Source organism: Pedobacter africanus, from assembly GCF_040548825.1.
GTDB classification, from domain to species: Bacteria; Bacteroidota; Bacteroidia; order Sphingobacteriales; family Sphingobacteriaceae; genus Pedobacter; species Pedobacter africanus_A.
The window spans coordinates 576,473-634,143 of record NZ_JBEPSL010000001.1 but is presented as its reverse complement, the minus strand read 5'-3'; the positions used below and the strand labels follow the sequence as shown (position 1 = coordinate 634,143).

The window sequence follows — 57,671 nt, the reverse complement described above, 5'->3', positions numbered from 1 at the left end:
AAAGACTCTATATTTCCGTTTCCGCTGATGGAAAAGATAAGCTCAAAAGGTTCTCCGGTTGCTACCTGGCTCCTGCTTAAAGTGGCAGTTACCTTTATGTCCTGAAAGTGCCTGGTACCTGCAGCAAATACAGCGCTGGTCAGGAGCAGCAAAACCGACAATATATAGTGTTTCATCTTCATTTTAAGTACCCTTACCAATCTTTAACAATACGTCCCTTCACGCCTTTGGCTTTTTTATTTTTCAGCTTGTCCTGTGTATTCTTCTCTTCGTTCTTCAAAGCTTCCAGCATCCGTTCTGCATCTTCTTTGGACAATTGGTTTGGCTGTGGCTGCTGCCCCTGCTGGTCTTTTTTATCCTGATCCTGTTTGTCTTTGTCTTTCTGGTCTTTGTTCTGCTGGTCTTTTTTCTCTTTATCCTTTTCCTGCTGATCCTTGTTCTGATCTTTATTTTTCTGATCCTTATTCTGGTCCTTTTTGTTTTTATCTTTGTTTTTGTTGTCCTTATTCTGTTGTTGCTGCTGTTTCAGTTTTTCCTGCGCATAGGCCAGGTTGTACCGGGTCTGGTCATCCTTAGGGTTATTCAGCAGCGACTTCTTATAGGCTTCAATGCTCTCCTCCAGCTTTTTTGCTTCCAGTAAAGCGTTTCCTAAATTGTGATAAGCCTGGGCTTTTACATTTTTATTCGAAGCAGACGCCGCAATATCTGTAAATTTTTGTGCAGCATTGTCATACTTCTTTTGCTTGTATAAAGCATCACCCAGGTTAAAGTTCCCTGCCACAGATGCTTTCGCTTTTTCTACGGAAGTCCTGTAGCTAGCCTCTGCTTCTGCATACTTTCCCTGCTTATACAGTTCATTCCCCTTATGGATATATTTCTTTTCCTTCTGCCCGAAAACGACAGCAGCCTGTAACAAGATGGATAGTATAATGATCAGTTGTTTCATCTTTACCTCACTTCAAACAAGTTCAACTCACTTAACTTTAGGTTCTTTCTGTTGGAAATGAAGAACTCCAGCAGCAAGAACAACAACGACAGTCCCAGGAAAAACTGGAAACGGTCTTCATAACTTTTGAAATCCTTACTGTCATAAGTCTTCTTTTGCATTTTATTGACCTGGTCCATCACGATACCCAAACCGCTGTTGGCATTGCTTGCCCGCACATATACCCCATTTCCAGCCTCCGAAATCTCTTTGCACATCTGTTCATTCAGCTTGCTCATTACCGTTTTACCCGCTTCGTCGGTATGGAACCCTACCGGTCTGCCATTTTTATAAATCGGCACCGGCCCGCCTTCCGGCGATCCCAGACCAACCACATGAATCGCTACATCTTTAGAACGCGCACTTTTAGCAGCTGCCACGGCATCATCTTCATGATTCTCGCCATCTGTCATTAAGATCATGGCCTTGCTTGTGCCGTTCACAAAATTAAAGGACTTCATCCCCATGTCAATTGCAGCACCTATTGCCGTTCCCTGGGTGGGTACAATATCTGTAGTAATGTTGTTCAAAAAAAGCTTGGCTGCAGAATGGTCAGTAGTAATGGGCAGCTGTACATAGGCCTCACCGGCAAAGATGATGATACCGATACGGTCGTTGTGCAGGTTGTCTATCAATTGTGAAATTGCCCGCTTGGCATTTTCAAGACGATTTGGCGCCAGATCAGCAGCCAGCATACTGTTGGAAACATCCAGCAATATCATCAGGTCAGAGCCGCTGCGCCTGGCCTCTTCAATTTTAGTCCCGATCTGCGGATTGGCAATGCCCAGTACCAGCGAGGCATAGGCCAGTAAAAAGAATACAAACTTTAAAACGGGACGGCTGAAAGATACCTCCGGCATCATTTTTTTTACGGTATGCTGGTCACCCAGACTGGCCAGCGCCTTCTTTTTCCAGCGGCGTACCCCCCAGAAAAGCAATACCAGCAAAGGAATAACCGCCAGTGCCCATAAAAATTCTATATGTTCAAAACGTAACATCGGTTTAAGTTAAGGCCCCTTTAAAAACTGTATTTCTCAATAAAAACTCTATCAGCAGCAGTAAGGCCGCAATAAGTGCAAAAGGCAGAAAACGTTCTGTCTTTTTATGGTACTGCGTAACCGCAATTTTCGCCCTTTCCAGCTTGTCAATCTGCTGGTAAATCTGCTTCAGCTTCTCATTATTGGTAGCACGAAAGTATTTACCACCTGTTACTGCAGCAATCTTGGAAAGTACCCCTTCGTCAATAGTTACCGGCACCTGCTGGTACTGCACGCCAAAAGGTGTTTTTACCGGATATGGCGCATAGCCTTTTGTACCTACGCCAATGGTATACACCCTTACCTTCATCTGTTTGGCAATCTCAGCTGCTGTTAATGGAGGGATAGAACCCGTAGTATTCGAACCGTCGGTAAGCAGGATCACTACCTTGCTTTTTGCATCACTCTCCTTAAGCCGGTTAACCGCTGTGGCCAGGCCCATTCCTATTGCCGTTCCGTCTTCCACCATTCCATTGCTGATATCGCCAAACAAATTGATCAGCACATCGTGGTCGATGGTAAGCGGACATTGCGTAAAACTCTCGCCGCTAAAAATAACAAGGCCTATCCTATCTTCGGGTCGGTTTTTGATGAAATCTATGGCAATATTCTTTCCGGCTTCCAACCTGTTGGGCTTAAGATCTTCTGCAAGCATACTGCCCGAAATATCGGTGGCAATTACAATATCAATTCCTTCTGTAGTAGAATTTTGCCAGCTAAAGGCCGACTGCGGTCTGGCCAGTGCTACAATCAGCGCAATTAATGCCAGCAAACGCAACACCATACCATAATGTCTCAAAAGACCGTAATTGTTCTTTTTCGGGAGCGCAAAAGCTTTTACGGCCGACATGCTCAAAGTGCCCTGCAGCTTCCTGTTCCTCCAGATGTACCAGGCCAGCATCAACGGTACCAGCAACAGAAGCCAGAAAAAACCTTTATTGGCGAATTCAATCCCCTTAAACAGCCCCATTTGCTTTCTCCTCCTTTTTATCGTCAGTCAATGAAGCCAGTGCCTTTGTGTTCTTCACAAAATCCATGGCATTTTCCATGCTTTGTTCATTATCGGCGGGCAATGGATTTTCTTTTGCAAATTTCACCAGATCGGCCAGCAGCAGCATTTGCCGCAGCCTGTTCCTGTCCTGCTCTGCTATGGTTAAATGCCTCAGTCCTGAGAAAATCTCTTCAGAGGTTTGCTCCAATGCTTTAATGCCATAACGTTTTTCCAGGTAATCCCTTACAATATCGGTCAGCTCGCTATGATAGGCTTTAACCTGCCCCTGCTCCCAGAGTTTCTTGTTTTTTAGGGTATTGAGTTTATCCAGTACAAGGGTATCCAGCGGTAAAGCAGGTATGGGAGCTGCAAGCGGAGCCGGTCTGTTTTTACGTTTCCTGATGAAATAATACAGCAAACCGGCAATCAACAATATGCCCAATAAGGCACCAAGCACCCATTTCCAATTGTCCCTTAACCAATCCATAAAAGAATAAGAAATGGCAATCGGTTCTTTGATGTCGTAGATTGCTTTGGTGGTATCTACTTTTACTTCTTTTACTTCCAAAGGAAGGGCTTGCGTGCTCAGTTCGCCCGCGGCGCTGCGAAATACAAAAGCCGGCACCATGTGTAAACCCGGTTCAAAAGAAGTAATGGTGTATTGCCGCGTAATTGTTCTCAGTGCCGGATTGCTTTTATCTGTCAGCGTATCTGTCTTGTCCAGCGACACGATCTGTACTTTAGAAGAAATGGTATCGCTCAGTGCCGGGAAATCGACATGTGCCTTTTGCGGCAGCTGAACGCTTAGTTTCAGCCTGGTCTGATCACCCAGGGCAATCATCGTCTGGTCCAGTTTAGCCGTCACTTTAATGTCCTGCGCATTTCCCCTAAGGGTAAAACCTGCCAGAAGCAGTAACAAACAAATCCTAAAACTAAAATACTGCTTCATATCCTTACCTTCTCGCTTCTCTTTTCTTAAACAATGTCATCAGGGGCTTAATATAGGATTCATGGGTACCGATCTTTGTAAAGTCTACGCCCGACTTCCGGAATAGGTCTTCGAGCCGGCCATTCCTTTCCAGGGCAGCGGTTTTAAAAGCAAGACGTACTTTTTTATCGCCCGTGTTTATCCATTCAATCTGTCCTGTTTCCTCGTCCTTAACCGGGATCAGGCCCAGATCCGGAAATTCTTCCTCATGAATGTCGTATAACCTCAATGCCACCAGGTCGTGCTTCCGGTTCGCAATTTTAAGTTCATTCTCAAAGGGCCTGCTCATAAAATCAGAGATCAAAAAGGCTGTACATCTTTTTTTAATGGCACTGGTAAAATACCGCAGTCCCTCGGCCACATCAGTCCCTTTATTTTCAGGCTTAAAATCAATCAATTCCCTGATAATCATCAGGATATGGCTTCTGCCCTTTTTCGGTGGAATAAATTTCTCAACTTTATCGCTAAAGAACAAAACACCCACCTTATCGTTGTTCTGTATGGCCGAAAAGGAAAGTACAGCACACAATTCAGTAGCCAGTTCCTGTTTCAGCTGAACCTGGGTGCCAAAGTTTTTTGAGCCGCTAACATCAACCAGCAGCATCACGGTCATTTCCCGTTCCTCATCAAAAACCTTTACATAGGGGTGGTTAAAACGTGCAGTTACGTTCCAGTCTATGGTACGGATCTCATCGCCCACCTGGTATTCCCTAACCTCACTAAAAGCCATACCCCGCCCTTTAAAAGCCGATTGGTATTCCCCTGAAAAGATCTGGTTGCTTAATCCCCGGGTTTTGATCTCTATTTTTCTTACTTTCTTTAAAAGATCTTTGGTATCCATAATTAAGGAACTTCTACTGCATTCAGAATCCCGGTAATGATGGTTTCCGTATTGATGTCTTCAGCCTCAGCTTCATAGGTCAGGCCGATACGGTGCCTAAGCACATCATGGCATACTGCCCGCACATCCTCAGGAATCACGTAACCTCTTCTTTTGATAAACGCATAAGCTTTGGAAGCCAGTGCAAGGTTAATGCTTGCCCTTGGCGAAGCACCAAAGCTGATCAGGTTTTTATAGTCGGCCAGTTTATACTGGTCAGGGAAGCGTGTGGCAAAGACGATATCGATGATATATTGTTCAATCTTTTCGTCCATATACACCTCTTTCACGATCTTTCTGGCTTTTAAAATATCATCCGGATGAAGAATTGCATTCGGCTTAGGCATCCCTTGCGGTGCAATATTTGCCCTCATGATCCTTTTTTCATCTTCCCTGCTCGGATAGCCGATCACAACCTTAAGCATAAAGCGGTCTACCTGTGCCTCTGGAAGCGGATAGGTCCCTTCCTGTTCAATCGGGTTCTGGGTAGCCAGCACCAGGAAAGGCTTAGGCAATTCAAAGGTATTGTCGCCAATGGTCACCTGCCGCTCCTGCATGGCCTCTAATAAGGCACTCTGCACTTTTGCGGGGGCCCGGTTGATCTCATCAGCAAGAATAAAATTGGAAAACAGGGGACCTTTTCTGACGATAAACTCTTCCTTCTTCTGGTTGTAGATCATGGTGCCCAGCAAATCTGCCGGCAACAGGTCTGGTGTAAACTGGATCCTGCTGAAACCTGCATCTATAGATTTGGACAAAGTATTGATCGCAAGCGTCTTCGCTAGTCCGGGCACCCCTTCCAGCAGGATATGCCCATCGGCAAGCAAACCGATCATTAAACGTTCCACCATATACCGCTGCCCCACAATAACCTTATCCATTTCCATAAACAGGAGATCGATAAAGGCACTTTCCTTCTGTATCATTTCATTCAAAGCACGGATATCAGCTCCATACGATGAAGGTGTAGTCATATTAGTTACTTCTTCCATTTATACCCATTTTTTTATTCGCTGCGAAAATTAGACAAACCTTATTTTTTTCACAATACCTGCAGGGGGAATTAATGTTAAAATATGTTAAAATCAAAAATAACCGTTCTCCTCGGAGTCTGGAAACCTTTGTCCTGAAGAAGGACAAAATTTTCCTAGGTCTCCTCTGAGAAGGTAATTTTTCTGTAAGGCAGGGCGGGAAAGAAAAAGAGACAAACAAAAGCATAGCATCCAGGCACACACCCTGCCTTTCCGCTATGCTCTGTCAAAACTTTACTTTCTGCAACTTCACCTGACCTCCTTCCCAAAATGGTCGAAAAAATTACCTTCTCAGAGGAGACCTAGGAACATTGCGCAGCTGTGTTCCAGTCTTCGAAGAGAACGGTTATTTTTTAAACCATGATTTTACTTTCTTCGAATTCCTGTCCGCTACCAGGTACATACATGGTACAAGTACCAAAGTGAGGAAAGTAGCAAAACTTAACCCGAAGATGATGGTCCAGGACAATGGCCCCCAGAATGCTACGTTATCACCTCCAAAATAAATGTGTGGGTGCAATTCTGTAAACATGGTCACAAAATCTATGTTCAAACCTACAGCAAGCGGGATCAGGCCCAGCATGGTTGCGGTCGCAGTGAGCAATACTGGTGTCATCCTGGTACGTCCGGCCTCAATTACCGCTTCTTTTACTTCCATCCCCTGGCTCACCATCAGATCGGCAAACTCAACCAGCAGGATGCCATTTCTAACCACGATACCGGCAAGTGCTACAATTCCCAGTCCGGTCATGACTATAGAAAGTTCCATTCCAAAAATCGTAACCCCCAGCAGTACACCAATGATGCTAAATAGGATCTCGCTTAAGATCACTACAGGTTTACTGATCGAGTTGAACTGCAACACCAGGATAATGAGGATGATAAATAATGCACTCACCAAAGCAGTACCCAGAAACGCCGCGGTTTCCATCTGCTCTTCCTGCTCTCCTGCCATCTTGATCTCTACCCCATCCGGCGCTTTGAATTCGTTGATCTCTGACTGAATATTGGCTACCACTTCATTAGGGTTGTACTCAGACAATACATTGGATGACAATATGATGATCCTTTTCTGCTGTTTACGCTTGATACCACCGTAGGTATTTACGTAATTGATGTCGGCAAAAGCCGAGATTGGCACTTGCCTGATGATCCCGTTCATAGCCATATCCCGATAGGTGATCTTCATATTCCTTAATGCCTCCAGGTTATTGCGCTGGGCCTCCATTGCACGCACATTAATCTCGTAGTCTTCATTCTCGTCCCTGTATTTAGAGACCTCTTTACCAAAAAGTGCAGTCCGGAGTGCCAGACCAATCTGACCCGTTGAAACACCTTCACGGTTTGCACGCTCCCTGTCGACGTCAAAAATTATTTCCGGTTTATTGTTCTGAAAATCAGACTTAAGCTCTTCAACTCCTGCAATCTGCTTGTTGTCTAAGAATTTCTTTAACCGCGTTGAAGTGATGGCTATGGAATCCAGGTTGTCACCTGTAATCTCAATACTGATCGGCTTTGCTGTTGGTGGTCCTCCCTGCTCCTGAGCCACACTGATTTCAGCCCCCGGGATGCCCTTCACTGCCTCTCTAACTTTGTCCAAGTAGGCAGCAGTACTTCCCCCCTTACGCTTACCGAAGGGAACGAAAGCGACAGTGACCTTACCTTTATTGCTGTATTCTCCCTGATCTTCACCCTGCGGATCTGTTACACCTACAGTTACATTGGAAATGATGGAAGACACATCAGGGTTGTTACGACCGACTACTTTAGTCACTTTCTCTTCCACCTTTTCAATTACTTTACTGGTATAGGCCTGATCGGTACCCACCGGCAGCTCCACATAAACATAAACAAAGTTCGGATCGGCGGTCGGAAAAAACACCACCCTTGGCGGCACAACTCCTACAAGGAAAAGAGTAAAGAAAAACAAAGCTACTGTACTCCATATCATGGTTCGCGGACGTTTAAGCGCCCAGATAATGAGGCTGTGGTAACCGTTGATCACCTTTGGCCAGGTGACAGTCTGGAATTTTTTGATCAGCCTCGACAGAAAGAAATGGTTCAAAAGATACAGCAATGCCATCAATACGACAAAGTTACCCATGCCAAAATTGATAAGATAGGCCAGCAGCGCAACGATAGCAAACACCAGCATAGTACGTTTAACCGCTTTGTTAAAAGTCGGACGCTGATCTTCATGGTCATCATGGGGTTTCATAAAATCAACTGCAAAAACAGGATTGATAATATAAGCCACAATTAAAGACGCAGTCAAGGTCACAATAAGCGTCACTGGTAAAAAGTACATGAACTCCCCAATAATTCCCGGCCAGAAAAGCAAGGGAAAGAAAGGAGCCAGTGTGGTCAGTGTACCCGAAAGTACCGGCAAAAACACCTCTCCGGTAGCCGTTTTAGCTGCCTGAACAATGGGTACTTTCCCGTTGTCAAAAATACGATGGGTGTTTTCAACCACCACAATCGCATCATCCACAACTATCCCCAACCCAAGCAGGAAGGAGAACAATACCATCATATTCATGGTAAAGTTAAAGTCGAACATGCCACCCAGTACCGGCATAGACAGAAAAGCAATGAACATCGACAAGGGAACCGAAAGCGCAACAAAAAGGGCGTTGGTTACCCCCATAAAGAACATCAGGATCAGCGTAACCAGGATAAAACCAATAACAATGGTATTGATCAGATCATGCAGGGTAATCCGGGTCTGATCACTCTGGTCGCCGGTAATGGTGATATCCAGCTTCTGTGGGATCACCTTTCCTTTCATCTCCTTCAGCATAGCATTGATCTTATCAGAAGCTTCGATCAGGTTTTCGCCGCTGCGTTTCCTTACATTCAGTGTGATTACATTTTTGCCATATAAACGGGCATAACTGTTTTGCTCCTTAAATGAATCTTTCACTTCAGCTATATCTTTTAAATAAACAGAGCCTCCCGAAGGGGTTTTGATCACCATGCTGCCAATCTCTTCAGCATTTTTGAATTCCTTTTTAACATTCAGGGTCCTGAGCATGCCGTCCATTTTCACAGAACCACCCGATATGGTTAAATTCTCATACTTAACCGCATTCTCTATATCCGTAAAAGATATCTGGGCAGCGTCCATCTTCTGCAAATCTACATTGATCTGTATCTCTGGCTCCAGTGCCCCTACAATATCTACCCCTGCAATTTCCTTCAATCCCTCTACCCGATCTTCTATATCATCGGCATATTCTTTCAGCTTTTTCAGGTCATAATCTCCCGAAATGTTAATATACATAATGGGCAGATCTGAAAGGTTGATGTCCATAATTACCGGATCATCAGGAAGATCCGATGGCAGATCGGGTTTCGCTTTATCTACCGCGTCTTTTATCCGTTGCTTGGCATCCTTAATGTCGACCCCGGTATTGAACTCAGCAGTAATAAAAGAGAAATCCTGAAAGGAGCTGGAAGTTACCTTTTTCAGGCCCAGGGTCCCCCTGATTTCCTTTTCGAGTTGCTTGGTCACCAGGTTTTCCATATTGGAGGGTGAAGTACCCGGATAAATAGTCTGCACAAAGATCTTTGGAATGATTACTTCCGGAAAGTTCTCTTTGGGCAGGCTTTGGTAGGAAAAGTATCCTGCTATAACCAGCAAACAGGTGAACACATAAATTGCTGTTCTGTTATCAATCGCCCAACTGGAGGGCTTAAACTCTTTATTTATATCCTTCATTTTTTGATGAATAAAGCTGTCTATAATTTTACACTATCACCATCGTTCAGCTCCTGAAAACCTGTGGTTATCACCTTGTCTCCAGCCTTCAACCCTGATAATATCTCGGCTTTGCCATCCGAAACCTTACCGGTTTTGATGTCTACCTTTTTAGCTTTCCCATTTACCGCAGTAAATACATACTCACTCGTTTCAGACTTTTGTATGGCATTGATGGGAACAACCAGGGCCTGATCATTTTTATAGTCTACGATCTTCAGGATGGCCACCATGTTTGGACGGTATCTTTTATTGGAAGGCAGTTTCACTTCCACGTTAAAGCCCCTGGAAACCGGATCTATAACTTTTGCAGCAAAAGAAATATGTGCCTGCAGGTTGTCCGGAACATCAGGCAGCGAAACCTGAACCTCATCACCCTGGTTTACCTTTCCGCCGTAATTCTCAGAAACCAGGGCCTTCACTTTAAGCCTGCTGGCATTTACAACCCGGATGCCCGTAGGACTTCCCGGCGCTACCGACTGTCCGAGTTTAAGTTCCATGGCATCCACAGTTCCCGAAACAGGGCTTTTGATTTTATTCATTGCCGCCTGCGATTTTAACCCTGCCAACTGTCTTTCCAGCCCCTCTTTCTGGCTTTTAGCCGTCAGGTACTGTACTTCGGTCCCGATTTTCTGGTCCCACAGGTTTTTCTGGCGGTTAAATACGGTTGTTGCCAGATCGAGCTGGGTCTGCATCTGTGCCACCCCCTGCTTAAGCACCTTATCGTCAAGCTGGGCCAGTACCTGCCCCTTGCTCACCTGCTGACCAACTTTTACGTAGATCTGAGTTACCGTTCCCGGTGATTCCGGCATGATCTCCACATTGTCCTCTGCATCTACCTTTCCCTGCACTTCTACATAGCTTCTGAAATGGATCTCCGTAAGTTCGGTTGCTGTTACGTCTTTAACGTCAGCTACCGCTTTATTCTGACCAAGTTCGGCTTCAAGTTTTTCTATTTTGCCATTTAATTCTGTACGCTGCTTTTTCAGCTGTTCCAGCTCCGTTTTTTTATCCTTTGGCTTTTCCGATGAGCAGGAAGCCAGTACAAGGGCGAGTGCAAGGGTATATATTGATGTCTTCATTTTATGGTTATTTTTTGAGGTTAATAATTGATTCTTCCTGCTGCTTTATCCAGGTCTACCTTAGTGATCAGCAGATCATACAAAGCTTTAATGTAATTGTTCTGCGCTTCTTTTAATGAGGTCTCTGCAGTGGTGACCTCCAAACTTGAGCCTACACCCTGCTCATATTTGATCCGGGTAACCCTTAGTATCTCTTTGGCCAGGGCCAGGTTCCGCTCCTGGTTCTCTACAGATCGCTTGCTGTTCAGGTAAAGTTTTTGATTAGCAGAAACTTCCTGCGCTATGCCATTCTTCAAATTCAGCATGTCGTTTTCTGTCTTTTTAATGGTCAGTTTCGCATTCCGCATCTGATAAATGCGTTGCCCGCCATTAATCAGGTTCCAGGAAAGCGTAAAGCCAATAACAGAGGTTGGAAAGCGGTTGTCAAAGTGTTTGGAAAATTCGTCCGACTGAAAATTCTTTGATGCACTGGCGAAACCTCTCAGGCTAGGCAGGAAAGTACTTTTCTGCCTTTTGAAATCCAGTTCGTTCAACTTCTGCTGTGTTTCCAGCAAAGCATATTCAACCCTTCCTTTGTAAGCCGTTGTATCTGCTACGCCCAGGGATACCTGTTCTGCCCTGATGTCTTTGATCTGATCCGTAAGGGCAAGTTCTGCCTGTATGGGCATGCCCATCTGGAACTTCAGCATGTTGATGTTCAGTTCCAGCAGCCTTGTCACATTCTCCCTTTCTGTTTCCAGGTTGTTCTTCAAAACCTGCAGCCTGTCTACATCAATTTTTTCCGCAAATCCATTTTTGAACAAGGCTTCCGTATCATTTAAAGATTTGGAAAGCTGTACAAGATTGGCATCAATCAGGCCAAGTTGCTCAGTGCTCACCAAAGCCGAATAATAGGCTTTGGTTACTGCTGTTGCTGTTTCAATCCGGGTACGCCTGCTATTCCTTACCGATAATTCTTTATAGGTTTTCGAAGCCTGCAAACCCACAATATAACTGCCATCAAAAATGAGCTGGCTCAGCTCTATTCCGGCTGTAGAGTTAAATTTAGTACCAAATTTAACTGGAATTGGCGTGTCTGAGGGTGGATTTGAAAATTCTCCGGGCAATAAGGTGGTAGGCAGCTTTAAGAAATCCTGGAAGTTATAACTTGCAGATACCTGCGGCAAACCAATGCCTACAGTTTCTTTAACTTTATTCCTGGCCATTTCTTCATCCACCACCGCGTTTAAAACAGCTGTCTGGTGTGTCAGGGCATAATCAATTGCGGCTTTCAGGCTCAGTTTATAGTTTAAGGGCTCTGTTTCCTGCCCCTTCACCACAACATGAACCGATGCAAGCAGCACCATTATGAGATAGATTTTAGGTTTCATATATGTATTCATTGCTTTTTTTTAAATATTGTCCGGTTAAGGAACCCGGTTCATTTAGAAGATCCGCCGGTGTACCTGTAAATACGATTTCTCCTCCCTTCTTTCCACCCTCCGGGCCCAGGTCAATTACCCAGTCTGCATTTTTGATCACATCCAGGTTATGTTCAATTACGATAACGGAATTACCGTTATCCACCAGGCTGTCCATAATTTCCAGCAGATGCCCTACATCCGACATGTGCAACCCAGTTGTCGGCTCATCCAATACATAGATGCTGCCTTTTTTGTGGAGATTACCGGCGAGTTTAATGCGCTGACATTCACCACCCGAAAGGGTACTTAAAGGCTGTCCGAGTGTAAGGTAGTCCAGCCCCACGTCATGTATGGCCTGCAGGCGCTTTTTCAGGTCTTTTTTATCAAAAAACTCCACCGCCTCCTGTACAGTCATTTCCAGAACATCGCTAATAGATTTTCCCTTTAGTTTATATTCCAGGACCTCTTCTTTAAACCTTTTACCTCCGCATATCTCACATGGGGCCTTAACAGGTTCCAGAAAGGCCAGATCGGTATAGATAAAACCTAATCCCTGGCAGTTTGAGCAGGCACCTTTTGAATTGAAGCTGAACAGCGAAGCGCTCACGCCATTCTCCTGGGCAAACAGCCTGCGGATATCGTCCAAAATACCCGTATAAGTAGCCGGATTGGAGCGTATGGAAGTGCTTACGGCCGACTGATCGATAAGCACGGCTTCCGGATGTTGTTTTGCAAAAACATCATTGATCAGCGTGCTTTTTCCTGAGCCGGCCACTCCCGTTACCACCGTAAGCACTCCTACAGGAATAGCAACCGTAATATTTTTAAGGTTATGGAGACTGGCATTCTCTATCGTAAGGGATCCTTTTGGTGTTCTGAATTGCGATTTCAGGGATGATTTCCTGCTCAGGTACCTGCCTGTCAGTGTATCTGCTTTTATTAACCCCTCTGCTGTACCTTCATAAACAATATTACCACCCAGTACCCCGGCATACGGACCAATATCTACCACATGGTCTGCAATCATGATTACTTCAGGGTCGTGCTCTACCACCAGGATGGTATTTCCCTTGTCCCGCAATTGCTGCAGCAGTTCGTTCAACCGGTGCACATCGCGCGGATGTAAACCAATGCTCGGTTCATCAAAAATATAAATCACATCGGTAAGGCTGCTGCCCAGGTGCCGCACCATCTTTATGCGCTGTGATTCTCCCCCTGAAAGCGTGTCTGTTCCCCGGTCCAGGCTCAGGTATTCCAGACCCATATCCATCAGGTGCTGCAAACGCATCATCAATCCTGAGATCATGGGCTCGGCAACCGGGTCATTTATTTCAGCAATAATGCCGATAAGTTCGTCAATCTGCATGCTGGTCAGCTCCGCAATGTTGTAACCATTGATCCTGCTGTTCAATGCAGCCTGGTTTAAGCGGGCTCCTTTACATAAAGGACAGGCAGAAAACGACATGAAACGTTCGAGTGTTCCACGGGTCGATTCGGAAAGGATACTGGTATCCCTTTTAATGTACATCCGGTTAAACTTGTCGACCAAACCTTCAAAATTCACATTCAACGGAACATTGTCCTTTCTGGCCATAAACTTTTTAGGCTTACCATACAGCAGGGTATGCCATTCCTGTTCTGAGTAATCGCCCAGTTTTTTATCGTTATCGAACAAACCAGAATAGGCATAAGAGTTAAAATACCAGCTGCCAACGGCAAACACCGGGAACAAAATAGCCCCCTCGTTTAAGGATTTGGAGCGGTCCAGAAATTTATCCAGGTTCAGTTTTACCGTTTCACCAAGCCCATTACACTCAGGACACATCCCCGAAGGGTCATTAAAAGAAAAAGCGTTGGAGTATCCGGCAAAAGGTTTGCCCAGTCGCGAAAACAACAACCGCAGGATCGCATAAATATCGGTTATCGTGCCCACTGTTGAGCGCGAGTTACCCCCCAGGCGTTTCTGATCGATCACAATAGCGGTAGAAAGATTTTCTATCGCATCTGCATCGGGCTGATTAAACCTGGGCAACCGGTTCCGCACAAAAGTTGAAAAAGTTTCATTCAGCTGTCGCTGCGCCTCCGCCCCAATGGTTTCAAATACTATAGACGACTTACCAGAACCCGAAACACCCGTAAAAACAGTAATCCTGCGCTTTGGTATACACAGGGAAATGTTTTTCAGGTTATTTTCACGGGCACCCCTTATTTCTATGTATTCCTGTTTCATCTTCGTCAGATTACATGATTCAAAATAGCCATTTTCAGCACTATCAAAGTTGAATAAAAATCAATTTTGTGTACCCCTTCAATAAGGAGTAATAACCTTGTTAAAAGGATTTATTTCCTGACCCTTTCGTTTAAATTTAAATTTTTCATTAGATTCGTTAATTCAAAGCTATCAATATCATTACAACATAACCCTATGATCGACAATGAATTGAATTTGATTTTATGTACCGAAATGTCGGAAGTTGACCGAACAGAATGTGCTGACTATTTGGGTAATACCGGTTACATAAACTTCAGCGAAGTCAAAATTAATGGTGCAGACATCTTCTCTGGCAGCAGCAAACTGGAGCAGGAATTAACTGTTCGCGAGCAAAATGAAACGCCCACCCTGAACATGTATTTTTCTATACACGGCATCAGTTCTGCCTGGGAAGCAAACAGCAAAGAAAAGTACGTACTTAAAGACAACCAGCATGCCACTACTTTTGTACCTGCCTTTGATGGCTACTATGCTTTAAGCAGTCCGGAAGTACGTAATTTCGGCATCTCCCTTTACGAATCCTTTTTCAGCCGCTTATATTCCACCGACCTGGAATGCCTGAAACGTTTCTGGGACAAAGTGGATGCGGGACAAATGGCCGACATTTCTGAGCATGCGCTCCCCATCACACCTAAACAGCAATCCATCATTAATGACATGCACCATTGTGTATATACCGGTAACATGAAGCAGCTGTTTTTTGAATCGAAGATCACTGAACTTTTTTTACTTCAGGCCGAACAGGCAGACGCTTTAAACGGTGCAAAACCAGTGAAAATAGAACGCCATAATGTCGATAAACTCCATGCGGCACGTCAGTACATCCAGCAGCGGATGTTCGATCCTTTGACCCTGAATGGCATTGCCCGCGAAGCGGGGTTAAACGAATTCATGCTTAAAAAGGGCTTTAAAGAACTGTTTGGGCTGACCGTTTTTGGTTACCTGAATGAGCTAAAGATGAATTATGCCAGGCAGATGCTGCTCGAAACGCATTGCACGGTATATGAGGCTGCCTATACCATGGGCTATAACGAACCTTATAACTTTTCTAAAGCATTCAAAAAACATTTCGGTTACCTTCCGGGAGAACTGAGAAAATAAGCTTACCTGATTTCTACCGGAATCATGCTGCTGTTCCTGGCCCCTGAAAAAGGATCTGTCCGTACGGAAAACAGCAACTTGTATTTGCCCGGAACCAAAGGCGCCGTTAATCTGGCTTTAACCAGCACAGACTGGCCTGCCCCAATTGTAATAGGCTCCAGGTCTGTACCAACAGCTTTAAACTCGCCCAGATCAGGACCAAGCTTAAATCCATATTCCAGGTAGCATTTCCATTTTGCGCCGGCATTGCCCATAGTTATGCTTTCCCGGTATGGATTGCTGATCTTCAGCTGCAATTCCTTTACCGATCCTTTTTCCCAGCTGTCAGGTACCGCTTCCAGGCTTATGTTCAGTTTCTGGTACATGCGTACCTTATCGATCCAGGCGCCATAGAAAAGCCCTTTATCGGTCTGAATGGTATCTATTCTACCCAGCCCCTCCAAAGGATACTGCAGTACAAAATAGGCCCGCTTATTTCTGATGCTGTCTTCCAGCGGCCAAATGTCGTACTGGTTTTTCCGGTAATGCCTGGAATCATAGGAAAATCCTTTTGTACTGTGCATATAATAATTATATCTGGAAGGTACCTGGAAAGAATCCATAAAGATCACCGGTGCATCACCGGCCTTCTTTTGTATTTCCTGGGCCCAGGCCTTGTTTCCAAAATAATAGGAAACCACCTTAATCCTCATCAGGGCGTCGACAGGAAAGATCAGCACCAGCCGGACCAGGATAACCAGAAAAATATTCACCATGGCGAGCTTTTCGAACCATTTAGGCAGATTAAACCGCAGCATAGCAATATAGGAAAGCATAAACAGGCCAATCATTGCTGGTAAAGTCCAATGTGCTTCAACTCTTCCTTTCAATGTGCTGATCAGAAAAAAAATGAATATCCCAAAACAGTTAAACTTAAGGGCCCTGATAAAAGCATCATCTGCCTTTAAACGGAAAGACTGCCTGTACATATACCAGCCTACAAGAGGTCCGGCCAGCGCCAGCTGGGCCAGCAAATACTCTGTGGTAAAACTAAACTTATAATATGCAGACGAGCGGTCTATCACATGGTAATAGAAAGAAGGATAATTATTTTGTATCTGCCACCAGATGTGCGGAACAAAAGCCGCTGCTGCAATGAGCACAATAAACCAGAAACTGGGCCTTTTTAAAAGCTTAAAATTGGAAAGTATGGTAAAGAACACTACCAGGATACCGTGATATTTACTGTAAAGCATGCCTGCAATAACCAGAGCCAGCAGAAATGCCCATTTGAATTTATCTTCTTCTGCATAACGCTGGTACAGGTACAGAAAAAGCACAGTAAAGAAAAACAATGGCGCGTCCGGTGTGGTGATAAAACCATAAACATGGAACAAAACAACCGACCCGAACAGCAATATAAACAGTTTTATGTGCTTCCCGTACCTGCTCAACATTTTCCATAAAAGGTACACAGAAGCAGTACTGCTCAGTACCGTAAGCAGCCTTAAACCTAAAGTAGAAGGTATCAGTGCATCCCCGATTTTTATGAACAAGGCAACCATCGGCGGATGATCAAAATAGCCCCAGTCTAAAAACCTGGAATACACCCAGTAATAGGCTTCATCTGCATGAACCTCTACAAATGCTGCCTGGATGATATTGATCAACGTCCATACACCTAAAAAAACAAGCAGGATCTGCTGTGGGGTTCTTTTTGTTTCCAGCATCAATAAAGGAATTTAGTTAGCAAAAGTATACAGATAATTGGCAAAAAAATTCCATAACGACACGATTACAATGGCACAGCCTTTGGCAACATAGAAATTCCATTTCAGCTTATCGTTCAACAGATAGATAAGAATATTGCTTAAGGCCAGTCCTACCAGGCAGATCATGAAATATTTACCGAACTGCATCATGGTTGCCGCATCGTGCCGCCCGAAAGTCCACAGCCTGTTCAGCTGATAATTGGTTGCAGTAGCAATGCTGAAGCCTAGTGAACTGGAAACATATTTATGGATCTTTAATTTTTCCTTGCAGATATAGGTAATGCTGAAATCGACGATGAGCCCTACAAATCCTACCAGGCCAAATTTTAAAAGCTTTAAAAAAAACGCATAGTTAAACTCGATGGCTGCTATCGTGATCATAGTTATTACTTTCAGCAAAAGTAATATAAAATCGTACAAATCATTTCCTTTCGTTATTTTTACTAGCAAATTCACCACTTGCTTAGTTTTTATACATACCAAACGCCCAACCAATATGCCCAGGCCTTTAAGGAGGCCTACAGCATCATTAACGTTAAACAGGTAAGGGTTTTGAGCAGTATTTACTTCTTTGTTTCGGTTACGGTAAGGATGCTTTCATTATTCAGCTACGAAGGCTTATCATCAATGACCAACTACTCGGAATACAGCTCTAACAACTGGCTAACCATAACAGGTTCATTAGGCTTTCTATTGTTGAGTAACCATGCGTTAAAAAGTGACCGCTGGACCACAACAAGCAGAAATATATTGATTGTTACCTGCTGCTGTTTTATCCTGACCACCACATTTGCTGTCAGTTATATTTTTTCCCTCCATAACCCAAAAAATACCCTGGCCGTGTTCCTTATAGGAATTATGATGGTTTCTTTATTTTTTGCGCTTGAAGTAAAGCAGATCGTCATCCTTTCATTATATGTGTTCCTTTTATTTGGCCTTACCCTTACGCTGCCTGGATTAAACCTTACCGATAAGGTATTCAATTTCATGGCTGCATTTATCCTGGTTGTGGCGCTTTACACGTTTTCGAGATACAGCTATTATTTTAAATCCAAACACTTTACTCAATTAAAACAGCTGGAAGAAAGGAACCTGGAAGTGCAACTGCTCAATCATCAGAAAAGCGAGATCCTTGGTTTTGTGGCACACGACCTCAGAAACCCACTCAATAATATAGAGGCACTCACCAGAATTGTGCTCGAAGAAAGCCAGCAGCAGGACAACACGGAAATGCAGCTTATTCTGAGTTCAACCCGCCAGGCTAAAAATATTATTGACGACCTGCTCGAAATTGCCCAGAACAACAAAGCCCCTTTCCAGCTGCAGACCACCGACATCATTACTTTTATGAACAACATCTGCAGCAACTGGCAAAAGAACCTGAACAACGAACGTAAGATTGTTTTTAGCGCCAAGGAACAGGAGCTGACTTCCGCAATAGATCTTTCCAAGCTGACCAGAGTTATCGATAACCTGATCGGGAATGGTTTGAAATTCTCAAAAGCAGACGCGCCCATCAATATCGCCGTTTCCAGAATTAACGAGCAGTGCCACATTAGTATTGAGGATTTTGGGATAGGTATCCCCGATCACTTACAGACCATGCTGTTCGACCAGTTTTCCAGAGCCGGAAGACCGGGGCTTAAAGGCGAAAGATCAATAGGCCTGGGCCTGCACATTTCCAGGCAGATCATTGAGCAGCATAAAGGCACATTAACCGTTCAAAGCAGAGAAAATGAGGGCTCTACATTTACAATAGCACTGCCAATAAATAAAGAAGCCTGCTGATTTAACATCAGCAGGCAAGAGGAAATTTAGTGAAAGTTCTTAAAGCCTAATACTCCATTTTTATGGTAATGTCCCATATACCTTCTTTATAAATGGCAAAATTGAACCAGTAATTAAAATAGGCTCCGTTAATGCTCCCATTGTTATACTGATCTATAGTAATCCTTTTACCTGCAATATAAGGTAAAGGAAAATTCACATCCAGTTCAAGCCGGTCGCTCAGGCTATTGTACTTGGTTGGGTTTCCGGGCCCCAGGTTATGCCAATCCTTAATATCCGGAGAGGTGCCTGTCTGGTCATAATCATAACCCAGCAATGCCGCAGGATTAACAGGCGTCCCATCTGGCTTAAGAATATGAACAATCAGTTTGTTACCAGTTTCAGCAATGCGTTTAAACTCCACCTTGATGTTGTCAACTTTACCATCAACACCAGAAAACTGGTAAAAGTAATCGCCGGTACCGGCAAACTTGACTGTAAGTGTAAGCGCCTTGGGAAAGACCCTTTCGCCTGAACTGTTCTTCACTTTTATATCCACCGTATATACACCCGAAGGAAATTTGGTTGCATCTATCAGCTCCGGATATACAAACAGTTCACCATTTAACGGATTAATATCAAGGATCGGTCTTTTAACGCTAGTTCTTTTATCATCTACTTCTTTGGTTGTTACTTCTTTTCCGGTATACGCCCCTTTCCAGAAATAGGTATCAATCGTGGTATTCAATAAAAAATCGGCTGAAGAGCCGTCAGCTTTATTTATTGCCGCTATTGAAAATTCAAGTGGTTTGGTCGATTCATCCGGTAACATCGGGCCAGATCTGTATAACAAGCCGCCAAGATTGGCCGTCTGTACAGCAGTACTATATTTGATATTACTGCTGATAAATCCATTTCTATTGTCTTTTTTACACGAAACCATCAAGAGTATCGCGATAGCAAAATTTAATGCAAATATTTTTCTCATGACACTTATTTTTTAATGATTAAACCTGTGTGAAAACTAGATCCGCCCTGCAAAACGTGTATCATTCCGTTTGCTGTAATCAGATCGTGGGTTTTCATTTGCAGAATTGAATTCTCTTTATCTTTCAGCGTCCTTCGGTGTTCATAAACGATTTTTATCCGACCTTGCCCAATAGCTGTTACACCGCCATTATTGTAATCATCTCTTACCCCTTTTATCAACAAACTATCGCCATTGCTGTCCTTATAGTATTTTACCCCATCGATATACGCCTGGTCAATTGTTATTCTGGAATTGGGTACAATTAGCCTGTTCAACAGCATTTTTAGTGTATCTACATTCATCTTATTTAAAGGACGTCGAAGCTGCTTTGCATCATCAGGATTTGCCCGGTATTGATTCTGAAGGCCCATAACACTCTCATTGCAGGGCGCAAAAAAAGTAATGTTATTTTGGTTGACAACAGACTTCGTTCCCGTCAAGTCGATGATCTTTAACAAGGAATCAAAATTCCCTTGTTTCTTACTCGTCAGAAAGTCGTACATGGTCATAGACTTCTCGAGTTCGCTTTGCCTAGCCAGGCCGCCATCATTATAGTAATCATGCTTTTTACAAGCTACAAACGCAGCTATACAAATGCAGATGTAAAATGCGGGTTTTATAATATTTATCTTCTTCATTTGAAAATCTTTTAGTTAAACTGATCTCTTTTTTACCAGAACCTATTTCCAGAACTCATTCTGAGTAATTACAAAATTACTGGCCGCAATATTTGAAGGACTTATTGGCAACAGCCATGCACCTTTTTCGTACCAGTCTGCCTGTTTAATCTTAGAATGATATTTTGCCATTAGCCTGGTCCGCACCAGGTCGAAAAAGTAATGTCCTTCTCCCAGCAGTTCTTTTCTGCGCTCTAATAAAATCGTATCTGCTAAAATCCCATCGCCTTTGTAGGTTGTCCTTTTCGCTCGGTTACGAATTTTATTGAGCTCAACAGCAGATTCAGATGTACGGCCTAAAGCGTTCAAAGCTTCTGCTCTTAACAAAATAATATCGGCCAAACGGGTAATGATCATGTTAGATTCATTGATGTTCTGCGAGGTCGTATCCCCCTGTGCTTTTAATGTCCGGTATTTCCCAAAATAAAGAATGTCCTTGGTCCAGGTATCTTTAACAAACCAAACATCCCTTCTGATATCCCTGTTTGCATCGGGAAACAAAACTTTTCTAACCGTTTGCGTAAAGCCAAGAACATAGTCGTCTGTACCACCCCCTCCGTCACTCTGATCTTTATAATAAGGTCTTCCAAGCGTCCTGTTATACATTTTATTCTTTTGGAGTTCATTATTTTTAGAATCAAAATCCAGTTCAAAAATACCTTCCTGCGACTTACCGATAAATATATTGATCAAAGCTGCTGAGTCAGTAATTAAGCTATAGTTGCCCATAGTCATTACAGTGTTGCAGAGTTTTTCGCATTCGTCGTATTTTTGCTGCCAGGCCTTGGCATGCGCCTTAATTGCAATTGCAGCACCTTTAGTTGCACGAATGTTTTTATCTCCGTCGGGACTTGCCACCCTTAATTTTAAAATTGCGTCATCCAGATCAGCGTTGATTAATTCAAATACCTTATCCTGCGGTGAACGGGCAACATTGGAAATATCTACTGAATTCAAAATGAGCGGAACATCTCCGTAGAACCGTGCCAGGTAAAAATAACAAAGTGCCCGCAAAAACTTAGCTTCCCCTGTATAACGTTCCTTTTGATCCAACGTATACCCCTGCACCCCAGGTATGCGTTCCAATATCAGATTGCATTGGGCAATGGTTTTATAAAAGCCATTCCAATCACCTGCTCCGGCCTGAATGAGATCACCTATACCACTTCTCCTTTGAAGGTCTGTTTCTGTCCTTGAACTTTTGTTTTTTGGATTATTAAAATTATCCGCCTGTACATCGCCAAATAGAAAAAGCTTGTCAGGCAAAATATCCCGCAGCAAAACATAGGCTCCGGCCAAAGCATGGTTCACATCCTCCGGCGATTCGAAGGCATTTGCATCCGTTGGACTCAAAATAATATCTCGTTCAAGTATTTTTTTACAAGACATTAGTGTAAAAAACAGTACGATCAAAACGATTGCTGCTTTTTGGGTTTTATATTTTAACATGATCTTGACTATTAAAATTTACAATTCAAAGTTTAGCCCGAAATTGAACTTCTTAGGTATCGGATATCCATTACCTTGCTCTTTTCCGAAATTATCTACATTCTCAGGATCTACCCCCGTATACTTGGTCAACAGAAACACATTGTCCATACTTGCAAACACCCTCAAGCGCCTTCCTTTGAATTTCTTTATAAAATTTTGCGGAAAATCGTACGACAGACTGATATTCCTTAACCTTAAAAAACTGCCATCTTCCAAAAACAAACTACTGTTACTAACGTAGTTGCCTATAAAGTCATAGTTTACCTGATCCTTTCTCCATGGATTTATACTAGGGTATTTTGCGTCGGGATTCTCAGGCGTCCATATATCATATTTAGAAATATCAACCAGATTTCTTTGTCCGCTTGGGAAATTAAGGTTTCCATTACCCTCCCAGCTAATGCTTCTAAAACGATCGTTTAAAGTCTGGTTGATCACTTTGTTACCTATAGAGTAGGTCATAAAAACATCCAGCTGCCATGCAGCACCCGATTTTGTGGCATAACGGAACGAATGGTTTAAACCGCCGTAAACTTTCGGATTGGGATCGCCCATGTAAATTTTATCCGAGTAATCGTCGTCATCTATCCTGATCAAGCCATCATTGTTCTGGTCTCTGAATATTGCATCGCCAGCCTGATAGGCTCCCCCAAAACCTACAACATTTTTATAGATAGACCTGAGCTTGGCACCTGTATAGGGATTAATTGGCACCTCATCGTCTGATTTATACACCCCCATATATTCCAGCAGATAGAAACCATTTAATGGTCTTCCTACCTGCAAATAGGCACCAGTAACACCACGACTAATGCTCCGGCCAAAATCCGGCAATTTCAGCAGGGTATTCTTATTTTTGGAAGCGTTTAAAGTAATATTGTATTGAAAGGCCTTGTTAACCGGTAGCGTATAAATGGTAAAAGTCAAATCTAACCCTTTATTGGACAAGGCCCCGCCATTGATAAAACGCCTTGCATAACCACTTGTGGTTGGAAGCGGATCATCAAACAGAAAGTTATCTGTTTTCTTGTAGTAGTAATCAACAGAAGAAGTTACCCTTCCGTTAAAAAATTCCAGGTCAAGTCCCCCACCATAGTTAATTGTACTCTCCCAGGTCAGGTTCGGCAACGGGATTCCGTTTGAGCCGCCGTAGTTAGGAGCAAGAATGGATACCCCTCCATAAGTAGTATTGGCATTGTATCGGCCTACGGACAGATAATTATCATCATATTGTCTACCCGCACGCCCGATACTAGTCCTGAGTTTACCAAAATTGAACCACCGGGAACTCAGTTTTTCAAAAAAAGGTTCTTTTGAAAATATCCAGGCAGCCGATGCAGAAGGAAAATACCCCCATCTATTCTCCTTCCCAAATTTCGATGAACCATCTGTACGGATTGCCGCCTGTAAAATATATTTAGCTTTGTAATCGTATGATAAACGGGAATAATAAGACAGCATCCCATAGTCTGTATTACTTGTCAGCAATGAGATATTGGTTTGCGGGTATCCAAAAATAACCTGCTGTGCATCACTAGGTCCATTTGTACCACTGCCTCTGATGTAGTCTGTAGTGGTAACGTCAATGGCATTTCCCAATACAAAATCAATGGTATGTGCATTCGCAATTTTATGGTTTAATCTCAGGTAAGTCTCGCTTACCAATTTAAGGTTCTCCAGCGCATAGTATGAGGCAGAAGGCTTTCCATTACTTGATGCAAGGGAGGGCACAAAACCTCTTTGCCGGTCGAACCTGTAAACTGCCGAAGCTCTTGAAACCAGGCTCAGCCATTTAAAAACGTCATAATTCAATTCTAACTTAGCAATAATGTTCCTGCTAAGGTTTAAGTTAACAGACTTATCATAGGCATCTAAAAACCGGGTAAAATAACCGCTTGAAGGTGAAGGAAATAAAGAAGAGGTAAAATCATTACCTATTACCGAAGCTGTATTGTCAGAACCTCGCTTAGCGCTGGCATCGACCTGGTTCAAAATGGCCTGGGCCGAAATATTGAGGCTGGGCAGCGGGCTAAATTGGCCATTATAGCTTAATGAATACCGGGTAAAACCTGATCCTACAACAATACCTTTTTCATCATAGTAGTCGGCTCCGATCCTATAGTTTGCATTCTCAGTTCCACCACTAATGCCTAAATTGATATTTTTAAAATTTGCATTTTTGAACAAAATCCCCTGCCAATCTGTAGAGTTATTGTAAAAGCTATTCAGACTATCAGTCAATTCAATTGGCAGATTTCCATAGCTATTCTTAGGGTTTTCAGCCGGCGTTGCTTTCTGATACATGTCCCATAATTTCAGCTTTTGAGCCCGTTCAGCATTCCCCCCTAGTGTGCTTCTTAATTCGGGATAGTAGGAAAACCCGTATTGTGTATTTAGATTTACAATAGGTTTTCCTGCTTTACCGCGCTTGGTCTTGATCATCACCACACCATTTGCACCGCGTGAACCATAAATTGCTGTGGCTGAAGCATCCTTCAATACATCTATAGATTCCACATCATAAGGGTTAATTCCTGCCAGCAAGCTGGTTAATGATTGGTTTGGATTTGAAGTATCGAAGTTATCCTGCTCCATAGGTACCCCATCTACCACAAATAGCGGCGGACTTACAATATTCGAATTTGCATCCCTTGAAACCGCAGCCAATCCCCTTACCTGAATGTTACTTCTGGCGCCCGGCATCCCCGAACTATTCTGAACCAGTAACCCAGGTACAAGTCCCTGCAGCATTGCTTCAATGGTTGCGGTAGGTTTATTCTCCAGCTGCTCCCCTTTTACAGTGGATATAGAGGAGGTAGTTTTGAGCCTGGATTGCTCGCCATATCCAATAACCACAACATCATTTAACTGCGACTGGTCTTCTTCCAGCGCAACCTTAAGCGACTGCTGGCCCTTAACGGCGATCTCCTTTCTCTTGAATCCGATAAAACTAAAAACAAGCACATCATCATCTTCTACGTCAATAGAAAAATCGCCCTTATTGTCGGTTACTCTTGTTGTGTTTTTGTTTTTAACCTTTACAGTTACACCTGGTACAGGCAAACCTTTGGCATCTGTTACTTTACCGGTAATCAGTTTAAAGTGTAACACCAAAAATGACATATGGCTTTCCTCTTCCCGCTTTCGTACCACTATGGTGTTCTGGTTAATGGCAAAGGTTAGGGGCTGTCCTTCAAAACATTTTTCCAGGACAGCGATCAGTTCTTCGTTGGTGACATTCAACGAAACTGGTTTTGTTTTTTTGATGAGTTGCGGACTATACAATAAAGTATACCCGCTTTGCTTTTTTATTTTACTTAAAAGCTGTTCCAGAGAAGCGTTTTTTTCAGCTAAAGTGATCTTCTGGGCAAAACCATTGGCACTTACCTGTAAAAATGCTGCAGTCATTAATACGACGATGATCTTAATGCGCATGATGATCTGTTTTTTTATACATAGCCACCTTTGTTCACAGGCCGGCCGGCAATGAATATTTTTATTCATACATTTGTTTAGTTTGGATTGACAATAATTGGTCTTCGAAAATTCATTAAGTTTGATCCAGACAAATTAACCGGAGAGGTGGTTCCAAGCACCTCCCGGTCTTTTTAATCCAGATAAACCAATTGTGGTGAGTCTCTATTTCTTCATATTTGGTTGGTTTAGGTTTATAGTTGGTTGATTTCTCAGGTATTGTTTTTCACAGTGCTAATTCGCTATAACTTTAATTTTCCGGCCATCAATCTCAAAGTGCACCATATCCGTTAATTCCAGTGTTTTAAGTACCTCAGATACGTTTTTAAAACGCGATACCGAGCCTGCCAGATCTTTATCATTTATATTTCCTTCATACGATATTTCCAGGTCATACCAACGTGCCAGCTTACGCATGGCCGATGGAATGCTCTCTGCATTAAATACAAAATATCCTTCTTTCCACGCGGCTGCTTCACTGGCATCAACATCTTTTACGCTGATATTGTAGGTATCAACCTGCGACTGCTGCCCTGGGTTCAGGATTACATTTTTCTTATTTACAGCGGTAAATACCTTCACGCGTCCTTCAAGCAGGGTGGTTCGGGTATTCCCCTCATCAGCATAGCTGTTGATATTAAAATGTGTCCCCAGCACCTCCACGGTCTGCTGGCTGCTCAACACACGAAATGGCCGCGCCTTATCCTTTGCCACTTCAAAATACGCTTCCCCGGTAAGCTCAACCCTGCGTTCATCGTTTCCAAAAGCTACAGGATAGCGTAACGAAGAAGCCGCATTTAGCCAAACTTGGCTGCCATCGGGAAGATTAACCTTGTACTGTCCGCCAATAGGGGTTTTGATAGTATTAAAAAGCCCACCTGCATTTGCGTCGCTATTTTTTATAATGGTATAAACCAATTGGCCGTCTGCACTTTTCACAATCTTAATTCCCGCCTGCCGGGCTACTTCCCCAGTTCCCAATTTGTTCAAATCTATTTTCGAGCCATCTGCAAGTACCAGTACAGCATTGTTGCCCCCGGGTTTAATCTCATTTGCATATTGAGCACCGTTATTCAGCGACGTATTTTTCATTGAACGATACAGGAAAATAACAAAAGTTATGGCTATAACCGCAGCGGCTACCGTTTTCCAGTTCAGGAACAGGTTTTTCTTTCGCTCATAAAGAGGAACTGCTGCAACTTCAGTCTTATCTATGCTGGCTTCTATTCTGGAAATTAATTCCGGATGATGCAAGCGCTCTGCAGGCTGATCCTCCAATAATTTTTCCCAGGCCTGGAGTAATTCCTTATAATCAGACTGTTCTGCATAATCCAGCCAAGTCGCAAAAGCATCTCTTTGTGATGGCGTGCTGGTACCAGCAGCAATTGGTTTCAATAAATCTTTTACTTCTTGTAGGGTCATAAAGTAAGCCGGTTTATTGATGAGACAGGCAAGCTCCGGAATTAGATACCCCTCTACCGAAAAAAATTAAATATTTTTATTTGATTAATCCGCTGGCAAAACAAAGGCCCATAAAAACGGTCAGATCGGTGTGTAAACGCAAGTATTCCTTCACATGCCGGGTGGCTGCATACAATTGTTTTTTAACCATCGATTTGGATATTTTTAGTTCTGTGGCAATCTGGTCCTGCGACAACTCCTCATAAGTGCTCATTTCAAACACCTGCCTGCGTTTGGGTGGCAGAGCATCAATGGCCCGTTGCATCACCTCCCGGTACTGGCTGTAAATATAATTCTGATCTGCACTGTTTCCAGACAATTCGCTATGGTTTACAATGTAATCAAACGCCTTCTGTTTTACTTTGCTATGCTCATGCAGGTTCACCAATTTGTTCCTTGCCATGCTGTAGATATAGCTGTTAAAAGACCTTATGCCCGAAAGGCCTTCCTTTCGTTCCCATATTTTCATAAAAATATCGTGCAGAATTTCCTCGGTATCTTCTTTAGAAAAACGCGTAAAAGGCAGAATATATTTGTAGAGTTTGGGTAAATAAAAAGTGTATAAGATGGTATAAGCCGTCCGGCTTCCCGCAGCAGCTTCCTCAAGAAGCCTGTTTTCATCTTTAAGCACACTCACTACGTTGCTATCCATTATTTCACCCTCTTTAGCATTAATTCGTATACTCAAACATAACTAATTTAGGTAACAATATACTATACAAAAGATTTTCTATGCAGAAACAGGTACCACAAGCCCTTAAGCTGCAGGCTAATTTAAATTAAACTTATCATTACTGATTTTCACCACATTAGAGGTAAATACAATACCAACAATCAATATCCCGATCACAATGGCCAGTACAACCTGAAAGCCTGAGTAAATCTTATTGCCCGATACCATAAAGGCTGAATCCTTGATCAGCTCCTCACCTACCTGCTTTTGAATGTTCATCAGTTCAGAAAGTTTTTTGATGGTCGTCCTGGAAGATTCACGCCCCTCTGTTTCATAAAGCACCCTTGCTGCTCCCAGCCCCTCCGCCTTTGCAGTTGCTAGGATTTTATTTTCTACTTCTACCGTACTGCCAAGTCCGTTTTTTAAATGTACCAGCTGTTCCTTTTCCTGCCTTACCAGCAAGGTCTTGCTGTACTTCTGTATCAGCGAATCTATAGAGGTATTCAGTGCTGCCAGCTGCACCTGTAACTTATCGACATTAAACAGGTGCTCCGGCTCGTATAAGGCATCTTCAAACAACGACTTTTTCAGGTAGGCCTTTTCAGCTACATAAAACAGATCTGCTGCAGGGATCAGTCTGTCATTGTACATCGATACAAAGGACTCGTTCATGCTTTTCACACTCTTATCTTCTAAAAACCTGATCAGTAAGGTACAAGCCATGATACAGAACAACAGTACCGCAATTTTCATTTTTTGTTTAACAGAGTATGCAAATCTCATAACGAATATCAATTTAAGGTTAAAACTGCTCTTCTGCGGGGGCCGAAAACAGTTTAGCCGCAAAATTTACTAAAAATAATTCTCTTCTCGCTCTTGTTACACCAGTATATAGCCACCTTAAAAAATCCATATCTACCATTTCATCTGTTAAATAACCCTGATCTACAAACACAGCGTCCCATTGCCCGCCCTGAGCTTTATGGCAGGTCACGGCATAAGCAAACTTAATCTGCAGTGCGTTGTAATAAGGGTCTTCCTTAATTGCATTGAACCTTTCCCGCTTATTTTTAATATGTTCATAGTCTATATTTAACTGTTCAAAGAGTTGATTGTTTTGCTCATAAGATAAATTGGGAGCGTCAACTGTGAGTGTATCCAGCATCACCTTACACGTAACTGCACCAACATCAGGAAAGTCAAGAAATTCCAACTGTACTTCTGCAAATCGCAATCCGTACCTTTCTTCGGTTTTCCTCACTCTGACGATCCTGGCCATATCACCATTGGCAATAAAGGCTGCTGATTCATTTTCAGGAAGCCAGAAGTAATTGTTCCGCACCACCATGATCTGATCTCCACCTGTCAGCTCTTCTTCCCTGTAAAGCAACCTCGCCCTGATCTGCTGGTTGTATACATTTGCCGATTTATTAGACCTGCAAACCACCAGGCAGTTTTCTATGCCAAATTTCCGATAGGCATATTCCAATCCCTCTACCAGCTTTAAACCGGTCATCCTGAAAATATCCTTATAATTTTGGGTCATGAATTTCGGCAATATAATGTTACCCTCTTCATCTTTTTCCAGATCGCTGATCATCCTGCGCAGCATGGTGGCATTGGCCAGGATACCCGATTTCTTTTCCTGCCTTACCACCTCTTTAAGTTCAATCGCCCTTACCTGTTTCCCAAAATTTGAAGCGATGTAAGCCGGGTTTAAAGCCGGACTTTCAATACTGCCAACCGGAGGCAGCTGCGCCGTATCGCCCACAAATACCACTGCACAGTTTTTACCGTTATATGCAAATTCCATCAGGTCCTTTAAAAAAGAGGAACCAGTATGCGAAATCCATTCGTCGGCAATCATAGATGCCTCATCTACGATGAACAAAGTGTGCTCGGCAAGATTAGGTGCCAGCTGAAAGGACAGGTCAGTACCAACGGCAGAACGTTTTCTGTATATCTTTTTGTGAATAGTAAGTGCCTTTTTACCGGTATAGTTGCCCATTACCTTTGCTGCCCTACCCGTTGGGGCCAGCAATACCGATCGTACTTTAAACTGTGGAAGGGCTTTTACCAGGGCAGCTAGCGAAGTGGTTTTACCTGTCCCGGCATAGCCCCTTAAGATGAAACATTGCCCATCCAGTCCTCCGGATAAAAAAGAGGCCATTTCCCTGCAAAAATCAAGCTGTTCTGCTGTGGGTACGAATTCATAAGAAGCTTGTATTATTGCTGCTTTATCCATTTAGCAAATATGCGATGGTGATGTTATAGAAAAAAGGATTAATTTTGCTAATATGGATAATAAAAACAGCATACTATTAGTTGATCCGGAATTTGACCCAAATACGGCAGAAGATTGCGATCTGTTGTTGAAAATAACACCAGATAGTCTGTCGTACGCAATTATTGATAAAAACAGCAAACAGCTTAAAGCCGTATATGATGAGCAGGAATGTACAGATGTTCCACAAACACTTTCCCGCAGGCTTAAAAACGACAGCTATTTAGGTCTGCCTTTTAAAGAGGTCAAAGCCGCTGTACATACCGAAAACAGCATAAACATTCCTAATGAACTGTTCAATGCACAGGAATTGAACCAGTATGCAAAATTCTTTACTGAAGAACAATCTGCTAATTTATACACCAGGCCTTTCAATGTTTTTGGCTTCACTTCCATTTTTACGCTTCAGCAATTTACTGAAGATATGCTGACAGGTTCTTTAAACAATTACAAGCTTTACGCACAAAATGCATCAGTTTTAACATTGGCTGCACAAAACAGCAATCAGGCCCTGGTACTCGACTTTACAGCTGCGTCTTTTAATGTAGCCTACACACAAAATGGCCAGCTCATCTTTCAGCATTACTACCAAACAGATCATGCAGAAGAGTTTAATTATTACCTGCTGCTCATCATCAGTCAGCTCAACATCAACACCAGCAACACCCAGGTATACCTGAGTGGAATTATAGACCAGGAAAATACCTACTATAAGTGTATACAAAAGTATTTTAGCAACATACATTTTAATTTACCTTTTGCGGGAGAAATTGACCAGAAAATTCTGGACGACATGCCCGCTCACTATTACAGCAGCCTGCTGGCACTCGATCTATGCGAATAATAGGAGGAAAATTAAAGGGCATCCGCTTTAATGCCCCCGGGAATTTACCTGTAAGGCCTACAACAGACATGGCCAAAGAAGCACTTTTTAATATCCTTTACAATACGTACGACTTTGACAACTGCGAGGCGCTGGATCTTTTTTGCGGAACCGGGAACATCAGCATCGAATTCGCATCCCGGGGTATAAAAAAGGTTACAGCAATAGACAAACATTCCGGCTGCGTACATTGGGTAAAATCAGTTGCTGACAAACACAAACTAACAGAAATCGAAGTACATAAGGCCGATGTTTTCAAATTCCTTGAACAACATCAGCAAAGTTTTCAACTCATTTTTGCAGATCCGCCTTATAACCTGCCAACCATACCTTTGATTCCTGAACTGGTATTTAAAAACAACTTACTTACTGATAACGGTTTGTTAATAGTAGAACACCCATCTTTGCTAAAACTGAATGATAAGCCTGGCTTTACTGAAACCAGGCGGTATGGAAATTCCTCCTTCAGCTTTTTTGAAAAACCCGATTAATCTATTTACGTTATGAAGATCGCACTCTTTCCTGGTTCATTTGATCCCATCACCATTGCCCACGTAGACATATTAAAACGTGCATTACCATTGTTTGATAAAATTGTGGTAGGTATAGGATTGAACAGTTCAAAACAAAGTTTTTTATCGGCAGAAAAAAGAGGAGAAATTGTAAGAACAGTATTTGCAGGAATCTCAAATGTTGATGTACAGCTGTATGAAGGCCTTACTGTTGATTTCTGCAGAAGGATCAATGCAAACTATATGGTAAGGGGTATCCGTTCTGTTGGCGATTTTGAATATGAAAGGGCCATTGCACAGATCAATCAGACCATGATGCCTGAAATGGAAACGATATTTATCCTGAGCAAGCCCGAATACTCTGCCATCAGTTCTACTATCGTTAGGGATATTTTAAGGAACAATGGCGATGTGAGCAAGTTTTTACCCCCGGAAGCCATCGCTCACCTATAAAACGCGTTGCCCCAAAAGTTCGGCTGCTTCCAGCACATCCATAATAGAAGGATAGGTATTGGCCAATATCGGTGCCAGTTCTGTTTTGTTTAGCCAGTTTGCTTTGGTAATACCCTCCTCCCTTTGCGGGATCAGTTTAGGCTCTCCTTTAACCGTCATACTATACCAATTGGTCTTTTTCAGCACAATTTTGCTGCCCAGTGTATACACATGATAAGTTTTACAAAGCTTCTCGTCATTGGTCCATATCTTTACACCACATTCCTCCTCTACTTCCCGCAACGCCGCCTCCTTCATTTTCTCACCTTTTTCTACCTTGCCCTTTGGAAGATCCCATTTTTTGTTTCTGAAAATAAACAGGTAGTTTCCTTTTGTACTGGCCACCAATCCACCTGCTGCTTTAATGATCAGACAGCTTTTCCTGATTTTTTTAAACAAAGCTTTTGGGTCGGCATCCAGCAGCACATAATTTTTTCCGGCGATTGTGCCCAAGGATGTATAAAAACCTGCAAAACTAAAACCTGTTACACTTAGCTGCTCCACTTCATCAGACATTTCAGGTAAGGAAGATGCGATGTATAAAGTATTGTCGTTAATATAAATTCTGTATGCTTTCATAACTGCTGCCTGCATTAAAAAAGTTTAAGGCTATGCTCATGGTACCGAACAGCCAAAAACCAGGTTTTAAAAGTACAGAATTACTGCACCTCTTTAAAATTTATCTGACAATTTATTACAGATACTCCCGCATCATCTGGATTTTCTTAATCTCACGAAGTTGTGTGAGAGCCTTTTTCTTTGCCCGCCTGATCGTTTCCGTGCTAAGTCCTAATAAACTACCAATATCGTCGTTCATTAACTGAAAATCATTTCCAAGGCCAAAAGCAAGACTAAGCACACGTTGCTGACGGGGACTTAACGCTTTCAGCATCAGTTCAATATCAGATTTCAATCCTGCTTTTCCCAACTCCACATCTGGTTCGGGTAGGCCAGGATCTTTCAGTGTCACATACAGAAGTTCCCCATTTTCCGGTTCATAAGGCTGGTCAAGCCAGCAGCCGCAGACTGTGCTTTGCAGGTAATCATGCGCCATACCTTCTGAAATGTCCATAAACTCAATCAACTCGTCCTTGACCGGACGGCGTTCCAGCTGCTGTTCAAGTATCTGTGCTGCTTTTTCGAGACCATGCACCCCGTTTATCTGGCTTAATGGCAAACGGATCAAGCGTTTATGCGTACTTATACCCTCCAAAATAGATTGCCTGATCCACCACACCGCATAAGAAATAAATTTGAAACCCCTGCTTTCATCAAAACGTTCTGCAGCTTTCATCAGGCCAATATTTCCCTCCTCAATTAAATCAGCAAGTGGCAGTCCTTGCATTTCATATTTTTTTGCTACCGACACCACAAACCGAAGGTTACAGTTGATCAGCTGGTGCAAAGCAGCATGATCTCCATTTTTAATTTTACGTGCCAATGCAATTTCTTCATCTGCGCTGAGCAAAGGATATCCTGAGACATCCTTAAGATAACGTTGCAGTGAATCCTGCCCTCTGGTGGTAATGGATCGTTCCATTTTGATTTCCTTCATGAGCTATTTGAAAATTTAATTCTGCATGCCAAAGTTCAACAGCTTATATCAAAAAGACTAGAACTCTGTTCATTACAGGAGGCTGTCCGGAATGACCCACCAAAAACAGAATAAAATTTCAAAACACACAACAGGTATACATGGAAACAAAATTTTATATTACAGCTATATCATCAACTCTTTATCAAACTGGTAATCAGGACAGGGCAAAAAAGATTTTCCCCCTGCAACATTATTTACCGATATTTGCAGACATAGGTATAATTAATTAAACAAGTATTTTTGCGGTACTACGTCAAACGGCTAACATAGTTTAGGCTAGTGTTCGCACAAATGTAAAGAATTCCGTATTTTTGCGTTATGTATAATAAAAGTGATATTGAATTAAAGGTAGCTGAATTTTTATTACAAATAAAAGCAATAAAGTTACAACCTAACAACCCGTTTACATGGGCTTCTGGTTGGAAATCTCCTATTTATTGTGACAATAGGATCACACTCTCCCATCCATCGGTAAGGACATACATCAGGCAAAAACTTTCGCAACTTATCCAGGAAGAATTCGGATCCGTTGACCTCATCGCAGGCGTTGCTACTGCCGGCATACCTCAGGGTGCCCTGGTAGCCCAGGAACTGGGCCTGCCATTTGCTTACGTAAGATCGAAAGCGAAAGAACATGGTACAGGAAGCCTGATAGAAGGAGAAATCGTTGAAGGACAGCGTGTGGTGGTTATTGAAGACCTCATCTCTACCGGGAAAAGCAGCCTTCAAGCTGTTGAAGCCCTTAGAAATGCAGGCTTATCTGTTGCAGGATTAGTAGCTATATTTACTTATGGATTCGACCAGGCCGACGAAAATTTTGCCGCAGCCAAATGTCGTTATGCTACACTTTCCAATTACAATACCTTAATTGAATACGCAGCAGAACACAGCTTCATAGCTCAGAAAGACGTAGACCTTTTAACAAAGTGGCGCAGAAACCCATCTGAATGGGGAAAAGAATTAGAAGAACTAACCTAACAGCAAATGACAGTTATTGAAAGTACTACAGCGCTAAACCTGCCTGTAGAAAAAGTATATGCCTTTCTGGCCGATCTGAACAATCACCAGCAATTGATGCCTGAAAATATATACAACTGGTCTTCTACCGAGGATGAAGCCAGTTTTACCATACAAAACATGGCCAAACTTGCCATCAAAATTTCGAGCCGCACAGAAAACCGTGAACTAATAGCCGTACCGACCGAAAAAGCCCCTTTTGATGTGGAATTAAAATGGACAGTAGCCGATAATGGCAACGGAGGCACTATTGCTACACACACCATCTCTGCAGATCTGAACATGATGATGAAAATGCTTGCCGCCGGACCGCTGCAAAAACTGGCCAATCATCAGACAGAAAGATTAGCAGAGATTCTGAAATAAGTATCCCTTAAATATAAAAAAGCGTGCCGGGTAATCGTATCCGGCACGCTTTTTTTGTATATTGATGGCAACTTTATCACAGATGAAAAAGATTTTTACCCTTATTCTTTCACTGCTGACATTTTGCCTTTATGCGCAAAACACCCTTGTCGGCAAAATGAATGTTCCAAACCATCCAAGGTTATTGCTGCTACAGGATGAAGAAGAAAATATCCGTCAAAGCCTCAAGTCCAATGCCACACTACAAAAAGTACATATAAGTATACTCACCAAGTGTGATAGTTTTCTAAAGCAGGCACCAGTACAGCGCATACAAATTGGCCGCCGCTTACTTGATAAATCCAGAACTTGTCTCCAGCGTGTCTTTTACCTCTCTTATGCCTGGCGAATGACCAGGCAGGAAAAATACCTGAAAAGGGCAGAGCAGGAAATGCTTGCCGCCGCTGCTTTTGAAGACTGGAACCCTTCTCATTTCCTGGACGTAGCAGAAATGACCATGGCGCTCGCCATTGGGTACGATTGGCTTTACAATGATCTATCCCAAAACTCCCGCTCTGATATAAAAAAAGCGCTTCTTACCAAAGGTCTTGAGCCTTCAATGTTAACCGGCAGCAATATGTTCTGGCTTAATGCGGCACACAACTGGAACCAGGTTTGTAATGCAGGCCTTTCCTTTGCTGCAATAGCATTATACGAAGATCAGCCCGAATTCTCCAATACCATCATCAAGCGGGCCGTAGATAAAGTTAACCTGCCCATGAAAGTCTATGAACCCGATGGAGCTTATCCCGAGGGATATGGCTACTGGAACTATGGTACAACGTTTAATGTTATGCTCATCAGTGCTTTTCAAAAAGCATTCAACACTGATTTTGGTCTGGGAGAAAAAGCTGGCTTCTTAAAAACTGCGGGCTATCTGCTCAACATGACCGGTCCCACCAATCTGCCCTTTAATTATTTCGACTCAGGAAATAGCGCCGAGATTAACCCCGCCATGTTCTGGTTTGCCACAAAATTGAAAAATCCATCTCTATTATTTAACGAGCTAAGGTACCTTAACAAAAACACCAATACACTAACCAACGATCGACTTCTTCCTGCTCTGCTCATTTGGGGTAGTGGTATTCCTTTGAACAAAATTCCTACCCCACAAGAAAATATGTGGACGGGAAAAGGTGCTAATCCGGTCGTGATGATGCGCAGCTCATGGACAGACCCGAACGCCTTATATGTAGGTATTAAAGGCGGAAGTCCGTCCTTGAACCACGGCCATATGGATGTGGGTTCTTTTGTAATGGAGGCGAATGGCGTACGCTGGGCCAGCGACTTTGGAATGCAGGGCTATGAATCTTTGGAGTCCAAAGGCGTCGACCTCTGGAACATGAAGCAAAACTCTCAGCGCTGGCAGGTACTGAGGTACAACAATCTTTACCACAACACCCTCAGTGTTAACAATGAATTTCAGCAGGTTGAAGGTACGGCCCCGATCATCAGCTACGCTGATGATCCTTATTTCAGAAATGCAGTGCTCGATATCAGTTCGGTCTATAAAAACCAACTTACCAAAGCCCTACGCGGAATTGCCCTGGTAAACAGCAGTTATGTAGTAATCCGTGATGAACTGGAAAATAATGACAATCCTTCAGTTGTTCGTTGGGCCATGCTCACCACTGCGGAAGTTAAAATTACAGGTAAGAACGAAGCTGAACTCAAGAAAAAGGGCAAAAAATTAATCCTTCGTGTTTTAGGCCCTGCAGATATCAGCCTAAAAACCTGGTCTACCAGCCCCACAACCACCTATGACGCCCCAAATCCTGGAACTGTAATGATCGGTTTTGAAACCTCCCTGCCCGCGAGTTCTGCAAAAGCATTAACGGTACTACTTATACCTGAAACAGCGGAAAAACAAGTAGAAAGCAACATAAAACCACTAAAACAGTGGCCACTATAGCCGCATCCGCTTCATAACCAGCAGAAAGCCTATGCCCGTAAGTAGCAGGACAACTGCGGTACCGTACCACAAAACTTCAAATCCCCACTCGGCAGCTATCCTTGTACCTACAAATGGTGAAAATACATGAGCTACAGAAAAAGAAAGCGCATTGATTCCCATATATGCACCCCGTGTTTTTAATGAGGAACGCTGCAAAGTTACCGTCGCCATAAAAGGCATGGCCAGAATTTCAGAAATGCAGAATACAAACATGGCCAGGTACAACACCCATACCCCAACAGCCAGGTTTAAGATGAGGAAGGAAAGTCCGCAAAGTAACACCCCCAGCACGATTACTTCCCTTGCTGTCATTCTTTTCTCTGCAATATGAACCAGCAGCATCTCCAATAAAAACACCACCATACCACTAAAAGCCAGGATCACCCCAATATCTGCTTCGCTCAGTTTGTAAATTGTACGGTAATATAAAGGCAGCGTATTCAACAATTGAAAGAAGCAAATGGCAAATACACAACTCAGGATACTGAAAGCTATAAAAAGGCTATCGCGGTAAGGAGAACGCTCAATTACTCCGCTATTTAAAACAGGCTCTTCTTTCAGCTCCTTTTTCTCATTTCCCTTGCGGTTTCTGAAATAAAGAAAAAACATTAAAGCAGATAAAAAGGCAGCAATAGCATTACCATAAAATAAAAAAGCATAAGAAATAGCTGCCAGAAAACCACCCAGTGCCGGACCTATAGAAAAACCCAGGTTCATGGCCATCCGGTTTAATGAAAAGGAGCGGATAACGTTGTCAGGCTTAGCGTAATAAGCAATAGAAACCGAATTTGCAGGCCTGAATGTTTCTGAAATGATGCTCAGCATAAATACGCCAATGGCCAGCTTTAAAACGGTAGTAAGCTCAGGAAGCAGAAAAAACATAGGAACAGTAAGGATCAGACTGTACAACTGTACCTTGAAGTGCCCGGCTTTGTCAGTCAACCAACCTCCTAAAAAAGAGCCTGCTACAGCCCCTATTCCAAAACAACTCAATACCGTTCCGGTGTCCTCCAGACTAAAATGCAGGTGATTAACCATATAAACACCCAAAAAAGGGATCACCATTGCCCCACTTCTGTTGATGAGCATAACCAGCGCCAGCATCCACGCCGGAGCAGACAACCCTTTATAGGCATCCAGGTACAATCTAATAAATTCTTTCATCTTCTTTTAATATAAGGCCAATGCCTGGTTCAGTATGAGCCTGATCTTTTCTATAGGAAGGTCCTTTTGCGGATCAACCAATAAAATTTTCATTCTCGCCCGCTTTTCAACGATCAGATCTGGGTGCGCGATCTTATTTCCATTGACAATCCCTATGTAAGGGTACATGTATTTTTTATGTATCCAGAGATAACACAACATCTTGCCCCGATAATAAAAAAACGGGAGCTTATACTTCCATTCTGCCGTTATCTGCTGATCCTGTTTCAATATCAAATCCCGTAAAGCCATAAGGCAGCCTCTGGAAGGCTCTTCCTGCTGCAAATAGAAATTTTCAAGAGGTGTTAACATAGGAGGATTTTAAGGCAGAACCCCAAATATCGGAAATTTGGAAGAATATTACCCTATAAATGGCTTTACTTCTTCACAACTTTATGCATTCTTCACACCTGGTTCACACTTCCTTCACACCAAACCCACAAACAGGTACTTTTTTGTGAAGAAAGTGTGTAGAAGGTGTGGGTTATGTGAGGACTTGTTATATAGAAGGGTTCCGTTTAATCCAAACGAGACATAATTTCACACTATAGGGCTTAAGCCTGCAAATTAGTCATCTATCTGATCAGTTAAAGGACAAAATTTCCGGTTTTAATCAAAAAACCAAGGCGGCATTTACTTTGTTTAAGTAGTGATATGAACTTCAACAACTTTACAATAAAAGCCCAGGAAGCAATTCAACAGGCTTCCGAAATAGCCCAGGGCAATCAGCAGCAGGCTATTGAAATAGCACACCTTTTAAAAGGTTTGCTGACTGTTGATGAAAATGTGGTTTCTTATGTTTTAAAGAAACTAAACGTAAACCTGAATGTACTGAACCAGCAGCTGGATGCTGAAATTGAACGGTTCCCTAAGGTTACGGGCAGTAGCCCCTATTTAACCTCAGGAAGCAATTCGGCCTTGCAGAAAGCACAAGCTTACCTGAAAGAATTTAAGGACGAGTTTGTGTCTGTGGAGCATGTATTGCTTGGCCTGCTCTCGGTAAACGATAATACGTCCAAGTTTCTGAAAGACCAGGGCGTAACTGAAAAAGACCTGAAAAAAGCAATTATCGCTTTGCGTGGCGATAACCATGTAACCGGACAGAATGCCGAAGCCACCTATAATGCACTCAATAAGTATGCACGTAACCTGAATGAATATGCAGAATCGGGTAAGTTAGATCCTGTTATAGGGCGTGATGAAGAGATCAGAAGGGTAATACAGATCCTGTCGAGACGTACCAAGAATAACCCTATCCTGATTGGTGAGCCTGGTGTTGGCAAAACAGCAATAGCTGAAGGCATTGCTTTCAGGATCATCAAAGGTGACGTACCTACCAATCTGAAAACCAAAACAGTTTATTCACTGGATATGGGCGCACTCATTGCAGGTGCAAAATATAAAGGTGAATTTGAGGAACGTTTGAAAGCGGTAGTTAAAGAGGTAACCCAAAGCGATGGCGATATCATTCTGTTCATCGATGAGATCCACACCCTGGTAGGTGCCGGTGGTGGCGAGGGCGCCATGGACGCGGCCAACATCCTTAAACCTGCCCTTGCCCGCGGTGAACTTCGTGCCATTGGTGCAACCACGTTAGACGAGTACCAGAAGTACCTGGAAAAAGATAAGGCACTGGAACGCCGTTTCCAGAAGGTAATGGTAGATGAGCCGGATACCCAGGATGCTATTTCTATTCTGCGTGGATTGAAAGAGAGGTATGAAACCCACCATAAGGTGAGAATTAAAGACGAGGCCATTATTGCCGCCGTAGAGATGTCGCAGCGCTATATTGCCGACAGGTTTTTACCGGATAAAGCGATCGACCTGATGGACGAGGCAGCTTCCAAACTGCGTTTGGAGATGGATAGTGTGCCTGAAAAGGTAGATGAGCTGAACCGAAGGATCATGCAGCTTGAAATTGAACGCGAAGCCATAAAAAGGGAAAATGACACCAGGAAAGTAAAATTACTTGCCGAAGAAATTGCCAATTTATCTGCCGAAAGAGACGAGATCAAAGCCAAATGGCAGGGAGAGAAAGACCTGGTGGACAACATCAATACCGAAATTGAACAGATCGAAAATTACAAACTGGAAGCCGATCAGGCTGAACGTGCAGGTGATTATGGAAAGGTTGCTGAAATACGCTATGGTAAGATAAAAGAAGCCCAGGATAAAGTTGAAAAACTGAAAACGCAGCTGGAAGCACAGCAGACTGAAGGCCGGATGCTGAAGGAAGAAGTAACTGCTGATGACATTGCAGGTGTAGTGGGCAGGTGGACCGGTATACCGGTTACCAAGCTGATCTCGAGTGAAAGGGAAAAACTACTGAATCTGGAAACTGAACTACACAAGCGCGTAGCAGGGCAAGATGAGGCAATAGAAGCCATATCGGATGCTATACGCCGCTCGCGGGCAGGCTTGCAGGACAAGCGCAAACCAATTGGTTCTTTTATCTTCCTCGGCACTACGGGCGTGGGCAAAACTGAGCTGGCAAAGGCCCTGGCCGAATTCCTGTTCAATGATGAAAATGCAATGACGCGGATAGACATGAGCGAGTATCAGGAACGCCATGCGGTTTCAAGGCTGATTGGTGCCCCTCCGGGATATGTGGGTTATGATGAAGGCGGACAGTTAACGGAAGCCGTACGCCGCAAACCTTATTCAGTAGTCTTATTGGATGAGATTGAAAAAGCACATCCGGACGTATTCAATATTTTGCTGCAGGTATTAGACGATGGCCGGTTAACCGACAACAAAGGCCGTGTGGTGAATTTTAAAAACACCATTATCATCATGACCTCCAACATCGGCTCGCACCTGATACAGGATAACTTTAAATCATTAAATGAGGAAAATCACGATGAAGTGGTAGCCAAAACCAAGAACGAACTGTTTGAATTATTGAAACAGACCATCAGACCGGAATTTTTAAACCGGATTGATGAACTGATCATGTTTACACCGCTGAACCGTAGCGAACTGAGGGATATTGTGAGCCTGCAGTTTAAACATGTACAGGATACGCTTGCCGAAATGGGTGTAGAACTGGAAGCCTCTCCGGAAGCGCTGGACTGGCTGGCAGAACTGGGTTACGATCCGCAATTTGGAGCACGGCCATTGAAACGCGTCATACAAAAACGTATTTTAAACGAACTCTCTAAAGAAATCCTGGCCGGAAAGATAGATAAGGACAGTAAGATCAAACTGGATATGTTTGACCACAAATTTGTTTTCCTAAATAATAAATAAGTAAGATTTCCTAGTTTTTAAGCCCACATCTTCAACAAAGGTGTGGGCTTTTTATTTTTTGTTTAATTTTTAACCGATTTTCATAAATAAAATCAACATATATAGAACAATTCCAGTTAAAGTTTGTTCCTATAGCAGTAAAGATTCCTTAACATATGAAAATCGCTTATATTTCTACTTACCCGCCACGCGAGTGTGGCATCGCTACCTTTAACCACAATCTGCTCCGTGCAATTGGTTATGATAAAACTGCTGTTTCTGACGACAGTTATGTAGTAGCCATGAATGATTCTGATCATTTAGATGAATATGAGTACCCTCATGAAGTAAAATACAGAATTCGGCAGGAAAACCAGAAAGATTACATCAGGGCAGCAGATTACATCAATACCAGTTTAGTTGATGCCTGCATTATGGAACATGAGTTTGGAATTTATGGGGGTGAGCATGGGGTTTATATCCTGCCACTGATCGCCAGGCTGCAAAAACCACTCATTACTATTTTACATACCGTATTAAAAGATCCGAGTTATATGCAGCTCACCATCATCAGGGAGATAGCCAAACATTCTTCGCGGATAGTGGTGATGAGCCACCGGGCAGTAGGCTTTTTAACCGGTGTATATGGCATTCCTTTTAATAAAATTCAATTGATTGAGCATGGGGTTCCTGATCTTGAGCCTAAAACAGACAATCCGGTTAAGGGCTCACTACCCTTCAAGAATAAGAAAGTGCTGTTTACCTTCGGACTGATCAGCAGAAACAAAGGGCTGGAAACGGTTATTGAAGCACTACCTAAAATAGTAGAAAAGAACCCTGATGTGATGTACGTGGTGCTGGGTACTACACACCCAGGCGTGATCCGGAACTCGGGCGAGGAATATCGTGACAGCCTGAAAAGGCTTGCCCGTAAGCTCAATGTAGAAGATAACATTACTTTCATTAACAAATTTGTATCTGAAGAACAGCTGTTCGATTACCTGACAGCATGCGATATGTACATTACCCCCTATCTGAATGAAGCTCAGATTACCAGCGGAACGCTTTCCTATGCCATAGGTGCCGGCGCTGCAGTGATCTCTACACCTTACTGGCATGCGCAGGAACTATTGGCAGATGACAGGGGAAGGTTATTTGATTTCAAGGATTCAGATGCTTTGGCAACTATAGTAAATGAGCTTTTTGAAGATCAGGAGAAATTAAACACCCTGAAAGCAAATGCTTATGAATATGGTATCCATTTGCGCTGGCCAAGTACCGGACAGGTATTTGTAGACCTGCTGGATGAAGCGATCAGCAAGTCGCTCGCCGAGAAAGACAGTTCAGGTAAACAAATCATTGATCCTGATGCCATGCCTTCCTTTAGCCTTGCACACGTGCAGCGGCTGACAGATGATACCGGCATTGTACAGCATGCCAAATTTGGCATCCCTAACCTGAAAGAAGGGTATTGTGTAGATGATAACGCGCGCGCACTGATCCTGGCCATTATGGCTTATCAGCAGAATAAAAGCAAGGTCGCCCTCGAACTGCTCCCCGTTTACCTGAGTTACATCCAATATATGCAATGTGATGACGGAAATTTCAGGAACTTCCTGAGTTTTACCCGGGAGTATCTTGATGAAGTCGGTTCTGAAGACTCTTTTGGGCGTACCATCTGGTCGCTCGGCTACCTGATCAACAACGCGCCAAACAATTCTTACCGTGAATTTGCCCGCGAGCTGTTTAGCAAATCTGTTCCTCATTTCCAGAAACTTCAGCACCTGAGGGGTATTGGAAACACAATGATCGGCTTGTCTAATTACCTGAAAGCGCATCCGGGTGACGATTATGTAAGGGAGCAATTTGACCAGCTGGCTGCGCCCTTAAAAGCTGCATACCGTAAAAACAAGCAGGAAAACTGGCACTGGTTTGAAGAGAAAATGACCTATGATAATGGCATATTGCCACTTGCTTTATTTTCGTATTACCAGTGCAGCAGGGATAAGGAATCACTCGAGATCGCTTTGGAAAGTATGGAGTTTCTAAGCAGCAAAACACTGTCGCAGGGCTATTTAAACCCTGTAGGCAATGATGGCTGGCTGTATAGGGAGGGCCAAAACGGGATGGCGGTGTATGATCAGCAGGCCATAGAAACCATGGCCATGGTGCTGATGTATTTTAAAGCCTACGAGATTACGCGTGACCTGACCTATATCAAACAGATGTACCTCTGCTACCAGTGGTTTTTAGGTGAAAACAGTCTGCACCTGCCCTTGTTTGATCATGAAACAAAAGGTTGCGGGGATGGGCTTCAGCCACAGGGTGTGAACCGGAACCAGGGCGCCGAAAGCACACTAGCCTACTGGATATCACACTTGGTTGTGCTAAAAGCACTCGAATATGAATATATCCAAAGTGGCGATCTGAGTAGTTCTGTACAAAAGCAGATGCTCAGCTAAATTATTATGCTGAAGGCTCCCGCTTAAAGCTGGAGTTCTTCAGTTTTTCCAGCAGCAAGTCTATTTTCACCGCAGCAAACGACGAACAATAATCAGACAAGCCGTAAGGTATAATCAGTTCATCATTATGGATAATAGAGCCGCAGGAATACAGTACATTAGGCACATATCCCTCCCGCTCATCGGTATTGGGAATAACCAAAGGCTCAGTTAAGCGACCAACTTCAATAGAAGGATCATTCAGGTCGAACAGGCTTGCGCCCAGACAGTAACGGCGCATGGGTCCTACACCATGGGTGATAACCAGCCATCCGGCCGCTGTTTCTATAGGAGAGCCACAATTGCCGATCTGAATAAATTCCCAAGGAAATTGCGGGGCCTGTAGTTTAACAGGATTGTCCCACACTGTGAGCTTATCTGAATACATCAGGTAATTGTTCCAGCCGTCGATACGCGACATCATGGCATATTTGCCGTTTATTTTACGTGGAAATAGTGCCAGATTCTTATTCTGTGCACCTATGCCATGCAGCGGACTGATCTTAAAATCATAAAAATCAATTGTTTGCAACAACTTAGGCATAATCATGGCACCATCAAATGCTGTATAGGTAGCATAAAAAATAACGTTGCCATCATCTTTCACAAATCGGACAAACCGGGCGTCTTCTATACCTTTACGCTCAAATTCTGAAATTGGAAAGATGACCCGGTCTGAAATATCGGTATCCCTTGAAAAACTGATTTCATGATAAGTATCAGACAACCAAAGAATTTTGTCGTATTCCAGTTTTTTGAGGTCGTTTTCCTGTAGCGACTTCCCATCAAGTATAACCTTGCGAAGCGTAGCATAATCGAATTTATCTTCGAGTTTTAGCCCCACCTCATCCAGCACTTCTATGTTAATTCTGGAGTCTGCTGCCTTTTTAAGAAACAATTTTTTATTGTATACCGCATTTTTAATGACTTCAGCTTCATCTATATAATTTCCAACAGGTATTACGCTGATGTTGTGATCACGGTCAATAAGCGCCCTTCTGAATACCACAGAGGAAATATGTCCTTCCCCTACCGCCCTGAAGCTGATGATGAGCCTTTTTTCGCCCTCTACCAGGTCTGACTGGTCGGGATCTTCAACAACAGAAGGGTTAAAAAAAGCAGCTGATTCTATAGAGTATTCGTGGGTAAAGTAAGAGCCGAGCAGTAATTTCTGGTACTTATCAAGTGATTCAAAATCATAACCCGCCGTTTCTATACAGTGTTTAATTTTCTTACAGTGACGTGTCAGGATTTTAGTGATGTTCCGGTGCCGCTTGGAATACTCCTGAAGCAGGGGCGAGATCAGGCCGAATACTTCTTTGTCGGAAAGTGCCAACACGTGTTTCACCACCTCAACTGCCCTTTCATCTCCGTTAAAAAAAAATCTTGCAATTACCCGCTTGGGATCGGGGTACACCTTAACTGGTTTTCTTTCTATTGATAATCTCATATTACGTATAACGTTTTAGGTGTGCACAAAGATTTATGAATTTATAGTTTTTTTGAAAAAAACGTCAGCAGACTGACAACCTTTTGTCAGATCGTATGCCAAAACAGGCAAGGATCATACTGACAATTTTACAAAAAAAGTCAGGACGAATAAATAAAAAACTGCTGGATTTGTCATAATTCAAGTAAGATTGTCACACCAAAATAATAAAGACCTTGCTGAAAAATTCTATTCACTTAGGAATTAAGCGGTTACCAAAAAGGTTATTTTCGCACATCTCAAGGCACATTATGTTTGGCACAGGCATTGACTATATATCGTAAATGGTCAGAATGTAAAAGTCAATACTGGTCATATTATTAATTATAAAAAACAAAGAGATGAAAAAGTTATTATTATCATTAGTAGCAGTAGCAGGTATCGCATTTGGTACACAAGCACAAACCGAAAAAGGTAAATTTATTGTGGGTGGTACCGTAGGTTTAAACTCTACAAAAGAAGATGGTGCCGATAAAGCTGACTTCAAATTTGAAGTAAGTCCTTCTGTAGGTTACTTCGTAAGCGACAACTTTGCTGTTGGTACAGGTGTAGGTTATGCTTATGATAAAGAAGTAAGCCGCGGTTCTTTAACTCAAGGCTTCCAGGTTGCACCTTTTGGCCGTTATTATGTTGGTTTGTCTGACCAATTCAAATTCTTTGGACAATTGGCAGTGCCTATGGTTTTTGGAAATATGAAAGATGTTGATGAGGTTACAGGTGATGTAGGCGATAAAACTGGTAGCGTAACTCATATTGGTGTAAAGTTAAGCCCTGGATTTGCTTTCTTCCCAACCAAAAGAGTAGGTATTGAAGTTTCTGTTGATGGCTTAGGTTACAGCAACACAAGCCTGAAAGACGAAGCAACTGGCATCAAAACAAAAACCAATTCATTTGGTTTAGACGCCAGCACTATCACTCCTAAACTGGGTGTAATGTTCCACTTCTAGGATGACTTTTACTTAATATTTAAGTTTGGTTAAAGAAAAAGGCCTCTGCAGTTGCAAAGGCCTTTTTCTTTTAGTCGATCATTTATCGTTTCCGCTCTATTTCCCTGTCCATTTCCAGGATATTTACTTCTCCTGAAGCCCGGTCGTCACCAATCAGATATTTATTGAAATGATCTGCCAGTTTCCAGAAAGTATACTCGGTAAGCTCACCAAAGCCATGACGCTGTCCGGGTACCATTACCAGTTCAAACCGTTTTCCGGCTTTCATCAGCGCATTGGCTACCCTGATGGTATTTGCAGGGTGCACATTGTTGTCGATATCCCCTGTCATTAACATCAGATGCCCCTTCAGGTTTCTGGCCAGATCCGGGTTTTTATCTATGCTGTAGGTAAAAGTGGTATCGCCTTTGGCAGATACTACCTCTTTTACCCCATGATGCTTTTCGCTCCACCAGCGGTTGTAAATGCTGTTGTCGTGGTTTCCGGCATTGGAAACTGCAACTTTAAAGAAATCGGGGTATACCAGCATTGCGGCTGTAGACATGAAACCACCACCAGAATGACCGGTAATACCTACTTTGGTTGCATCAATAAAAGAGTATCTGTCGGCCAGTTGCTCTACTGCAGCCTTTTTATCTGCCAGTCCGTAATCGCGCAGATTGCCGTATCCATAAGTATGGTACCATTTAGAACGGGCCGGGTTACCGCCACGGTTACCTACTGTAACCACAATGTAACCAAACTGTGCCAAACGATCGGTCCGGTCCATGCTTTTGCTGAAGGCTTTGTTTACCGCCTCTGTCTGCGGCCCTGGGTATACGTACTCGATAACAGGGTATTTTTTGTTCGGATCAAAATCAAAAGGCTTGTACATTACCCCATAAATATCGGTCAGCCCATCATCGGCTTTTACTTTAAAGGGTTCCGGGAATTTATAGCCTGTAGCCATTAACAAAGAAAGATCGGCAGTTTCCAGGTTCATCACCACCCTGCCGTTGTTGTCCATCAATGCCGATTTCGGCACTGTGTTTACCCTCGAAAAGTTATTGACAAAAAATTTCGCTTCATCATTCATGCTAATGGCATGGTCAAAATCGCCGGGGTTCAGCAGTTTCATGCCCGAACCGTCAAAATTGATACGGTACAAATGCAGGTAATAAGGATCTTCTTTGTTTTCCCTGCCATTGGCTGTAAAATAAAGGACACGGTTCTTCTGGTCTATATTTACAATTTCTTCGCAGTGGAAAGCACCTCTGGTGATCTGATTCTTTAATTTACCATTTCCATCGAACAGATAAAAATGCGCCCAGCCATCGCGCTCCGACCAGTGGATCAACTCGTTACCATCATTAACCAATCCGGGCCGGCTTACCTCTACATAAGTGTTGAAGCGTTCATCTATTAAAGGTGTAACTGTGCCGGTATTGATGTCGACCATACAAACGTCAATACGCTTTAAATCCCGACTGGTACGTTGAAAATATATTTTACTGTTGTTTCCCAGCCAGATAGAAGGGCGGAATTCGTTGTCGCGGTCCTTATTTTTCAGAGGGGCACCCCAAACCGATACAGTCTGGTCTTTAAATGCCGCAGTATTCAGCTTTTTATAACTTTTTGAAGTAAAGTTGAACAGCAGGATTTCTGTAATGGGCGATTCCTTTTCGCCGGGCATCTGGTATTTGTAGGTTTCGAGGGTTGGTCTGCCCGCTGCCACGTTATTGATTACCCAGAGGTCTTTTACCTTACGGGAATCTGTACGGTTCAGCACAAAATGTTTGGAATCGGGCGACCACATGACATAAGCCGGGCGTCTTTTCTTATTGTTCTTTTCATTCTCTTCATTGTTTTCTCCGTCGCCGTTGCTTCCATAGGGATAAAATTTTACGCCATCTTTAGTGAGCTGATGCTCTACGATGGTGCTGTCCTCTTCATTTTTAACCGCCTTTTTATAATTTTCCTTATCCATCCAGTAGAGGTTAAAATTGCGGCTGAAAATAATAGCAGAGGAATCGGGCGCTACCGAACCCCAGGAAGGTTTGGCCTTGGGTTTCGTATAATTAGGAATTTCGGTAAGCTTTGCTTTAGCCAGGTCGTAATTGAAATAAAACACCTTCTTCTGCATAGAATCGGCTGCTTTTTTGTCTTTTCTGTCTTTTTTTAGCTCATCTATCGTACTCCTCACCTCAAAAGTAAGCTGCTTCTCATCTGCCGAAAATTTCAGGTTTTCCAGCGGCAGATGCTGGGCATCAAAAGGATCGCGGATGGTGCTGGTGATTTCTGCAGCAAGTTTGGCATTGTCAAACAGCTTCTTTTTGCTTTTGGCAGCGGGGTCTACCAGGTACCACTCCTTTCCGGCCGGTGTTTCGTACTCATACCAGAAACGGTTACTCAGCTTTAGCCAATGGGGATCTACCGCTGTAGAATATACCATTTTACGGAGTTTATTGGGCGAAAACCTGGATGCTGCCTGATAGTTTGCACGGGGTGCAACAGCCTGTGTCTCGGATATCGTAAATGTTTTGGTTTGTGCAAGGGCATCTTGGCCGGCACAAAGCGTAGAAAAGGCCAGTGCCAGCGGCAGGTAAAGTTTGTTCATTATGAATTGGATATAAATTAATCGGCTAAAAATATTGATTAATACATTCCATGGTAGAAAATTATTGTAATAAATGCGATAGCTACCATTTATTGATTTGATTTTTTAGTTTTGTACCAAATACCTTATATGAAAGCTTACTTTTTACCTCTAGTGGCTGCAGCAGTAATTTTTACTGCCGGATGTCAGTCAAAATCTCAAACCAATGGCGATCAGGCCTATGCCAAAGACAGCACTGCTGTAGCCACCAGTGAAACGGCAGCAGCAGATGGCACACAAGCTGCCCCTGTTGATGTGTCTAAAATAAAAGTGGCAGATGCTAAAACCATCCTGGCCCGCAAGCAGGTGCCTATATTGTGCTACCACCAGGTGCGCAACTGGAAACCTACAGATGGCAAAATAGGCAAAGATTATATTGTTGAGATCCAGAATTTCAAAGACCAGATCAAGATGCTGGCCGACAGTGGTTATCACTCCATTTTACCAGACCAGCTGTATGCATACTTAAATACAGGTGCCCCTCTGCCACCAAAACCGATCATGTTTACTTTTGACGACACCGATATGGACCAGTTTACAGTAGCTGCACCAACTTTAAAAAAGTATGGTTATAAGGCAGTTTATTTTATCATGACCGTTTCTATAGGCAAGAAGGGTAAGTTTGTAGATTATATGACTAAGGAACAGATCAAACAGCTTTCTGATGAAGGCAATGTAATTGGCAGTCATACTTACGACCATAAAAACTTTAAAAAATATCAGGGCAAGGACTGGGAAGAACAATTGGATAAGCCAACAAAAAAACTGGAAGAGATTACCGGCAAAAAAATGACGGAATTTGCCTATCCTTTTGGTTTATGGAATGCAGAGGGCATTCCGCAGTTAAAGAAACGCGGTTTCAGAATGGCCTTTTCACTGGCCGACAAACGAGACCAGAACGAGCCCCTGTTTACCATAAGACGGATCATTGCCAGCGGTTACTGGAGTCCTAAAACCCTGCACAACAGCATCGTAAAAAGCTTTTAATACCCTTCCGGGTTCTCTCATCTGAAAATGAAACGCAGATTTTTCGCAACTACCATGGCAGCAGGCTTACTGCTTGCTGCCTGTACCAATACTATAAAAGGCGGCATAGATACAAACAACATGCAGCTGAGTCCGACTAGTGAAACAGCTGCTGCAAATGTTGAAGGAGGCGCTAAAAAAGAAGCTACCGCAGCCGAAATTTTAAGCAAAAAGGAAGTGCCGGTACTTTGTTACCATCAGATCAGGGACTGGAAGGCTTCTGATTCCAAACGTGCGCATGACGACATCATGCCCCCGGCCAAATTTGCGGAGCACATGAAAATGCTGGCCGATAGTGGTTACCATACCATCCTGCCAGACCAACTATACGATTACCTGAACAATGGGACCACCTTACCAGAGAAACCCATCATGATTACTTTTGACGATACCGACCTGGATCAATATACAGTGGGTGCAAAAGAGCTAAAAAAGCATGGTTTTAAAGGTGTGTATTTTATCATGACGGTATCAATAGGCCGGCCAAGATACATGAACAAAGCCCAGATCAAAGAACTGTCTGACGAAGGGCATGTCATCGCCAGTCATACCTGGAACCACAAGAATTTTGCGCAGTTTACTGATGAAGACTGGGAAATCCAGATCGACAAGCCCAATAAAACCCTGGAGGCCATAACCGGTAAAAAGGTAGAATATTTTGCTTATCCATATGGCGTATTTAAAGCCACCAACTTGTCCAAATTAAAGGAGCACGGTTTTAAAGCAGCTTTTATCCTGTCTACCAAAAGGGATGAAAACTACCCAATGTACACCATCAGGCGCATCATAGATCCGGGAACCTATACGGCCAGAAACCTGTACAACAGCATCAATAAGAGCTTCAAATAGATTACTCAACAGCTATAATCTTGTATTTTTTGCCGTTAAAGGTAAAATCGTCTCCCTTTTTATGTCCAAGCATCAGCTTACCTATTGGCGAGGCAGCAGAGATAGCGAATACGGTTTTACCTTCTATCTGTAGCTGACCGGCGCTGATGCTGATGTAAAAGATACCCTCGCTGGTATGTACCAGGCTTCCGCCACTTATCGTATCGGCGGCGGCTGTATGCCCAACAGCTTCCAATACCTTCAGGTTATCCTGTGCATCAATCAATAAGCGTTTGTTACGATCTATATCCTGCTGCATCATTTCCCTGCTGGTTTCATACTTATCACCGGCACTGCTTTTTGTGTCGTCGTTACTGGCTTCACGGGCTTGCGCCAATGCAGTTTCTGCGGTCTGGATGCGCTGTTCAATAAAATTTAAGCATAACTGATATAAATGCTCTTTGTCCATATTTACGACTCTATCCATTTAATTTTCTCGTCTATCGGTGTACGTTTGGCTTCCCTGGATTCCTCATTGTGATAGCCCATGTAAAAAAGTCCAAAACATTTTTCATGTTCACCTAAGTTAAGATATTCTTTGAGATCTGCAATCATGCCGGGCGAACTCCAGTAAGCACCAACCTGAAGGGCCTCGGCAGTAAGGGCCATGTTCTGTACGGCGCAGGCCAAAGCAGCCAGCTCTTCCCATTCAGGAATTTTATCGCTATGCAGCTTTGCATTCAAAGTGATGATACAGCTGGCCTGCCCTGCTTTTTCTGTAATGCTATCGTATTTTTTCTGCAGGAACTGGTTCGATGGTGTGCTTTCCTTATACAAACGGGCCAGTTCCTGCCCTAGTTTTATTTTCCCCTCGTTCCTGAATACAATAAAGCGCCAGGGTTCTGTAAGTTTATGTGTAGGTGCATAATTAGCACTTTCCAGAATCTGCCGGATCACCTCTACCGGAACCTCTTCCTGAGTATAGCTAACCGGGAAAATGCTTCTCCGGCGCTTAATGATATTGCTTAAAATTGTAATTTCTTTGTTCTCCATAACGTTCTTGTTAACGCTTTCCATGATTCTTAGACAAACGTACGTATGCCTGCAAAAATAAAATTAAAGGACGGGTGAAATGTTTACCTGGTGTAATACTTTTTCAATTGTTTCTTTACCATTTTAGCACGGGCAAAAAAAGCAATACTTTCTATACCCATCAGATGTTCAATGGTTTCCTGCAGTTCCTCCTTTATCCAATCGTACCGTGGCACCAGGTTGGCCAGGGCCTGCATACAATGTACTTTACTAGCCACCAGTGTTTCCGGATCAACCAGCCAGGTAAACAACACCTCTATTACCGGGTCAAAATCTATCTGATCTGAAAGCTCCCTATAAACCGGATCTGCGTTCCTGTCTGTCATCAGTGCCACAATTTTGGCATAATGACGCATAGCCGAAGGGTTGTTTTGGCGGGGAAGCAGGCTCAGCAAGGCCGGCACATGGGTACGAAACTCCTGAGGCCGGTTTGTCATCAGGTATTCCAGCATCCAGGCCGCTCTGAAAGCTACCTCCTTCTTTTTATAAAAGCTGAGTTCCAGCAAATCGGCAATATCCGGATTATGGCCTTCAATGATGGCAGTAACATTGTCAACCATCTTAAATTTCATGGAAGTATCCAGTCTTGCAATCAGTTCTTCTTTACCTACCATACAAAAATCTAGTGATCAAACTTAATAAAATAAATTATACTTACCTTTGCGGCTTATTTTTCAGCAATATGATTTCAGTTTCTAATTTATCACTCCGCTACGGAAAAAGAACTTTATTTGAAGATGTAAACCTAAAATTTACCCAGGGCAACTGCTATGGTGTAATTGGGGCCAACGGAGCAGGTAAATCTACTTTTCTTAAAATTTTATCAGGCGATGTAAGCCAGACTACAGGTACAGTAGCTTTTACCCCGGGAGAGCGTATGGCGGTTTTAAAACAAAACCACTATGAGTTTGATGAATTCAGTGTAATTGAAACTGTAATGATGGGCCACAAGGAATTGTACGACATCATGAAAGAAAAGGATGCCATCTATTTAAAGGAAGATTTTACCGATAAAGATGGCGAACGTGCCGGCGAACTGGAGAACAGATTTGCAGAAATGGACGGCTGGAATATGGAAAGCAATGCCGCTACCATGTTGAGCAACCTGGGTATTAAAGAAGAATACCATTATAAACAACTTAAGGAATTAGATGGTAACCAGAAGGTGCGTGTTTTACTGGCACAGGCCTTATTTGGTAACCCCGATATTCTGCTGCTGGATGAGCCTACCAACGACCTTGACATTGATACCATTGCCTGGTTAGAGAACTTCCTGGCCGACTATCAGAACATTGTACTGGTGGTGTCGCACGACAGGCACTTTTTAGATGCGGTTTGTACACATATTGTGGACATCGACTTCAGCAAAATGAGTATCTACTCCGGTAACTACACTTTCTGGTACGAGTCGAGTCAACTGGCCTTAAAACAACGCAGCGACCAAAACAAAAAGCTGGAAGAAAAAGTGAAAGAGTTACAGGAGTTTATCCAGCGCTTTAGTGCAAATGCCTCTAAATCCAAACAGGCAACTTCGCGTAAAAAGGCTTTGGATAAGATCGACATTTCAGAAATCAAAGCTTCAAGCAGGAAATACCCGGCCATCTTGTTTAATAACCTGGGGAGGGAAGCTGGCGATCAGATTCTGCAGGTGGAACATTTATCCTGCTCACTAAATGATGAAGTAATGTTTAAGGATGTGAGCTTCATGGTAAATAAAGGCGATAAAATTGCGGTTTTATCTCAGAACAGCCTGGCTACAACTGCTTTTTACAATGTACTTACCGGCAGGGAAAAGAATTATAAAGGTGAATTTAAGTTTGGTGTGACCATCAATGTGGCCGACATCCCTAACGACAATTCTATTTACTTTGAAAATAAAGACGAAAATCTGGTCGACTGGCTTCGTGAATACTCAGGCACAGATCAGGACGAGCAATTTGTAAGGAGTTTCCTGGGTCGTATGCTTTTCTCTGGAGAAGAGGTGCTAAAAAATGTAAAAGTACTGTCGGGGGGCGAAAAAATGCGTTGTATGTTCTCGCAGATGATGCTCAAACATGCCAACCTTTTATTGTTTGATGAACCAACCAACCACCTCGACCTGGAATCTATTACTGCACTGAACAATGGAATGAAAGATTTTAAAGGCACTGCTCTTTTTACTTCACGAGATCATGCCCTGACCGAATCTGTTGCGACACGTATCATTGAGCTGACCCCTAACGGCGCCATAGATAAAATGATGTCCTATGATGAATACATCAGCAGTCCGGATGTAGCAGAGCTGAGGGCAAAAATGTACAAAGGTTAATGTCCTGACTTTCAAAGAAAAAAATGCCTTCCTTACGGAGGGCATTTTTTTTATATCATAGTTTTTTTTAACATCTTTTGCAAATGCAACTTTATTGCTTTTATATTTGCACTATAAAAATCTATCTGTTCATTTTATAAAAAACAAATTCAAAAGATGAAGCCATTTGTTAAATCAGCACGCCTTGATCAGCTGGGCATTACTGCATCCCTGGCCTGCGCCATTCATTGCGCTGCCCTTCCCTTCGTTATCAGCACCCTGCCGCTATGGGGATTAGGCTTTCTGGCCAATAGCTGGGTGGAAATCAGCATGATCTGCCTTTCATTAATTATAGGTGTCTGGTCGCTTGCCAGCTCGTATCCTAAACACAAAAAAATTACGCCTATTGCTGTACTGCTGGCTGGCTTTGGATCAATAGCGCTGGGACATTATTTTATAGAAAGCCTGGAGGCTATACTGATTCCACTGGGTGGCTTTACCATTGCTGCGGCACATTTTATCAATTGGAAATACAGCCGCAGCTGCCAGCACAAATAAAATTGCGGTTTATTTTAACCCGCAGTAGCAAATACTTTACACGAATAGTATATGCAATTAAATTGCATATACTATTTTTGTGTATCACACAACCCCATATGAACAAGAAACTAATATTCGCGGCATTTCTGGCTTTTGTAAGCATGATCAACCCGGGCTGCAAACATGAAAAGATGGATGGCAAAAAACTCTACCTGAAGTATTTAAACAACCATCTAAAAAAATAACGGCTATGATCTCCATAAAATCGGTTTCACATCAATATACCGGCGGACATTCCATCAGCTTTAAGGACTGGCAGATTGGTCATGGCGAGCAATGGCTGCTGCTTGGCGAATCCGGAAGCGGAAAAACTACCCTGTTGCACATTCTCACCGGAATACTGCAGCCAAAAGCGGGGAAAGTAATGATCAACGAAACTTCCATTTACAGTTTATCCTCCAAAGCACTGGATCAGTTCAGGGGACAGAACATTGGGATCATCTTTCAGCGTCCGCACCTGATCAAAAGTCTGAGCATTTCAGACAACCTGGTACTGGCGCAAAGTTTTGCAGGGCTGCCTACCGACTTAAACAGGGTAAATGAAGTACTGGGTTCCTTAAGCATAGCCGATAAAAAACACGCCTATCCCAACCAGCTTAGCCAAGGCCAATTACAACGTGTTTCCATTGCCAGGGCGGTAATCAATAAACCGGAACTGCTGATAGCAGATGAGCCGACTTCGAGCCTGGACGATAAAAACGCGATAGCGGTACTTGAACTGCTGCTGCAGCAATCGGGCATAAACCAGGCAACATTGGTTGTGGCTACGCATGACAAAAGAGTTAAAGATGCATTTTCAAATACCTACCAATTATCATGAGCCCTTTAAAAATAAGCTGGAAAAGTCTGTGGTCTAAACCCTTATCAGCCGCCCTTAACATGATGCTCATTGCTTTTGGGACTGGCATTTTAACCATTTTACTACTTGCTTCCAGACAAATCGGTGAAAAACTGGAGAACAATTCTAAAGACATAGACCTGGTGGTTGGCGCTAAAGGCAGCCCACTGCAGCTGATTCTCAGCAGTATATATCATATTGATTTCCCGACCGGCAACATCCCTTTAAAAGAGGCAATGGAGCTGGCCCATAGTCCTTTTGTGAAACGGGCTGTTCCACTTGCACTGGGCGATAACTACAACGGGCTGCGCATAGTGGGCACCGACAGCAACTTTGTAAGCCTTTATAAATTGAAGACCCGGCAGGGTAAATTCTGGAAAGCCGACTTTGAAACCACCATCGGCGCTGCCGTTGCAAAAAACGAAAAGCTGAAAATCGGCGATACTTTCTACGGTGCCCATGGCCTCAGCGGAAATACCGATGTGCACAAACATCACCAGTATACCGTTTCGGGAATCCTGGAACCTCAGGGAAATGTAACCGACAACCTTATCCTTACCAATGTGGCCAGTGTGTGGAAAATGCATGACGATCACGAAGATCATGAAGCACATGAGGGCCACGATCACGAGCACCACGACCACGAAGGACACGATCATGAGGGCCATGAGCACGAAGGACATGGGCATGCTGAAGCAGAGCAGTCACGCGAGCTCACTTCCCTGCTCATTCAATACCGCTCACCTATGTCGGTAGCCATGTTCCCGCGAATGGTGAACGAAACCACCAATATGCAGTCCGCGTCCCCTGCACAGGAAAGTACACGTCTGTTTTCCCTAATTGGTGTGGGCATGGATACTCTGCAATGGTTTGCAGTACTCATTATGCTCATTGCAGCCATTAGTGTATTTGTAAATCTCTACAATTCATTGAAAGAACGCAATTACGACCTGGCCGTTATGCGTACACTGGGCGCATCCCGCACAAAACTATTTATGATAGTCATCGCCGAAGGCATTATGCTTACTTTAGCGGGTACCCTGATCGGGATAGCGCTTGGACACCTGGTTTTAGAGTTCATTGGCAGCAATCAGGAAAGCGGTCAGGCACAGCTGAGTGGTTTTGTTTTACTTTATGATGAAATATACCTGTTTGCTGCAGGCCTTGCGATTGGTATATTTGCAGCTGTAATACCTGCGGTACAGGCCTACAGATCAAATATATCTAAGATACTGTCCAAAAACTAGCGGTTATTACGTTAAACACATACAATGATGATAAAAAAAATATTACTGGTGGCCCTGCTTTTTATCGGAATTTCGGTTAAGGCGCAGCACAATCCTAATGATCAGATCAATTCTGACAACTGGGACATAATTGGAGGTGTTGATTTCAAGATTGTTAAAGACACAGAGATGCAGGCCATTTTTACTTCCGATATAAAAAAACATGCTGGTAAACCTTTTGAGCTTGAGGGCTATATCGTACCTATTAAAGATGGCATGAAACAAAGTAAATTCATGCTTTCTACCCTGCCCATTAACCAGTGTTTTTACTGCGGAAAAAACGGGGTTCCAATTATGGTACTGGTTGAAATGACCGAGCCCATAAAATTCACCTATAAAACCGTGGTGATCAAAGGGACACTTAAATTAAACGGAGGCAATGCAATGGATAACCCGCCAATTTCACTGGTGGGTGCCAAAGCCATATAAACCCTAAGCTATGAATATTGATCCTGTAAACATATTAAAAGAGCACGATTTAAAGCATACCCGCCAAAGGGTGCGCGTGCTGGAAGAAATAGCTTTAGATAAAGCGGCTATCTCTCAACCGGAACTGGAGAAAAAACTTGGTAAGGAAATTGACCGGGTTACGCTTTACAGGATATTGAATACTTATGAAGATAAGGGAATCCTTCACCGGATCATGGATATGCACGGAACGGCAAACTATGCCATCTGTTCCGATGCCTGTTCAGAAGAGCATCACCATGATG

The 57,671-nt window shown here is 43.1% G+C and carries 50 protein-coding genes (2 of these 50 running past the window's edge); 20 read left to right on the top strand and 30 right to left on the bottom strand.

The genetic code is table 11. The features are described 5' to 3' along the window. From ABIE26_RS02490 to ABIE26_RS02440, 11 genes are all read right to left on the bottom strand, one after another. A protein-coding gene (locus tag ABIE26_RS02490; protein ID WP_310140410.1) for a BatD family protein crosses the window boundary here: on the bottom strand, positions 1-176 show its beginning. Its footprint begins 1,666 nt before the window's first position; 176 of the gene's 1,842 nt are visible here — the first part of the coding sequence; the start codon lies at positions 174-176; the stop codon falls past the left edge of the window. A 17-nt stretch (positions 177-193) separates the two neighbouring features. Next, positions 194-946: a tetratricopeptide repeat protein gene (locus tag ABIE26_RS02485; RefSeq protein ID WP_310140412.1), complete on the bottom strand. Its 753-nt coding sequence runs from the start codon at positions 944-946 to the stop codon at positions 194-196. A 2-nt stretch (positions 947-948) separates the two neighbouring features. After that, positions 949-1,983 carry a vWA domain-containing protein gene (locus tag ABIE26_RS02480; RefSeq protein WP_310140415.1) on the bottom strand — a complete coding sequence of 345 codons (1,035 nt, stop codon included), beginning with the start codon at positions 1,981-1,983 and terminating at the stop codon, positions 949-951. Positions 1,984-1,987: 4 nt separating this feature from the next. After that, entirely contained in the window at positions 1,988-2,992 is a 1,005-nt protein-coding gene (locus tag ABIE26_RS02475; protein ID WP_310140417.1) for a vWA domain-containing protein, read from the bottom strand. Then, on the bottom strand, positions 2,979-3,962 hold the full coding sequence (locus tag ABIE26_RS02470; RefSeq protein WP_310140419.1) for a hypothetical protein: 984 nt from the start codon (positions 3,960-3,962) through the stop codon (positions 2,979-2,981). Before ABIE26_RS02470 ends, ABIE26_RS02475 begins: the two co-directional genes overlap by 14 nt. Before the next feature lie 4 nt (positions 3,963-3,966). Continuing rightward, positions 3,967-4,842: a DUF58 domain-containing protein gene (locus ABIE26_RS02465; protein WP_310140421.1), complete on the bottom strand. Its 876-nt coding sequence runs from the start codon at positions 4,840-4,842 to the stop codon at positions 3,967-3,969. 2 nt (positions 4,843-4,844) lie between these two features. Continuing rightward, on the bottom strand, positions 4,845-5,873 hold the full coding sequence (locus ABIE26_RS02460; RefSeq protein WP_310140423.1) for a MoxR family ATPase: 1,029 nt from the start codon (positions 5,871-5,873) through the stop codon (positions 4,845-4,847). Positions 5,874-6,258: 385 nt separating this feature from the next. Further along, positions 6,259-9,633 carry an efflux RND transporter permease subunit gene (locus ABIE26_RS02455; protein ID WP_310140426.1) on the bottom strand — a complete coding sequence of 1,125 codons (3,375 nt, stop codon included), beginning with the start codon at positions 9,631-9,633 and terminating at the stop codon, positions 6,259-6,261. A 20-nt stretch (positions 9,634-9,653) separates the two neighbouring features. Next, positions 9,654-10,754, bottom strand: coding sequence for an efflux RND transporter periplasmic adaptor subunit (locus ABIE26_RS02450; RefSeq protein ID WP_310140428.1), 1,101 nt, complete (start codon positions 10,752-10,754; stop codon positions 9,654-9,656). A 20-nt stretch (positions 10,755-10,774) separates the two neighbouring features. Further along, positions 10,775-12,136, bottom strand: a complete 1,362-nt coding sequence (locus ABIE26_RS02445; protein ID WP_354374956.1) for a TolC family protein — start codon at positions 12,134-12,136, stop codon at positions 10,775-10,777. Then, positions 12,114-14,387 carry an excinuclease ABC subunit UvrA gene (locus ABIE26_RS02440; protein ID WP_310140434.1) on the bottom strand — a complete coding sequence of 758 codons (2,274 nt, stop codon included), beginning with the start codon at positions 14,385-14,387 and terminating at the stop codon, positions 12,114-12,116. Before ABIE26_RS02440 ends, ABIE26_RS02445 begins: the two co-directional genes overlap by 23 nt. A 195-nt stretch (positions 14,388-14,582) precedes the next feature. On the opposite strand from ABIE26_RS02440, the gene ABIE26_RS02435 reads away from it, so the two are divergent. Further along, complete coding sequence (locus tag ABIE26_RS02435) at positions 14,583-15,530, top strand: helix-turn-helix transcriptional regulator (RefSeq protein WP_310140436.1); 948 nt, start codon at positions 14,583-14,585, stop codon at positions 15,528-15,530. A 2-nt stretch (positions 15,531-15,532) separates the two neighbouring features. Here the strand turns inward: ABIE26_RS02435 and ABIE26_RS02430 are convergent, their stop codons facing one another. Both ABIE26_RS02430 and ABIE26_RS02425 read right to left on the bottom strand, forming a co-directional pair. Then, positions 15,533-17,239 (bottom strand): ArnT family glycosyltransferase, encoded by a 1,707-nt coding sequence (locus tag ABIE26_RS02430; protein WP_310140438.1) that lies wholly within the window; start codon positions 17,237-17,239, stop codon positions 15,533-15,535. Positions 17,240-17,251: 12 nt separating this feature from the next. Continuing rightward, positions 17,252-17,662 carry a GtrA family protein gene (locus ABIE26_RS02425; protein ID WP_310140439.1) on the bottom strand — a complete coding sequence of 137 codons (411 nt, stop codon included), beginning with the start codon at positions 17,660-17,662 and terminating at the stop codon, positions 17,252-17,254. Between the two features lie 78 nt (positions 17,663-17,740). On the opposite strand from ABIE26_RS02425, the gene ABIE26_RS02420 reads away from it, so the two are divergent. Beyond that, entirely contained in the window at positions 17,741-19,069 is a 1,329-nt protein-coding gene (locus ABIE26_RS02420) for a sensor histidine kinase (RefSeq protein ID WP_310140441.1), read from the top strand. Positions 19,070-19,115: 46 nt separating this feature from the next. On the opposite strand, the gene ABIE26_RS02415 is transcribed toward ABIE26_RS02420, so the two are convergent. The 8 genes from ABIE26_RS02415 to ABIE26_RS02380 form a co-directional block, all read right to left on the bottom strand. Beyond that, a complete protein-coding gene (locus ABIE26_RS02415) occupies positions 19,116-20,036 on the bottom strand; it encodes a DUF5007 domain-containing protein (protein ID WP_310140442.1) in 921 nt (306 codons plus the stop codon). Between the two features lie 5 nt (positions 20,037-20,041). Then, positions 20,042-20,716, bottom strand: a complete 675-nt coding sequence (locus ABIE26_RS02410; protein ID WP_310140443.1) for a fasciclin domain-containing protein — start codon at positions 20,714-20,716, stop codon at positions 20,042-20,044. Between the two features lie 42 nt (positions 20,717-20,758). Further along, positions 20,759-22,204: a RagB/SusD family nutrient uptake outer membrane protein gene (locus ABIE26_RS02405; protein WP_310140445.1), complete on the bottom strand. Its 1,446-nt coding sequence runs from the start codon at positions 22,202-22,204 to the stop codon at positions 20,759-20,761. Between the two features lie 18 nt (positions 22,205-22,222). Further along, on the bottom strand, positions 22,223-25,750 hold the full coding sequence (locus ABIE26_RS02400) for a TonB-dependent receptor (RefSeq protein WP_310140447.1): 3,528 nt from the start codon (positions 25,748-25,750) through the stop codon (positions 22,223-22,225). 204 nt (positions 25,751-25,954) lie between these two features. Then, the gene (locus ABIE26_RS02395) at positions 25,955-27,142 is read right to left on the bottom strand and encodes a FecR domain-containing protein (protein WP_310140449.1); all 1,188 of its coding nucleotides are present in this window, start codon (positions 27,140-27,142) and stop codon (positions 25,955-25,957) included. 76 nt (positions 27,143-27,218) lie between these two features. After that, positions 27,219-27,869 (bottom strand): RNA polymerase sigma factor, encoded by a 651-nt coding sequence (locus tag ABIE26_RS02390; RefSeq protein WP_310140452.1) that lies wholly within the window; start codon positions 27,867-27,869, stop codon positions 27,219-27,221. Positions 27,870-27,950: 81 nt separating this feature from the next. Continuing rightward, positions 27,951-28,637 carry an MCP four helix bundle domain-containing protein gene (locus tag ABIE26_RS02385; RefSeq protein ID WP_310140454.1) on the bottom strand — a complete coding sequence of 229 codons (687 nt, stop codon included), beginning with the start codon at positions 28,635-28,637 and terminating at the stop codon, positions 27,951-27,953. A 19-nt stretch (positions 28,638-28,656) separates the two neighbouring features. Continuing rightward, positions 28,657-30,099, bottom strand: a complete 1,443-nt coding sequence (locus ABIE26_RS02380; RefSeq protein ID WP_310140456.1) for an ATP-dependent DNA helicase — start codon at positions 30,097-30,099, stop codon at positions 28,657-28,659. 52 nt (positions 30,100-30,151) lie between these two features. Between ABIE26_RS02380 and ABIE26_RS02375 the strand changes: the two genes are divergently transcribed. From ABIE26_RS02375 to coaD, 3 genes are read left to right on the top strand one after another with little or no spacing between them, the layout of a single operon-like run. Beyond that, positions 30,152-30,982 (top strand): DUF3822 family protein, encoded by an 831-nt coding sequence (locus ABIE26_RS02375; RefSeq protein ID WP_310140458.1) that lies wholly within the window; start codon positions 30,152-30,154, stop codon positions 30,980-30,982. Then, positions 30,973-31,512: an RsmD family RNA methyltransferase gene (locus ABIE26_RS02370; protein ID WP_310140461.1), complete on the top strand. Its 540-nt coding sequence runs from the start codon at positions 30,973-30,975 to the stop codon at positions 31,510-31,512. The genes ABIE26_RS02375 and ABIE26_RS02370 overlap by 10 nt, the downstream gene beginning before the upstream one ends. Before the next feature lie 12 nt (positions 31,513-31,524). Beyond that, a complete protein-coding gene (coaD, locus tag ABIE26_RS02365) occupies positions 31,525-31,986 on the top strand; it encodes a pantetheine-phosphate adenylyltransferase (protein ID WP_310140463.1) in 462 nt (153 codons plus the stop codon). On the opposite strand, the gene ABIE26_RS02360 is transcribed toward coaD, so the two are convergent. Further along, complete coding sequence (locus tag ABIE26_RS02360) at positions 31,981-32,604, bottom strand: NUDIX hydrolase (protein ID WP_310140466.1); 624 nt, start codon at positions 32,602-32,604, stop codon at positions 31,981-31,983. The two genes, coaD and ABIE26_RS02360, sit on opposite strands and share 6 nt — an antisense overlap. 115 nt (positions 32,605-32,719) lie before the next feature. Beyond that, complete coding sequence (locus tag ABIE26_RS02355; RefSeq protein WP_310140469.1) at positions 32,720-33,580, bottom strand: sigma-70 family RNA polymerase sigma factor; 861 nt, start codon at positions 33,578-33,580, stop codon at positions 32,720-32,722. 360 nt (positions 33,581-33,940) lie between these two features. Between ABIE26_RS02355 and pyrE the strand changes: the two genes are divergently transcribed. The 3 genes from pyrE to ABIE26_RS02340 all read left to right on the top strand — a co-directional run bounded on the left by pyrE (position 33,941) and on the right by ABIE26_RS02340 (position 36,956). After that, a complete protein-coding gene (pyrE, locus tag ABIE26_RS02350) occupies positions 33,941-34,600 on the top strand; it encodes an orotate phosphoribosyltransferase (protein ID WP_310140470.1) in 660 nt (219 codons plus the stop codon). Between the two features lie 6 nt (positions 34,601-34,606). Beyond that, positions 34,607-35,005 (top strand): SRPBCC family protein, encoded by a 399-nt coding sequence (locus ABIE26_RS02345; protein WP_310140471.1) that lies wholly within the window; start codon positions 34,607-34,609, stop codon positions 35,003-35,005. An 82-nt stretch (positions 35,006-35,087) separates the two neighbouring features. After that, positions 35,088-36,956, top strand: a complete 1,869-nt coding sequence (locus tag ABIE26_RS02340; protein WP_310140473.1) for a heparinase II/III domain-containing protein — start codon at positions 35,088-35,090, stop codon at positions 36,954-36,956. On the opposite strand, the gene ABIE26_RS02335 is transcribed toward ABIE26_RS02340, so the two are convergent. Continuing rightward, a complete protein-coding gene (locus ABIE26_RS02335; protein WP_310140475.1) occupies positions 36,951-38,162 on the bottom strand; it encodes an MFS transporter in 1,212 nt (403 codons plus the stop codon). The genes ABIE26_RS02340 and ABIE26_RS02335 overlap by 6 nt on opposite strands. Before the next feature lie 6 nt (positions 38,163-38,168). Then, entirely contained in the window at positions 38,169-38,513 is a 345-nt protein-coding gene (locus ABIE26_RS02330; RefSeq protein ID WP_310140477.1) for a DUF1801 domain-containing protein, read from the bottom strand. A 342-nt stretch (positions 38,514-38,855) separates the two neighbouring features. Here ABIE26_RS02330 and clpB point away from each other — a divergent pair, with 342 nt between their 5' ends. Beyond that, positions 38,856-41,450: an ATP-dependent chaperone ClpB gene (gene clpB / locus ABIE26_RS02325; protein WP_310140479.1), complete on the top strand. Its 2,595-nt coding sequence runs from the start codon at positions 38,856-38,858 to the stop codon at positions 41,448-41,450. A 155-nt stretch (positions 41,451-41,605) separates the two neighbouring features. Beyond that, positions 41,606-43,891 carry a glycosyltransferase family 4 protein gene (locus ABIE26_RS02320; RefSeq protein ID WP_310140481.1) on the top strand — a complete coding sequence of 762 codons (2,286 nt, stop codon included), beginning with the start codon at positions 41,606-41,608 and terminating at the stop codon, positions 43,889-43,891. A gap of 4 nt (positions 43,892-43,895) precedes the next feature. Here ABIE26_RS02320 and ABIE26_RS02315 read toward each other — a convergent pair whose 3' ends face one another. Beyond that, complete coding sequence (locus ABIE26_RS02315) at positions 43,896-45,380, bottom strand: glycoside hydrolase family 130 protein (protein ID WP_310140483.1); 1,485 nt, start codon at positions 45,378-45,380, stop codon at positions 43,896-43,898. A gap of 380 nt (positions 45,381-45,760) precedes the next feature. Here ABIE26_RS02315 and ABIE26_RS02310 point away from each other — a divergent pair, with 380 nt between their 5' ends. Beyond that, the gene (locus ABIE26_RS02310) at positions 45,761-46,366 is read left to right on the top strand and encodes an outer membrane beta-barrel protein (RefSeq protein WP_310140485.1); all 606 of its coding nucleotides are present in this window, start codon (positions 45,761-45,763) and stop codon (positions 46,364-46,366) included. Between the two features lie 82 nt (positions 46,367-46,448). Here ABIE26_RS02310 and ABIE26_RS02305 read toward each other — a convergent pair whose 3' ends face one another. Further along, on the bottom strand, positions 46,449-48,962 hold the full coding sequence (locus tag ABIE26_RS02305; protein ID WP_310140487.1) for a S9 family peptidase: 2,514 nt from the start codon (positions 48,960-48,962) through the stop codon (positions 46,449-46,451). A gap of 129 nt (positions 48,963-49,091) precedes the next feature. On the opposite strand from ABIE26_RS02305, the gene ABIE26_RS02300 reads away from it, so the two are divergent. Both ABIE26_RS02300 and ABIE26_RS02295 read left to right on the top strand, forming a co-directional pair. Beyond that, positions 49,092-49,988: a polysaccharide deacetylase family protein gene (locus ABIE26_RS02300; protein ID WP_310140488.1), complete on the top strand. Its 897-nt coding sequence runs from the start codon at positions 49,092-49,094 to the stop codon at positions 49,986-49,988. 27 nt (positions 49,989-50,015) lie between these two features. Further along, on the top strand, positions 50,016-50,876 hold the full coding sequence (locus tag ABIE26_RS02295) for a polysaccharide deacetylase family protein (protein ID WP_310140490.1): 861 nt from the start codon (positions 50,016-50,018) through the stop codon (positions 50,874-50,876). Between the two features lies 1 nt (position 50,877). Here ABIE26_RS02295 and ABIE26_RS02290 read toward each other — a convergent pair whose 3' ends face one another. From ABIE26_RS02290 to ABIE26_RS02280, 3 genes are all read right to left on the bottom strand, one after another. Continuing rightward, on the bottom strand, positions 50,878-51,342 hold the full coding sequence (locus tag ABIE26_RS02290) for a GreA/GreB family elongation factor (protein ID WP_310140492.1): 465 nt from the start codon (positions 51,340-51,342) through the stop codon (positions 50,878-50,880). After that, on the bottom strand, positions 51,327-51,908 hold the full coding sequence (locus tag ABIE26_RS02285) for a nitroreductase family protein (RefSeq protein ID WP_310140494.1): 582 nt from the start codon (positions 51,906-51,908) through the stop codon (positions 51,327-51,329). The genes ABIE26_RS02290 and ABIE26_RS02285 overlap by 16 nt, the downstream gene beginning before the upstream one ends. An 83-nt stretch (positions 51,909-51,991) precedes the next feature. Continuing rightward, positions 51,992-52,561, bottom strand: a complete 570-nt coding sequence (locus ABIE26_RS02280; RefSeq protein WP_310140496.1) for a hypothetical protein — start codon at positions 52,559-52,561, stop codon at positions 51,992-51,994. A gap of 68 nt (positions 52,562-52,629) precedes the next feature. Here ABIE26_RS02280 and ABIE26_RS02275 point away from each other — a divergent pair, with 68 nt between their 5' ends. From ABIE26_RS02275 to ABIE26_RS02245, 7 genes are all read left to right on the top strand, one after another. Further along, positions 52,630-54,255, top strand: coding sequence for an ABC-F family ATP-binding cassette domain-containing protein (locus ABIE26_RS02275; RefSeq protein WP_310140497.1), 1,626 nt, complete (start codon positions 52,630-52,632; stop codon positions 54,253-54,255). A gap of 156 nt (positions 54,256-54,411) precedes the next feature. Continuing rightward, the gene (locus ABIE26_RS02270; protein WP_310140498.1) at positions 54,412-54,792 is read left to right on the top strand and encodes a MerC domain-containing protein; all 381 of its coding nucleotides are present in this window, start codon (positions 54,412-54,414) and stop codon (positions 54,790-54,792) included. A 98-nt stretch (positions 54,793-54,890) separates the two neighbouring features. Then, positions 54,891-55,019 (top strand): hypothetical protein, encoded by a 129-nt coding sequence (locus tag ABIE26_RS02265; RefSeq protein WP_262497624.1) that lies wholly within the window; start codon positions 54,891-54,893, stop codon positions 55,017-55,019. A 5-nt stretch (positions 55,020-55,024) separates the two neighbouring features. Further along, positions 55,025-55,654, top strand: coding sequence for an ABC transporter ATP-binding protein (locus ABIE26_RS02260; protein WP_310140501.1), 630 nt, complete (start codon positions 55,025-55,027; stop codon positions 55,652-55,654). Then, on the top strand, positions 55,651-56,919 hold the full coding sequence (locus tag ABIE26_RS02255) for an ABC transporter permease (protein WP_310140505.1): 1,269 nt from the start codon (positions 55,651-55,653) through the stop codon (positions 56,917-56,919). The genes ABIE26_RS02260 and ABIE26_RS02255 overlap by 4 nt, the downstream gene beginning before the upstream one ends. Before the next feature lie 24 nt (positions 56,920-56,943). Next, positions 56,944-57,387: a hypothetical protein gene (locus ABIE26_RS02250; RefSeq protein ID WP_310140508.1), complete on the top strand. Its 444-nt coding sequence runs from the start codon at positions 56,944-56,946 to the stop codon at positions 57,385-57,387. A 10-nt stretch (positions 57,388-57,397) separates the two neighbouring features. Next, positions 57,398-57,671: the 5' portion of a Fur family transcriptional regulator gene (locus ABIE26_RS02245; RefSeq protein ID WP_310140510.1), read on the top strand. It continues 146 nt past the right edge of the window; the window shows 274 of its 420 coding nt (coding positions 1-274); its start codon is at positions 57,398-57,400; its stop codon lies beyond the right edge, outside the window.

Excerpts from the sequence above, each read along its gene's own strand:
- ABIE26_RS02455 (WP_310140426.1), bottom strand. The coding sequence starts at position 9,633 with ATGAAGGATATAAATAAAGAGTTTAAGCCCTCCAGTTGGGCGATTGAT.
- pyrE (WP_310140470.1), top strand. The coding sequence starts at position 33,941 with ATGTATAATAAAAGTGATATTGAATTAAAGGTAGCTGAATTTTTATTA.
- ABIE26_RS02340 (WP_310140473.1), top strand. The coding sequence starts at position 35,088 with ATGAAAAAGATTTTTACCCTTATTCTTTCACTGCTGACATTTTGCCTT.
- ABIE26_RS02250 (WP_310140508.1), top strand. The coding sequence starts at position 56,944 with ATGATGATAAAAAAAATATTACTGGTGGCCCTGCTTTTTATCGGAATT.
- ABIE26_RS02315 (WP_310140483.1), bottom strand. The coding sequence starts at position 45,380 with ATGAGATTATCAATAGAAAGAAAACCAGTTAAGGTGTACCCCGATCCC.
- ABIE26_RS02410 (WP_310140443.1), bottom strand. The coding sequence starts at position 20,716 with ATGAAGAAGATAAATATTATAAAACCCGCATTTTACATCTGCATTTGT.
- ABIE26_RS02400 (WP_310140447.1), bottom strand. The coding sequence starts at position 25,750 with ATGAATAAAAATATTCATTGCCGGCCGGCCTGTGAACAAAGGTGGCTA.
- ABIE26_RS02450 (WP_310140428.1), bottom strand. The coding sequence starts at position 10,754 with ATGAAGACATCAATATATACCCTTGCACTCGCCCTTGTACTGGCTTCC.
- ABIE26_RS02485 (WP_310140412.1), bottom strand. The coding sequence starts at position 946 with ATGAAACAACTGATCATTATACTATCCATCTTGTTACAGGCTGCTGTC.
- ABIE26_RS02285 (WP_310140494.1), bottom strand. The coding sequence starts at position 51,908 with ATGGAGAACAAAGAAATTACAATTTTAAGCAATATCATTAAGCGCCGG.
- ABIE26_RS02270 (WP_310140498.1), top strand. The coding sequence starts at position 54,412 with ATGAAGCCATTTGTTAAATCAGCACGCCTTGATCAGCTGGGCATTACT.
- ABIE26_RS02360 (WP_310140466.1), bottom strand. The coding sequence starts at position 32,604 with ATGAAAGCATACAGAATTTATATTAACGACAATACTTTATACATCGCA.
- ABIE26_RS02475 (WP_310140417.1), bottom strand. The coding sequence starts at position 2,992 with ATGGGGCTGTTTAAGGGGATTGAATTCGCCAATAAAGGTTTTTTCTGG.
- ABIE26_RS02290 (WP_310140492.1), bottom strand. The coding sequence starts at position 51,342 with ATGGATAGAGTCGTAAATATGGACAAAGAGCATTTATATCAGTTATGC.
- ABIE26_RS02345 (WP_310140471.1), top strand. The coding sequence starts at position 34,607 with ATGACAGTTATTGAAAGTACTACAGCGCTAAACCTGCCTGTAGAAAAA.
- ABIE26_RS02295 (WP_310140490.1), top strand. The coding sequence starts at position 50,016 with ATGAAACGCAGATTTTTCGCAACTACCATGGCAGCAGGCTTACTGCTT.
- ABIE26_RS02430 (WP_310140438.1), bottom strand. The coding sequence starts at position 17,239 with ATGCTGGAAACAAAAAGAACCCCACAGCAGATCCTGCTTGTTTTTTTA.
- clpB (WP_310140479.1), top strand. The coding sequence starts at position 38,856 with ATGAACTTCAACAACTTTACAATAAAAGCCCAGGAAGCAATTCAACAG.
- ABIE26_RS02470 (WP_310140419.1), bottom strand. The coding sequence starts at position 3,962 with ATGAAGCAGTATTTTAGTTTTAGGATTTGTTTGTTACTGCTTCTGGCA.
- ABIE26_RS02440 (WP_310140434.1), bottom strand. The coding sequence starts at position 14,387 with ATGAAACAGGAATACATAGAAATAAGGGGTGCCCGTGAAAATAACCTG.
- ABIE26_RS02460 (WP_310140423.1), bottom strand. The coding sequence starts at position 5,873 with ATGGAAGAAGTAACTAATATGACTACACCTTCATCGTATGGAGCTGAT.
- ABIE26_RS02415 (WP_310140442.1), bottom strand. The coding sequence starts at position 20,036 with ATGAGAAAAATATTTGCATTAAATTTTGCTATCGCGATACTCTTGATG.
- ABIE26_RS02330 (WP_310140477.1), bottom strand. The coding sequence starts at position 38,513 with ATGTTAACACCTCTTGAAAATTTCTATTTGCAGCAGGAAGAGCCTTCC.
- ABIE26_RS02300 (WP_310140488.1), top strand. The coding sequence starts at position 49,092 with ATGAAAGCTTACTTTTTACCTCTAGTGGCTGCAGCAGTAATTTTTACT.
- ABIE26_RS02265 (WP_262497624.1), top strand. The coding sequence starts at position 54,891 with ATGAACAAGAAACTAATATTCGCGGCATTTCTGGCTTTTGTAAGCATG.
- ABIE26_RS02275 (WP_310140497.1), top strand. The coding sequence starts at position 52,630 with ATGATTTCAGTTTCTAATTTATCACTCCGCTACGGAAAAAGAACTTTA.
- ABIE26_RS02335 (WP_310140475.1), bottom strand. The coding sequence starts at position 38,162 with ATGAAAGAATTTATTAGATTGTACCTGGATGCCTATAAAGGGTTGTCT.
- ABIE26_RS02355 (WP_310140469.1), bottom strand. The coding sequence starts at position 33,580 with ATGAAGGAAATCAAAATGGAACGATCCATTACCACCAGAGGGCAGGAT.
- ABIE26_RS02370 (WP_310140461.1), top strand. The coding sequence starts at position 30,973 with ATGCGAATAATAGGAGGAAAATTAAAGGGCATCCGCTTTAATGCCCCC.
- ABIE26_RS02480 (WP_310140415.1), bottom strand. The coding sequence starts at position 1,983 with ATGTTACGTTTTGAACATATAGAATTTTTATGGGCACTGGCGGTTATT.
- ABIE26_RS02385 (WP_310140454.1), bottom strand. The coding sequence starts at position 28,637 with ATGAGATTTGCATACTCTGTTAAACAAAAAATGAAAATTGCGGTACTG.
- ABIE26_RS02395 (WP_310140449.1), bottom strand. The coding sequence starts at position 27,142 with ATGACCCTACAAGAAGTAAAAGATTTATTGAAACCAATTGCTGCTGGT.
- ABIE26_RS02310 (WP_310140485.1), top strand. The coding sequence starts at position 45,761 with ATGAAAAAGTTATTATTATCATTAGTAGCAGTAGCAGGTATCGCATTT.
- ABIE26_RS02375 (WP_310140458.1), top strand. The coding sequence starts at position 30,152 with ATGGATAATAAAAACAGCATACTATTAGTTGATCCGGAATTTGACCCA.
- coaD (WP_310140463.1), top strand. The coding sequence starts at position 31,525 with ATGAAGATCGCACTCTTTCCTGGTTCATTTGATCCCATCACCATTGCC.
- ABIE26_RS02280 (WP_310140496.1), bottom strand. The coding sequence starts at position 52,561 with ATGGTAGGTAAAGAAGAACTGATTGCAAGACTGGATACTTCCATGAAA.
- ABIE26_RS02405 (WP_310140445.1), bottom strand. The coding sequence starts at position 22,204 with ATGTTAAAATATAAAACCCAAAAAGCAGCAATCGTTTTGATCGTACTG.
- ABIE26_RS02255 (WP_310140505.1), top strand. The coding sequence starts at position 55,651 with ATGAGCCCTTTAAAAATAAGCTGGAAAAGTCTGTGGTCTAAACCCTTA.
- ABIE26_RS02435 (WP_310140436.1), top strand. The coding sequence starts at position 14,583 with ATGATCGACAATGAATTGAATTTGATTTTATGTACCGAAATGTCGGAA.
- ABIE26_RS02445 (WP_354374956.1), bottom strand. The coding sequence starts at position 12,136 with ATGAATACATATATGAAACCTAAAATCTATCTCATAATGGTGCTGCTT.
- ABIE26_RS02260 (WP_310140501.1), top strand. The coding sequence starts at position 55,025 with ATGATCTCCATAAAATCGGTTTCACATCAATATACCGGCGGACATTCC.
- ABIE26_RS02305 (WP_310140487.1), bottom strand. The coding sequence starts at position 48,962 with ATGAACAAACTTTACCTGCCGCTGGCACTGGCCTTTTCTACGCTTTGT.
- ABIE26_RS02380 (WP_310140456.1), bottom strand. The coding sequence starts at position 30,099 with ATGGATAAAGCAGCAATAATACAAGCTTCTTATGAATTCGTACCCACA.
- ABIE26_RS02320 (WP_310140481.1), top strand. The coding sequence starts at position 41,606 with ATGAAAATCGCTTATATTTCTACTTACCCGCCACGCGAGTGTGGCATC.
- ABIE26_RS02425 (WP_310140439.1), bottom strand. The coding sequence starts at position 17,662 with ATGATCACGATAGCAGCCATCGAGTTTAACTATGCGTTTTTTTTAAAG.
- ABIE26_RS02465 (WP_310140421.1), bottom strand. The coding sequence starts at position 4,842 with ATGGATACCAAAGATCTTTTAAAGAAAGTAAGAAAAATAGAGATCAAA.